Annotated in this window: 62 protein-coding genes and 1 pseudogene (2 of these 63 running past the window's edge); 44 read left to right on the forward strand and 19 right to left on the reverse strand. The window is 72.4% G+C overall.

Annotation, left to right across the window (positions count from 1 at the left end; genetic code table 11):
* Positions 1-232, reverse strand: the 5' portion of a protein-coding gene (locus tag QRN89_RS32650; protein WP_290353012.1) for a DUF4235 domain-containing protein. 80 nt of this gene lie to the left of the window's left edge; the window shows 232 of its 312 coding nt (coding positions 1-232); it begins with the start codon at positions 230-232; its stop codon lies off the left edge, out of view.
* 236 nt (positions 233-468) lie between these two features.
* Between QRN89_RS32650 and QRN89_RS32655 the strand changes: the two genes are divergently transcribed.
* The 6 genes from QRN89_RS32655 to QRN89_RS32680 all read left to right on the forward strand — a co-directional run bounded on the left by QRN89_RS32655 (position 469) and on the right by QRN89_RS32680 (position 5894).
* Complete coding sequence (locus QRN89_RS32655) at positions 469-1614, forward strand: FUSC family protein (RefSeq protein WP_290353013.1); 1146 nt, start codon at positions 469-471, stop codon at positions 1612-1614.
* Positions 1615-1796: 182 nt separating this feature from the next.
* Positions 1797-2168: a DUF6479 family protein gene (locus QRN89_RS32660; protein ID WP_290353014.1), complete on the forward strand. Its 372-nt coding sequence runs from the start codon at positions 1797-1799 to the stop codon at positions 2166-2168.
* Between the two features lie 111 nt (positions 2169-2279).
* On the forward strand, positions 2280-2462 hold the full coding sequence (locus QRN89_RS32665; protein ID WP_290353015.1) for a hypothetical protein: 183 nt from the start codon (positions 2280-2282) through the stop codon (positions 2460-2462).
* A gap of 244 nt (positions 2463-2706) precedes the next feature.
* Positions 2707-4248: an FAD-dependent oxidoreductase gene (locus tag QRN89_RS32670; RefSeq protein ID WP_290353016.1), complete on the forward strand. Its 1542-nt coding sequence runs from the start codon at positions 2707-2709 to the stop codon at positions 4246-4248.
* Positions 4249-4390: 142 nt separating this feature from the next.
* Positions 4391-4762: an STAS domain-containing protein gene (locus tag QRN89_RS32675; RefSeq protein WP_290353017.1), complete on the forward strand. Its 372-nt coding sequence runs from the start codon at positions 4391-4393 to the stop codon at positions 4760-4762.
* A gap of 31 nt (positions 4763-4793) precedes the next feature.
* Positions 4794-5894 carry a glutamate--cysteine ligase 2 gene (locus QRN89_RS32680; RefSeq protein ID WP_290353018.1) on the forward strand — a complete coding sequence of 367 codons (1101 nt, stop codon included), beginning with the start codon at positions 4794-4796 and terminating at the stop codon, positions 5892-5894.
* A gap of 12 nt (positions 5895-5906) precedes the next feature.
* Here QRN89_RS32680 and QRN89_RS32685 read toward each other — a convergent pair whose 3' ends face one another.
* The 4 genes from QRN89_RS32685 to QRN89_RS32700 form a co-directional block, all read right to left on the reverse strand.
* On the reverse strand, positions 5907-6527 hold the full coding sequence (locus tag QRN89_RS32685; RefSeq protein ID WP_290353019.1) for a DNA polymerase ligase N-terminal domain-containing protein: 621 nt from the start codon (positions 6525-6527) through the stop codon (positions 5907-5909).
* 137 nt (positions 6528-6664) lie between these two features.
* On the reverse strand, positions 6665-6880 hold the full coding sequence (locus QRN89_RS32690; protein WP_290353020.1) for a CsbD family protein: 216 nt from the start codon (positions 6878-6880) through the stop codon (positions 6665-6667).
* Between the two features lie 77 nt (positions 6881-6957).
* Complete coding sequence (locus QRN89_RS32695; RefSeq protein ID WP_290353021.1) at positions 6958-7911, reverse strand: SRPBCC family protein; 954 nt, start codon at positions 7909-7911, stop codon at positions 6958-6960.
* 3 nt (positions 7912-7914) lie between these two features.
* Entirely contained in the window at positions 7915-8928 is a 1014-nt protein-coding gene (locus tag QRN89_RS32700) for a histone H1-like repetitive region-containing protein (protein ID WP_290353022.1), read from the reverse strand.
* A 178-nt stretch (positions 8929-9106) separates the two neighbouring features.
* On the opposite strand from QRN89_RS32700, the gene QRN89_RS32705 reads away from it, so the two are divergent.
* From QRN89_RS32705 to QRN89_RS32805, 21 genes are all read left to right on the forward strand, one after another.
* A complete protein-coding gene (locus QRN89_RS32705; RefSeq protein ID WP_290353023.1) occupies positions 9107-9403 on the forward strand; it encodes a gas vesicle protein GvpO in 297 nt (98 codons plus the stop codon).
* 27 nt (positions 9404-9430) lie between these two features.
* On the forward strand, positions 9431-9895 hold the full coding sequence (locus tag QRN89_RS32710; protein ID WP_290353024.1) for a gas vesicle structural protein GvpA: 465 nt from the start codon (positions 9431-9433) through the stop codon (positions 9893-9895).
* A gap of 3 nt (positions 9896-9898) precedes the next feature.
* Positions 9899-10612 carry a GvpL/GvpF family gas vesicle protein gene (locus QRN89_RS32715; protein WP_290353025.1) on the forward strand — a complete coding sequence of 238 codons (714 nt, stop codon included), beginning with the start codon at positions 9899-9901 and terminating at the stop codon, positions 10610-10612.
* A 10-nt stretch (positions 10613-10622) separates the two neighbouring features.
* Positions 10623-10877, forward strand: a complete 255-nt coding sequence (locus QRN89_RS32720; protein ID WP_290353026.1) for a gas vesicle protein GvpG — start codon at positions 10623-10625, stop codon at positions 10875-10877.
* A 20-nt stretch (positions 10878-10897) separates the two neighbouring features.
* The gene (locus QRN89_RS32725; protein ID WP_290353951.1) at positions 10898-11359 is read left to right on the forward strand and encodes a gas vesicle protein; all 462 of its coding nucleotides are present in this window, start codon (positions 10898-10900) and stop codon (positions 11357-11359) included.
* A complete protein-coding gene (locus QRN89_RS32730; RefSeq protein ID WP_290353028.1) occupies positions 11352-12278 on the forward strand; it encodes a GvpL/GvpF family gas vesicle protein in 927 nt (308 codons plus the stop codon). Before QRN89_RS32725 ends, QRN89_RS32730 begins: the two co-directional genes overlap by 8 nt.
* Positions 12279-12301: 23 nt before the next feature.
* Positions 12302-12613: a gas vesicle protein gene (locus QRN89_RS32735; protein ID WP_290353029.1), complete on the forward strand. Its 312-nt coding sequence runs from the start codon at positions 12302-12304 to the stop codon at positions 12611-12613.
* Positions 12603-13010: a gas vesicle protein K gene (locus QRN89_RS32740; RefSeq protein ID WP_290353952.1), complete on the forward strand. Its 408-nt coding sequence runs from the start codon at positions 12603-12605 to the stop codon at positions 13008-13010. The genes QRN89_RS32735 and QRN89_RS32740 overlap by 11 nt, the downstream gene beginning before the upstream one ends.
* 105 nt (positions 13011-13115) lie before the next feature.
* A complete protein-coding gene (locus QRN89_RS32745) occupies positions 13116-13469 on the forward strand; it encodes a phage holin family protein (protein ID WP_290353030.1) in 354 nt (117 codons plus the stop codon).
* A gap of 57 nt (positions 13470-13526) precedes the next feature.
* Positions 13527-13835, forward strand: coding sequence for a gas vesicle protein GvpO (locus tag QRN89_RS32750; protein WP_290353031.1), 309 nt, complete (start codon positions 13527-13529; stop codon positions 13833-13835).
* A gap of 197 nt (positions 13836-14032) precedes the next feature.
* Complete coding sequence (locus QRN89_RS32755; RefSeq protein WP_290353032.1) at positions 14033-14455, forward strand: gas vesicle structural protein GvpA; 423 nt, start codon at positions 14033-14035, stop codon at positions 14453-14455.
* A complete protein-coding gene (locus tag QRN89_RS32760; RefSeq protein ID WP_290353033.1) occupies positions 14452-15168 on the forward strand; it encodes a GvpL/GvpF family gas vesicle protein in 717 nt (238 codons plus the stop codon). Before QRN89_RS32755 ends, QRN89_RS32760 begins: the two co-directional genes overlap by 4 nt.
* A gap of 6 nt (positions 15169-15174) precedes the next feature.
* Complete coding sequence (locus QRN89_RS32765; protein WP_290353034.1) at positions 15175-15411, forward strand: gas vesicle protein GvpG; 237 nt, start codon at positions 15175-15177, stop codon at positions 15409-15411.
* A 19-nt stretch (positions 15412-15430) separates the two neighbouring features.
* The gene (locus QRN89_RS32770) at positions 15431-16393 is read left to right on the forward strand and encodes a histone H1-like repetitive region-containing protein (RefSeq protein WP_290353035.1); all 963 of its coding nucleotides are present in this window, start codon (positions 15431-15433) and stop codon (positions 16391-16393) included.
* Complete coding sequence (locus tag QRN89_RS32775) at positions 16386-17267, forward strand: SRPBCC family protein (RefSeq protein WP_290353036.1); 882 nt, start codon at positions 16386-16388, stop codon at positions 17265-17267. Before QRN89_RS32770 ends, QRN89_RS32775 begins: the two co-directional genes overlap by 8 nt.
* Positions 17264-17578, forward strand: a complete 315-nt coding sequence (locus tag QRN89_RS32780) for a gas vesicle protein (RefSeq protein ID WP_093655001.1) — start codon at positions 17264-17266, stop codon at positions 17576-17578. Before QRN89_RS32775 ends, QRN89_RS32780 begins: the two co-directional genes overlap by 4 nt.
* Positions 17575-18432, forward strand: coding sequence for a GvpL/GvpF family gas vesicle protein (locus QRN89_RS32785; RefSeq protein WP_290353037.1), 858 nt, complete (start codon positions 17575-17577; stop codon positions 18430-18432). Before QRN89_RS32780 ends, QRN89_RS32785 begins: the two co-directional genes overlap by 4 nt.
* A 23-nt stretch (positions 18433-18455) precedes the next feature.
* Complete coding sequence (locus QRN89_RS32790; RefSeq protein WP_290353953.1) at positions 18456-18725, forward strand: gas vesicle protein; 270 nt, start codon at positions 18456-18458, stop codon at positions 18723-18725.
* Complete coding sequence (locus QRN89_RS32795) at positions 18722-19003, forward strand: gas vesicle protein K (protein ID WP_290353038.1); 282 nt, start codon at positions 18722-18724, stop codon at positions 19001-19003. Before QRN89_RS32790 ends, QRN89_RS32795 begins: the two co-directional genes overlap by 4 nt.
* 94 nt (positions 19004-19097) lie before the next feature.
* Complete coding sequence (locus tag QRN89_RS32800) at positions 19098-19586, forward strand: hemerythrin domain-containing protein (RefSeq protein WP_290353039.1); 489 nt, start codon at positions 19098-19100, stop codon at positions 19584-19586.
* Positions 19587-19740: 154 nt separating this feature from the next.
* Positions 19741-20925 (forward strand): alcohol dehydrogenase catalytic domain-containing protein, encoded by a 1185-nt coding sequence (locus QRN89_RS32805; protein WP_290353040.1) that lies wholly within the window; start codon positions 19741-19743, stop codon positions 20923-20925.
* Between the two features lie 151 nt (positions 20926-21076).
* On the opposite strand, the gene QRN89_RS32810 is transcribed toward QRN89_RS32805, so the two are convergent.
* On the reverse strand, positions 21077-21568 hold the full coding sequence (locus tag QRN89_RS32810; RefSeq protein WP_290353041.1) for a hypothetical protein: 492 nt from the start codon (positions 21566-21568) through the stop codon (positions 21077-21079).
* 332 nt (positions 21569-21900) lie between these two features.
* On the opposite strand from QRN89_RS32810, the gene QRN89_RS32815 reads away from it, so the two are divergent.
* Together QRN89_RS32815 and QRN89_RS32820 are read left to right on the forward strand one after the other, a co-directional pair.
* Entirely contained in the window at positions 21901-22791 is an 891-nt protein-coding gene (locus QRN89_RS32815; protein ID WP_290353042.1) for an SDR family oxidoreductase, read from the forward strand.
* A 63-nt stretch (positions 22792-22854) separates the two neighbouring features.
* Complete coding sequence (locus tag QRN89_RS32820; RefSeq protein WP_290353043.1) at positions 22855-23841, forward strand: TIGR03557 family F420-dependent LLM class oxidoreductase; 987 nt, start codon at positions 22855-22857, stop codon at positions 23839-23841.
* Between the two features lie 159 nt (positions 23842-24000).
* Here the strand turns inward: QRN89_RS32820 and QRN89_RS32825 are convergent, their stop codons facing one another.
* Positions 24001-24657 carry an HAD family hydrolase gene (locus tag QRN89_RS32825; RefSeq protein WP_290353044.1) on the reverse strand — a complete coding sequence of 219 codons (657 nt, stop codon included), beginning with the start codon at positions 24655-24657 and terminating at the stop codon, positions 24001-24003.
* Positions 24658-24979: 322 nt separating this feature from the next.
* Between QRN89_RS32825 and QRN89_RS32830 the strand changes: the two genes are divergently transcribed.
* The 3 genes from QRN89_RS32830 (at position 24980) to QRN89_RS32840 (ending at position 26141) form a co-directional block, all read left to right on the forward strand.
* Positions 24980-25363, forward strand: coding sequence for a hypothetical protein (locus QRN89_RS32830; protein WP_290353045.1), 384 nt, complete (start codon positions 24980-24982; stop codon positions 25361-25363).
* Positions 25364-25494: 131 nt separating this feature from the next.
* Complete coding sequence (locus tag QRN89_RS32835; protein ID WP_290353046.1) at positions 25495-25773, forward strand: hypothetical protein; 279 nt, start codon at positions 25495-25497, stop codon at positions 25771-25773.
* 83 nt (positions 25774-25856) lie between these two features.
* The gene (locus tag QRN89_RS32840; protein WP_290353047.1) at positions 25857-26141 is read left to right on the forward strand and encodes a SpoIIE family protein phosphatase; all 285 of its coding nucleotides are present in this window, start codon (positions 25857-25859) and stop codon (positions 26139-26141) included.
* 112 nt (positions 26142-26253) lie between these two features.
* On the opposite strand, the gene QRN89_RS32845 is transcribed toward QRN89_RS32840, so the two are convergent.
* From QRN89_RS32845 to QRN89_RS32870, 6 genes are all read right to left on the reverse strand, one after another.
* Positions 26254-27594 carry a cation:proton antiporter gene (locus QRN89_RS32845; RefSeq protein WP_290353048.1) on the reverse strand — a complete coding sequence of 447 codons (1341 nt, stop codon included), beginning with the start codon at positions 27592-27594 and terminating at the stop codon, positions 26254-26256.
* 308 nt (positions 27595-27902) lie between these two features.
* Positions 27903-28193, reverse strand: coding sequence for a DUF3040 domain-containing protein (locus QRN89_RS32850; protein ID WP_290353049.1), 291 nt, complete (start codon positions 28191-28193; stop codon positions 27903-27905).
* A gap of 141 nt (positions 28194-28334) precedes the next feature.
* On the reverse strand, positions 28335-29738 hold the full coding sequence (locus QRN89_RS32855; RefSeq protein ID WP_290353954.1) for an extracellular catalytic domain type 1 short-chain-length polyhydroxyalkanoate depolymerase: 1404 nt from the start codon (positions 29736-29738) through the stop codon (positions 28335-28337).
* Between the two features lie 450 nt (positions 29739-30188).
* Positions 30189-30353 carry a hypothetical protein gene (locus tag QRN89_RS32860; protein ID WP_290353050.1) on the reverse strand — a complete coding sequence of 55 codons (165 nt, stop codon included), beginning with the start codon at positions 30351-30353 and terminating at the stop codon, positions 30189-30191.
* Positions 30354-30668: 315 nt separating this feature from the next.
* The gene (locus QRN89_RS32865; RefSeq protein WP_290353051.1) at positions 30669-31322 is read right to left on the reverse strand and encodes a response regulator; all 654 of its coding nucleotides are present in this window, start codon (positions 31320-31322) and stop codon (positions 30669-30671) included.
* Complete coding sequence (locus tag QRN89_RS32870; RefSeq protein WP_290353052.1) at positions 31319-32272, reverse strand: HAMP domain-containing sensor histidine kinase; 954 nt, start codon at positions 32270-32272, stop codon at positions 31319-31321. Before QRN89_RS32870 ends, QRN89_RS32865 begins: the two co-directional genes overlap by 4 nt.
* Before the next feature lie 276 nt (positions 32273-32548).
* Here QRN89_RS32870 and QRN89_RS32875 point away from each other — a divergent pair, with 276 nt between their 5' ends.
* The 4 genes from QRN89_RS32875 (at position 32549) to QRN89_RS32890 (ending at position 36610) form a co-directional block, all read left to right on the forward strand.
* Complete coding sequence (locus tag QRN89_RS32875; RefSeq protein WP_290353053.1) at positions 32549-33019, forward strand: cation:proton antiporter regulatory subunit; 471 nt, start codon at positions 32549-32551, stop codon at positions 33017-33019.
* A gap of 5 nt (positions 33020-33024) precedes the next feature.
* On the forward strand, positions 33025-34302 hold the full coding sequence (locus QRN89_RS32880; RefSeq protein WP_290353054.1) for a cation:proton antiporter: 1278 nt from the start codon (positions 33025-33027) through the stop codon (positions 34300-34302).
* 599 nt (positions 34303-34901) lie between these two features.
* A complete protein-coding gene (locus tag QRN89_RS35680; protein ID WP_356948676.1) occupies positions 34902-35600 on the forward strand; it encodes an Rrf2 family transcriptional regulator in 699 nt (232 codons plus the stop codon).
* A 119-nt stretch (positions 35601-35719) separates the two neighbouring features.
* The gene (locus tag QRN89_RS32890; protein WP_290353055.1) at positions 35720-36610 is read left to right on the forward strand and encodes a glutathione S-transferase C-terminal domain-containing protein; all 891 of its coding nucleotides are present in this window, start codon (positions 35720-35722) and stop codon (positions 36608-36610) included.
* 152 nt (positions 36611-36762) lie between these two features.
* Here the strand turns inward: QRN89_RS32890 and QRN89_RS32895 are convergent, their stop codons facing one another.
* Positions 36763-37878, reverse strand: a complete 1116-nt coding sequence (locus QRN89_RS32895) for a mechanosensitive ion channel family protein (protein WP_290353056.1) — start codon at positions 37876-37878, stop codon at positions 36763-36765.
* A 762-nt stretch (positions 37879-38640) separates the two neighbouring features.
* Complete coding sequence (locus QRN89_RS32900) at positions 38641-39120, reverse strand: MarR family winged helix-turn-helix transcriptional regulator (RefSeq protein ID WP_290353057.1); 480 nt, start codon at positions 39118-39120, stop codon at positions 38641-38643.
* 334 nt (positions 39121-39454) lie between these two features.
* On the opposite strand from QRN89_RS32900, the gene QRN89_RS32905 reads away from it, so the two are divergent.
* Positions 39455-39904: a hypothetical protein gene (locus QRN89_RS32905; RefSeq protein WP_290353058.1), complete on the forward strand. Its 450-nt coding sequence runs from the start codon at positions 39455-39457 to the stop codon at positions 39902-39904.
* A 314-nt stretch (positions 39905-40218) separates the two neighbouring features.
* Positions 40219-40401, forward strand: coding sequence for a hypothetical protein (locus QRN89_RS32910; RefSeq protein WP_290353059.1), 183 nt, complete (start codon positions 40219-40221; stop codon positions 40399-40401).
* Positions 40402-40732: 331 nt separating this feature from the next.
* Here QRN89_RS32910 and QRN89_RS32915 read toward each other — a convergent pair whose 3' ends face one another.
* On the reverse strand, positions 40733-41029 hold the full coding sequence (locus QRN89_RS32915; protein ID WP_290353060.1) for a hypothetical protein: 297 nt from the start codon (positions 41027-41029) through the stop codon (positions 40733-40735).
* A gap of 423 nt (positions 41030-41452) precedes the next feature.
* Here QRN89_RS32915 and QRN89_RS32920 point away from each other — a divergent pair, with 423 nt between their 5' ends.
* The 5 genes from QRN89_RS32920 to QRN89_RS32940 all read left to right on the forward strand — a co-directional run bounded on the left by QRN89_RS32920 (position 41453) and on the right by QRN89_RS32940 (position 49558).
* Positions 41453-41989 (forward strand): transglycosylase SLT domain-containing protein, encoded by a 537-nt coding sequence (locus QRN89_RS32920; RefSeq protein ID WP_290353061.1) that lies wholly within the window; start codon positions 41453-41455, stop codon positions 41987-41989.
* 592 nt (positions 41990-42581) lie between these two features.
* Positions 42582-46064: a phosphodiester glycosidase family protein gene (locus tag QRN89_RS32925; protein ID WP_290353062.1), complete on the forward strand. Its 3483-nt coding sequence runs from the start codon at positions 42582-42584 to the stop codon at positions 46062-46064.
* 223 nt (positions 46065-46287) lie between these two features.
* Complete coding sequence (locus QRN89_RS32930; protein WP_290353063.1) at positions 46288-46845, forward strand: 3'-5' exonuclease; 558 nt, start codon at positions 46288-46290, stop codon at positions 46843-46845.
* 572 nt (positions 46846-47417) lie between these two features.
* Complete coding sequence (locus QRN89_RS32935) at positions 47418-48455, forward strand: protein-L-isoaspartate(D-aspartate) O-methyltransferase (protein WP_290353064.1); 1038 nt, start codon at positions 47418-47420, stop codon at positions 48453-48455.
* Between the two features lie 512 nt (positions 48456-48967).
* Positions 48968-49558, forward strand: coding sequence for a PadR family transcriptional regulator (locus QRN89_RS32940; protein ID WP_290353065.1), 591 nt, complete (start codon positions 48968-48970; stop codon positions 49556-49558).
* Between the two features lie 273 nt (positions 49559-49831).
* On the opposite strand, the gene QRN89_RS32945 is transcribed toward QRN89_RS32940, so the two are convergent.
* Positions 49832-50527 carry a type 1 glutamine amidotransferase domain-containing protein gene (locus QRN89_RS32945; RefSeq protein ID WP_290353066.1) on the reverse strand — a complete coding sequence of 232 codons (696 nt, stop codon included), beginning with the start codon at positions 50525-50527 and terminating at the stop codon, positions 49832-49834.
* A 359-nt stretch (positions 50528-50886) separates the two neighbouring features.
* Between QRN89_RS32945 and QRN89_RS32950 the strand changes: the two genes are divergently transcribed.
* Positions 50887-51783 (forward strand): LysR family transcriptional regulator, encoded by an 897-nt coding sequence (locus QRN89_RS32950; RefSeq protein ID WP_290353955.1) that lies wholly within the window; start codon positions 50887-50889, stop codon positions 51781-51783.
* Positions 51784-51868: 85 nt separating this feature from the next.
* Here the strand turns inward: QRN89_RS32950 and QRN89_RS32955 are convergent, their stop codons facing one another.
* Both QRN89_RS32955 and QRN89_RS32960 read right to left on the reverse strand, forming a co-directional pair.
* On the reverse strand, positions 51869-52582 hold the full coding sequence (locus tag QRN89_RS32955) for an NUDIX hydrolase (protein ID WP_290353956.1): 714 nt from the start codon (positions 52580-52582) through the stop codon (positions 51869-51871).
* Positions 52583-52822: 240 nt separating this feature from the next.
* A pseudogene (locus QRN89_RS32960) lies at positions 52823-54446 on the reverse strand (ABC transporter ATP-binding protein); its annotated part runs 392 nt beyond the window's last position; the annotation flags it as partial.

Raw genomic sequence — 54446 nt, forward strand, 5'->3', positions numbered from 1 at the left:
CGCTGCGCACGACGGCGAAAATGGCGCCCTGCACGGCGGCCGCGAGCAGGATCTCGCCCCACTTCCGGTCGCGGTCGAGCGCGTCGGGCGCGTTGTCCTCGTGCCGCAGCACCTTCCACGCCTTCTGGAAGGCGAGACCGGCGAGCGCACCGCCGCCCCAGCTGAGGGCGAAGCCGACCGGCTTGTAGACGAGCGGCACCTTGCCCTTCCTCTTCAGCTTCATCTTGTTCATGGGTCCCCCTTCACCTGTTTCCGTGCCGTGCACACCTGGGCGTCCTCCGTGAGCGCGCATCCCTGCGCCTCCCCGGGCGTCCCGAGTGGCGCGTGCCCCCTCGATCACCTCGTACACCCGTACACGTGTCCGTTTCGCCGTACACCCGGTGGGCACCCGCCGCGCCGAGCGCCCGGACGTCCTCCAGGCGCGGCGTACGCACCCCGGACGACCCCGACGGAACAGGAAGAGCACACATGCAGTGGTGGCGTCGGCTGCGGTGGGAGGCGGCGGCGGTCCGGCGCTCCGCCCTCCGGGCCGTGCGAGGGCCGGGGAGTGAGCGCAACACCCTCGTCCAGTCGCTGAAGGCCGCGGCGGCGGCCGTACTCGCCTGGGCCGTGACGGGCTGGTGGTGGGGGGCGCCCATGGCCCTGATGGCGCCGTGGACGGCCGTCGCGCTGGTGCAGAGCACCGTGTACCGCTCCCTCGTGTCCGCGGTCCAGCAGGTGGCCGTCATCGGCTTCGGCGCGGTGCTCGCCGCCGGGGCGGCAGCGGCCACGGGGAACACCACGGTGGCCATGGCCCTCGTCCTGCCCCTGACGGTCCTGATGGGCAACTGGACCCGCTTCGGGACGCAGGGCCTCTACGCTCCGACCACCGCCCCCTTCGTCCTGGCCTACGGCTCCACGTCCTTCGCCGACGTGGGCCACCGACTGCTGGAGACGTTGATCGGCGCTCTCATCGGGATCGGTGTGAACGCGCTCGTCCTGCCCCCGGTGCATCTGAAGGACGTACGTGCCCACCTGTACCGGCTGCCCCGCGAGACCGCGGAGCTCCTGCGCACCATGGCCGCGGGGATGGAGCACGGCTACGAGCGGGCGGACGCCGAGCGCTGGCACGACCGGGCGCGCGGCCTCCACGGCACCGTCGCCGCGCTGCACGAAGCACGGGGCTGGACGCGGGAGAGCTACCGGTTCAACCCGGGACACCGCCTTCGCCGCCGCGGCCCCGCCCTGCCGCCGTCCGAGCGTGACTCCGCCTGGGAACGGGCCACCCACCACCTGATGTCCCTGACGCGCCTGCTCGCCGACGCCGCCGGCGGCAGCCCTTCCCTGCGCCCGCCCCACTCGGACGCGCTGGAACCGCTCGGCGAGGTGCTGCGCCGTGCGGCGGAGGTCTGCGTGCCCGAGTCGGCACCGGTGACGGTGCCCGCGCCCGGCCCCGTCGGGAGGGGCGCGCAGGAGCGTCGGGCCGACGCGCTGTCGGACGCCTGGGGCGCCCACGGTCGGCTGAAGGCCCTGGTCGTCAGCGAGGACCCGGAGACGGCCACGTCTCTGGGCGGCGTCGTGGCGGAGACCCAGCAGTTGCTGTACACGCTCGAACCGGAGGGCACGCGGTCCTGACGACCGGCGCGGACGGCCCCTGCGGCCGCCCCTCGGACAAAGGCGGCATGTGTGTCGAATGACTTGCGGGGCAGGCGGATGCCTGAAGGCCGACGCGGGCCGAGCCGCCGGGACGACGTTCCGTGGCCGGGGCACTCCCCGTAGCGGCCTCTCACCGAGGACCTCAGCAGAAGGCGGAGGACATGAATCCACTGATCGTCAGCCAGGACGCGCCCGTCACGGAAGCCGCGAGCAATCCGGTCCTGGGCGGAATCGGCCCGTTCATCGCCGGAATCGTGATCGTCGCGGTGCTCATCGGGGTCATTCCCTGGGCCATCCGGCGCCGGAGGACGCAGCCGCGACGGCCGCGGCCCTCCGAGCAGCCCGTGCGTCCGGCCGGACGCACGCACATCGAGGAGAACCGGGAACCGGACGGCGAGACCTTCCCGGACGACGGCTCCCGACTGACCCCGCATCAGCTGGGGTCCCACAGCTCACACCCCGGCCCCGAGGGACGCCGTCGCAGCGACGAACAGGGCGGCGGTTCCTTCGGCAGCGGCGGACTCGGCGGATGACCCGGGACGCGTCGCGGTCAGGACGTCTCCGCGGCATGAATCCCTGGTCCCACCGTTCCCCGCGGTGTGAACCGCCACCCGGCACCGACGGCACCAGGAGGCCATCACCCCATGAAGCACACTCAGCGGCAGACCGGCCACCCGCGCACCGCGGACGAGGAGGTCGCGCGTGAGGTCCGGGAGGCAGAGCTCGACGTGACCGAACGCGGTCCGGAACGAGGCGAGGCGGGAGACGCGCTCACCCCGAACGAGGAGGCCCAGGAGGACGCGCGCGGCGACGACCGCGATCACTAGGCCGTGTTGCGAAGGTCCCTCCTGGCCCGCGACGCCCTGGCACGCACGCTCGCTGCGTTGTCGGAGTCATCCGAGTACGTCCAGTCCGAGGATGATCCGCCGCCGTGCGATCGCACGCACCGGACGCCGCAGACCCCCTGCGGGCGGACGGAGCTGCTTCCGCCACACACCCCAGCGGGGCACGGTGAGCCCCGCCGAACGCCGTCCGCGGCGTTCGCCTCCCATCCCGACGAGGAGCACACCGATGGCCATCTCCGAGCGTTCCGCCGGCTCGCTGTGGACGGAGTACGACCCGGGGCCCGAGTACCCGTCACTGCACGAGGACGTCCGCGTCGAAGTCGCGGTGGTGGGCGGCGGCATCGCCGGGATCTGCACGGCCTGGGAGCTCGCCCGCGCGGGCCGGCAGGTGGTGCTCGTGGAGGCCGACCGGATCGCGCGGGGCGTCACCGGCCACACGTCGGCGAAGGTGTCGGCGCTGCAGGGCACGGCGTACAGCCGCATTCGCTCGGCACGCGGCCCCGACGCGGCCCGGCTGTACGCGGCCTCCCAGGCCGACGCGGTACGCCGTGTGGCGGAGGTGGCCGGGGAACTCGGCATCGACTGCGATCTGGAACGTGTGCCCGCGTACACGTACGCCGCCGATCCGGCGAAGGCCGACGGCATACGGCGCGAGGCCGAGGCGGCCGCGGAGGCCGGGCTGGCGGTGTCCTTCCTCCGGGACGCCGACCTCCCCGTCCCCGCCGCGGCCGCCGTACGGCTCGACGACCAGGTCCAGTTCCATCCCCGGAAGTACCTGCTCGCACTCGCCGCGGACTTCGTGCGCAGCGGCGGGACGATCGTCGAACGCAGCCGCGTCACGGGGCTCGACGAGGGCGATCCGTGCCGTCTGACGACGAGTGCGGGTCCGACCGTCGAGGCGCGGCACGTCGTCGTCGCCACGCACTACCCAATCTTCGACCGGGCGCTGCTCTTCACCCGTCTGGAGTCCCGCCGCGAGGCGGTCGTCGCCGGGCCGCTGCCCCCGGGGGCGGGGGAACCCGCCGGCATGCTCCTGACCGAGGAGGAGGGCACCCGGTCGGTGCGCAGCGCTCCCCACGAGAGCCACGGCCGCATGCTCGTCGTCACCGGAGAGAAGTTCACTCCCGGAGACCCGAGGGACGGCGGTGCCACCGCCCACTTCGACCGGCTCGAACGCTGGGCGGAGGAGCACTTCAGGGACTTCGCGGTCACCCACCGCTGGGCCGCGCAGGACACGTTCCCCACGGACGACGTGCCCTACGTCGGCCGGCTCCACCCCCTGACCCGCCGGGTCCACGTCGCCACCGGGTTCGGCGGCTGGGGCATGACCGGGGGAGTGATGGCGGGCCGGCTGCTGAGCGCACTGGTCACCGGGGAGTCGTCGCCCTGGGCCGGGCTCTACGATCCCGTCCGGCTCCATCCCAGCGACGCGCCCGACGCCCTGAGGCTCTGGGCCAAGACCGCCAGGCACCTGGTCGCCGACCGGCTGCCCGGCGGCCGCGCCGACTCGGTGGACGACATCCCGGACGGCGGCGGCGCCGTGGTGAGGGGCCCGCACGGCGGCCTCCACGCCGTGCACCGCGACGCATCCGGTGTACTGCACCGGGTCTCGGCCCGCTGCACCCATCTCGGCTGCATCGTGCACTTCAACGACGCCGAGACGACGTGGGAGTGCCCGTGCCACGGCTCGCGCTTCGACGTGGACGGCAAGGTGCTCCAGGGCCCCGCGGTCCACCCACTCGAACGTCAGGACGACGAGGACACCTGACGATCCCGGCCTCGCGGCCGCCGGATCCCGCCGTTTCGTCAGGAGTTCCCCGGCGGTGCGCCGGGCCGTCGCCCGCCTCCGGGACCGGGGCGACGACGGTGTCCGTCTGGAAGTGCGCGGGCGAGTTTGCTAGACGTGGGGGATGCATGAATATGACGGCAGCCCATCGACCCCGTCGCTCGGCGTGCTCAGCTGCAGCCGGCGGGGCAACGCATGGGTCATCACCCTCGGCGGGGACCTCGGTCCGGACGCAGTGGCCGGCGTGTCGCGGCGGCTCGACGACGTGCTGGAGGGAGAGAGGCGGGCCATCGTGATGGACACGAAGTCGGTGACCTCCGCCGATCCGGCCATGCTCGCCCTGCTGACACGGCTCCAGGCGGAGGCCTCGCTGTATGTCGCGGCGCCTTCGCCGCCCGTACGGGAGCTGCTGGAGACGGCCGGCCCCGGCGCCTCGGTCCGCACCGCCACCTCGCTGGGAGAGGCCCTGGACGCGGTCGGCGCCGGGTCCGCCTGACCGGCACACCGGCGAAGGCAGCGAGCGAGCCGTGCGCAGCGTGGGAGTGGAGGAGGAACTCCTCCTGGTGGACGCGGAGACCGGGGAGCCCCGCGCCGTGTCGGCGGCCGTCCTGGACGCCGCCGCGAGGGAGACGGCGGGGGAGGACCAGGTCTTCGAATCGGAGCTGCAGCGCGAGCAACTGGAGTTCGCCACCCGGCCCGGGACCCGGATGGAGGAACTCGCGGCCGAGATCCGGCGGTGCCGGGCCGAGGCGGCGCAGCACGCCGAGGACACGGGCGTCGCCGTCGCCGCCCTCGCCACCTCCCCCCTCCCGGTCAGCCCCTCCGTCGCCGTCGGCACGCGGTACCACTGGATGGCCGAACGCTTCGGGCTCACTCTCCAGGACCAGCTCACCTGCGGGTGCCATGTCCACGTCTCCGTGGATTCCGACGACGAGGGCGTCGCGGTCCTGGACCGCATCCGGCCCTGGCTGTCCGTCCTGCTCGCCCTGAGCGCCAACTCCCCCTTCTGGCAAGGACAGGACAGCCACTACAGCAGCTACCGCAGTCAGGTGTGGGGCCGCTGGCCGTCGGCCGGCCCCGTCGGGATCTTCGGCTCGGCCGACCGGTACCACCAGCAGGTGCGGGACATGGTCGGCACCGGCGTCCTCCGGGACGAAGGGATGATCTACTTCGACGCCCGGCTGTCCCATCGGTATCCCACGGTCGAGATCCGGGTCGCGGACGTCTGCCTGGATCCGGACTCGACGGTGCTCCACGCGGTCCTCGTCCGCGGGCTGGTCGAGACGGCGTCCCGCGAGTGGCAGGCGGGGGAGCCGCCGGCGCGGCACGGGGAGTCCATGCTGCGGCTGGCCGCGTGGCAGGCCGCCCGCTACGGCCTCGAAGGCCGCCTGCTCCATCCCCGGACGATGCGCCCCGCGCCCGCCGAAACGGTGGTGCGAGCACTCTTCGACCATGTACGCGACGCCCTCGACGACGCAGGGGACACAAAACGCGCCCAGGACGCGCTCGCGGCGGTGCTGAGGACCGGCAACGGGGCAGCCGTCCAGCGCGCGATCCTGGAGCGGACCGGCAGTCTGCGGGAGGTCGTCACGGAGTGCGTGCGCCTCACCGGCGCGCGGCGCGCCTGAGGCGCGCGCCGGTCAGCTGTCGCCCGCGGCGTCCTCGGCGACCCGCTTGAGCGTGCGGCCGGTTCGGGCCGACCGGGCACGGTGCGGCTGAGGGGCGTCGTGCGCGGCGGCGTTCGAGCCGCTCTTCTTCACGAGCAGCCAGCGTTCACGCCCGCCGTCCGGGCCGGTGCGGGTGAGCGCGTAACCGCCGTGGAGCTTGCGACCGTGCAGGGCGAAGGAGGCGTGCCCCCGCTCCAGCGCCTCGGCCATCGGGACCTCGCCCCCGTGGCGGTCCTCGGTGAGGTTCCTGAACGTGCCCTCGTCCCAGATGATGACCGTGCCGCCGCCGTACTCGCCCGGGGCGATGACGCCCTCGAAGTCCGCGTACTCCAGGGGGTGGTCCTCCGTCGGCAGGGCGAGCCTCTTCTCCTGCGGGTCCGACGACGGGCCCTTGGGAACGGCCCAGCTCCTGAGCACTCCGTCCACCTCGAGCCGGAAATCGAAGTGCATCGTGCTCGCGTCATGGATCTGCACCACGAAGGCGGGCTCGGCGTGAGCTCCGCGTCCCTGCCGTTCGCCGCCGCCCTCCGGCTCGGCGGTCCTGTCGAAGCGGCGCTTGCGGTGGTAATCCCGCAGTGGTTCCTTCCCCGGCATGCCGGCTTCCTTCCCTTCGGCTCGGGGCTCCCCACTCCGGGGTCTTACGGGACAACGACGGGGCGGAGACCGAAACGACGTGACCGGGTCCCGGGACGGCAGACCTGCCGCCGTCCCGGGACCCGTGGGGAAGAGCCCTACATGTTCTTGCGGGCCTTGCCCTTCAGTTCTTCCGCGGTGCCGCGCACCGTCTGCTCGGCCTCGGCGGTCTTTTCCTTGGTCTTGCCGGCCAAACGGTCCGCAGTGCCCTTGGCGCGAAGCTCCTCGTTCCCAGTGACCTCGCCGGCCTTCTGCTTGGCCTTGCCGACGGTCTCCTGGGCCTTTCCGCGAATCTTCTTTCCCTGTGCAGCCATCTGAGTCAGCCCCTTGAGCGTCCGACGTTTCTTGCGGCTACTTCATTGCTGCTACCTCGGACGAGTCCGCTCAAACGTCACCTGGCGTATTCGTCCTCGTCCTCCTCCTCATCCTCGTATTCGTCCTCCTCCTCGCCTTCCTCGGGCGCCTCGTCCTCGTCCGCGTACTCGCCGTCATCCTCTTCGTCCTCGTCGTATTCTTCCTCGTCCTCTTCCTGACCCTGTTCTTCCTCGTCCTCCAGTGCCTCTTCGTGACTGCGCACGACTTCACCGTCACGGATTTCCCCGCGCCATCCCTCGGGTTCCTCGTCGGCGAACGAGACGTAGCGGACGAAGTTCTTGAAGTCCAGCCTCAGCCGACGGCCTTGGGCCCGCCAGAGATTGCCGGTCTTCTCGAAGAATCCGGAAGGGTAGTACTCGACGACGAGAACGATCCGGGTGAGGGACGGCGCCAGGGAGTGGAAGCTGACGCAGCCGCGCGTGGTGCCCTTGGCGCCCTCGGAGGTCCACATGATCCGGTCGTCCGGGACCTGCTCCTGAACCGTGGCCTTCCAGCCCCGGGTGGAGGGCCCGACCTTGACCTTCCAGTCGCTGTGCACGTCGTCGCTGTCCTTGGAGACGCTGCGCACACCCTTGGCGAAGTCGCTGAAGTCCTCGTACGCCGTCCAGTGGTCGTACGCCGCGCGGATCGGCACGCCCACGTCCTGGACCTCGAGAATGTTCATGGACTTGCCGCCGCCGGACTTCCGTTTGCCCTTGCCGCCGCCGAGCAGGTCCTTGGCCTTTCCGACCACCTTGTCCTTCATGCCCTTGGCCTTGCTTCCGGTGACGGCCTTCATGATGCCGCCGCCGGGCAGCGGGCCGCCGCCCTGGGCCGAGTCGAGCAATTGGTCGGTGAGGCCCGAGAGTTTGTCGCCGGCCTTGTCCGCCAGGTTCTCGACCTGGGCGCCGAGGAAGTCGACCAACTCGTCGCGCAGGAGGTCGAGACCGGAGCTCTCGCCGCCCTTGGCGGCACCTGATTCCTTGGCCATGGCCTACCTCCGCCGTCCGGCCGTCTTCTTGGCGGCCGTCTTGCGCGGAGCCGTCTTCTTCGCGGCGGTCTTCTTCGCCGCGGTCTTCTTGGCTGTTGCCTTCCTCGGCGGTGTCTTCTTCGCGGCGGTCTTCTTGGCCGTGGCTTTCCTCGGCGGTGTCTTCTTCGCGGCGGTCTTCTTGGCCGTGGCTTTCCTCGGCGGTGTCTTCTTCGCGGCGGTCTTCTTGGCCGTGGCTTTCCTCGGGGGTGCCTTCTTGGCGGCGGTCTTCTTCGCCGGGGCCTTTTTCGCCGGAGCCTTTTTCGCGGCGGTCTTCTTGGCCGCCGTCTTCTTCGTGGGTGCTCGCTTCGCCGTGGCCTTCCTGGCGGCCGCCTTGCGCGGGGCGGGCTTCTCGCGTCCTCTCGCGGGCCTTCGTCGGCGCGGGGGCTCCTCTTCTTCCTGTTCTTCCTCTTCTTCTTCCGTCTCCTGTTCCTCCGGCTCTTCCTCTTCCTCTTCCTCTTCCCCTTCCTCCTCCTCTTCCTCGGCCTCGGGCTCCTCCGGCTCTTCCTCCTCCTCTTCCTCTTCCTCCTCGGCCTCGGCCTCCGGCTCCTGTTCTTCCTCTTCTTCTTCCTCCTCCTGTTCCTCCGGCTCTTCCTCTTCTTCCTCCTCCGCCGGTTCCTCGTCCTCGTACTCCTCCTCTTCGTACTCCTCGTCCTCCTCCTTGCCCTTGCCTCCGAGATGGAGTGTGCGTTCATGGAGCGAGTCCGCCAGATCCGCGAGCTTCCGGTCGGCGGCGGCCGTGAGGGCCTTGCGCCCCGCGTCCAGCAGTTCCCCTCGTATCTGTTCGTTGAGCTCGGCGACTTGTGGGACGTCCTTCAGTTTGCGCAGCCCTTCCGTCGCCAGCTGCTGCGGATCCAGGCCGAAGCGGCGCCCTGCGATGTAGGTCGCCATGGCGAACGCGAGGCGGCCCTTCTTCGCGCGCCCGAGCAGGTACCCGCCCGCGACCGCGGCCGCGAGAGCGATCTTGGTCGTGTCGTTCATGAACTGTTCCCTTCGCAAAGGGCGTTGGGGAAGGAGGGGGACGGTCGTCATCACGCTGGGGCGCCGCCCAGGCCCACCAGCCGTGCAGGCCGACGCGCACGACACATATGTCCCTATATAGTGAAATTGTAGATTCGTGCGTGGAATATGGCGCCCGCTCCGTCCCCGGAGAACGACCATGGCCCCTCCAGAGCAACCCGCGAAGCGGAAGCCCCAGAAGAAGGCCGCCTGGGTCATGCGCTCCGCGGCGCAGCAACTGGCGCAATTGCTCGGACGACCGCCCGAGTCGGTGTCCGCCATCAAGCCGACCGACGACGGCTGGGAGGCCGACGTGGAGGTCGTTGAACTGGAGAGGATCCCCGAGACGACGAGCGTGATGGCCAGCTACCGAGTGACCCTGGACAAGGAGGGTGACCTGGTGGCCTACGAACGCAAGCGCAGATACACCAGAGGGCAGATCGACCGCAGGCCTTGAGCGGTCGGCCCGGTGAAGGGAGGCGCCATGACCGTGGTGCCGCAGGGCGGAGGCGGCGTCGCCAGGGGCGGGGGCAGCAGCAGCCTCTACGACGTCCTGGAACTCATTCTTGATCGCGGACTCGTCATCGACGTCTTCGTGCGGGTCTCGCTCGTCGGTATCGAGATCCTGAGGATCGACGCCCGCATCGTCGTGGCCAGCGTGGACACGTACCTGCGCTTCGCCGAAGCGTGCAACCGCCTCGACCTGGAGGGCGGCAAGCAGCCGTCGCAGCTGACCGACCTGGTGGGGGACACCGTCGAGAAGGGGGCCCGCGGCAAGTCCAAGGGGGCGCTCTCGGGTGCCGTGGAAGCCGTGACCGACACCATGAAGGGCGGCGGCGACGAGGACGAAGAGGAAGAGGAGGAACAGGAGGAGCGGGAGCCTGCGGCACGACGGCGGCGTACGACGAGCCGGAGGCCCCGGCGTTCGAGGGAACGCGAGGAGGAGTGACCCATGGCCGTCTACGTGTACTCCATCGTGGGCAAGGAGCATCCGCTGGGGCTGGACGACATCGCCGGGGTCGGCGACCCTCCCTCCCCGCTGCGGGCCGTGACGTCGGGATCACTCACCGCGGTCGTCAGTGATGCTCCCGAGGATCTGCGCCCCAAGCGCCGTGACCTCACGGCGCACCAGGAGGTCCAGACCCGGCTCATGGCCGACGGCGCGGTGCTGCCCCTGAGGTTCGGCCTGACCGCACCGGACGACGACGCCGTCCGGGAGGCCCTGGAGGAGCGGGCGACGGAGTACGCGGACCGGCTCGGCGCGCTGGAGGGATGCGCCGAGTACAACCTGAAGGTCAAGCAGGACGAGGACGCCCTGCTGCGGCAGATCCTCGAGGACTCGCCCGAGGCGAGGGAACTCAACGCCGCGGTCCGCGGCGGCACGGCCGGCCCCGACGTCTCCCTCGCGCTCGGCGAACTCGTCGCCGGGGAAGTGGACGCGCGCCACGCGTCGCTCGCCGCAGGGGTCGTCGAGGCGCTCCGGCCCTTCTCCCGCGACCAGCAGACCTCCCAGCCCTCCGGCGAGGACTTCCTGAGCGTTTCCTTCCTGGTGGCCGAGGAGCAGGAGGAACTCTTCCTGGCCACCGAGATGAGCGTCGCGAACCAGATGGGGGAGGACTTCGAGTTCCGCCTCAACGGCCCTCTCCCCCCGTACAGCTTCGTCTGAGGGTGATCCCATGGGCCTGCTCACGCAGATCGTGACCCTTCCGCTGGCCCCCGTGCGCGGTGCCGTCTGGGTGATGGACCGGGTGCTGGAGGCGGCGGAGAACGAGTACTACGACCCCGAGCCCGTCCAGCGGGAGCTGGCGGAGCTGGAGGCGCGGCTCCTCTCCGGCGAGATCGACGAGGAGACCTTCGACCGCCGCGAGGACGAGCTCCTGGAGCAGCTGGAGGAGATCAGGGCGTTCTGGGACGAGCGGGGTCGGCCGTGAGCGATCCGCTGGCCGGCCGGATGGGCAACTATCCGTCCAGGGCCGCGCCGTACGGGCAGAGCTCCACCAGCAACCTGGCGGACATCCTGGAGCGGGTCCTGGACAAGGGCATCGTCATCGCGGGCGACATCCAGATCAATCTGCTCGACATCGAGCTGTTGACCATCAAACTCCGTCTGCTGGTCGCCTCCGTCGACAAGGCGAAGGAGATGGGCATCGACTGGTGGGAGCACGATCCCGCGCTGTCCTCGCGCGCCCGCGGGGGCGAACGGTCCCTCGCCGAGGAGAACAGGCGGCTGCGGGCCGAGGTCGAGGCCCTGCGCAGGGGCGAGGCGTTGCCGGGAGGCCGGCGCTCGGCCACGGGGGCGGATGCGGAGGAGGAGCCCGCCGAGGCCGAGCTCGTCGAGGAGGAACCCGTAGAGGAGGAACGGCCCCGGTCGTCCCGGCCGGCCCGACGTACCAGGAAGGCACGAGATGAGTGACCGTGTCTCCTACGTCTACGCCGTGGTGCGGGAGGCCGACGGGCTCCAGGAAGCCGTCGTCGGCACCACCGGGGTCGCCGGGGCGCCCGTGCGCCTGCTCCCGCTCACCGGCGGTGACGGTCTGCTGCTCGCGGTGAGCGCCGTCCCCTCGGAGGACTTCCGGGAGGAGGCACTCAAGCAGCACCTGGAGGACCTTCGATGGCTGGAGTCCGTCGCGCGTGCGCACCACGCCGTCATCGAGGAACTGTCCGCCCGGACCACCGTCCTTCCCCTGCGTCTGGCCACCGTGTACCTGGACGACGAGCGGGCGACGAACGCACTGGACGCACAGAGCGAGATCCTCGCCCGACGGCTGTCCCACCTCGCCGCCCACGTGGAGTGGGGAGTCAAGATCTACGTCGAGTCGTCGGCGGCGCCCGCTCCGGGGCCTGTCGAGCCCGCGGGCTCCGAGGAGCTCAGCCCGGGCCGGGCGTATCTGCGGACCCGCAAGGCCCAGCGCACCGTACGGGACACCGCACACCGCTCGGCGCGGACCGCGGCCGAGCGGATCGAGGAGGCGGGCCGCCGGTACGCCGCCGACCGGGCCCGGCACCGTGTGCAGCAGGGCGAACTCGCCACCGCGCCGGGCGAGAACGTCCTCAATGACGCGTATCTCGTGGCGCGGGACCGGGCCGAGGCGTTCCGCGACGAGGTGAGCCGCGCGGCGGACGACCTGGACGGGGTACGGGTCGAACTCACCGGCCCCTGGGCGCCGTACTCGTTCGCGACACCGCCGGACACGGCCGGGGCGGCGGAGTCACCGCGGGCGGAGGGCCCCGCGGCTGCGACGGGGTTCGCCGGGCCGGCGGGGAGCGGGGCGCGAGCGGCCGCAGCGCACCCGGACACGCCCGCCGGGACCGAGCGGGGCACGGAACAGTGACGGCGCCCCGGCCGCTCCCGGGCGTGTCGCCCCGGCCGTCGGAGACCGACACCGCCCTGCCGGACCGTCAGGTCGCCCTCATCGACCTGCTGGACCGGTTGCTCAGCGGGGGAGTCGTCCTGACCGGTGACGTGGTGCTGTCGATCGCGGACATCGATCTCGTACGGATCTCCCTGCGCGCACTCATCATGTCCATCCGCTCCTCGGAGGGCGGCGGCGACACGGAGGGCAGTGCCTTCCCGGGGCCGGTTCACCCCGCGGAGGACAGCGGCCTCCCGGCGCGCGGCGCATCGGAGCGTGGCGACTTCCCAGGGGGCGGCGGCGATGGGCCCTGAGGGCGAGGGGGACAGGGGCCGCCGCTTCGACGAGGTCGCGGAGGCCGCGGCCCGGGCCTTCCGGCTGCTGCCCGCCGCACCGCAGGACCTGCCCGCGTCCGGCCGCGCCGCGCCGTCACCCGCCCGCAGGATCAGCGCCGACCCCGACACGGTGGAGCGGGACCTCGTACGACTCGTCCTCACGCTCGTCGAACTGCTCCGGCAGTTGATGGAGCGTCAGGCATTGCACCGGGTCGACCAGGGCGACCTCACCGAGGAGCAGGAGGAGCGGCTGGGGGCGACGCTCATGATCCTCCACGACCGCATGACGGACCTGTGCGACCAGTACGGGCTGACGATGGAGGACCTCAACCTCGACCTCGGGCCCCTGGGCACCCTGCTGCCACCCGCCGACTGAACGCGGGCGGCCTCTGCGCGCCCACCGGAGCGGGCGGTTGGGACAGGGCCGGCCACCTTCCGCATCCGTGGGCGTGTCCGACAGGACTCCGGGTACGCGAGCGCCATGGACACCAACCCCTCGGACCAGATGGCCCGGGCCGTCCGGGAAGCGCTCGCGGACGAGCTGCGCAAGCAGACGACGAAGCAGCGCCGCGCGGCGCTCTACTACAGCGCGGCGGGCGCCGCCGGCCTCTACGCGGGCGCGGCGCTCGTCGGCTGCCTCGTACTCCTGCTCAGCGCGGCGATACCCGCGTGGGCCGCCGCACTGATCGCCGCCGTCGCACTCGCGGTCGCGGCGGTCCTGCTCAGGTCCGCCGCCCGGAAGGAGCGTGTCCCCCCGGCATCCGCCGCAGTCCCTCCCGGGACGCCGCCGATGCCTCCGCAGGCACCGGATCCCGGCGCCGGGGCACGCCCATGACGACCAGTCATGTTTCCGCCGACGACAAGCGGCAACCAGAGGGAGGACGAGGTCGCGATGACCAACTCAACCAGAAAGTCCGGTGGCGGTGACACCGGGGCGGATCGGCCGTCGACGGCGATGGACGTCATGCGGGCGGCCCGCGACCAGCTCACCGAACTCACAGGAACGCAGGTCGAGTCGGTGTCGTCCTTCGCACGGACGGAGGACGGCTGGGAGCTTGCCGTCGAGGTGGTCGAGCTCGCCCGTATCCCCGACACGACCAGCCTGCTCGCGACGTACGAGGTCTCCCTGGACCCCGACGGCGAGCTGACCACGTACCGACGGGTCCGGCGCTACGAGCGCGGGAGGGCGGATCCCTCCTGAGCGCTCCGGGCCACCGGGCCGAACGCCCCCGACCATCGGGCCGGGACCGGCGCCCGGCAGCCGCGAAGGCGGACCCGTGCCCCCGTGCACCTCACCCGTGCGCAGCTCCGCGACCGACCGCGGGACGTCCGCCGGCGTGCCCGCCGGGCGGACCCGGGGGCACCGGCCACAACGACCAGAGAAGGAGGACCGGAACCATGACGGTTGTTCCGGCACAACAGAGCCGCTCCGGCGGCGGTACCAGCGGACTGTACGACGTTCTCGAACTCGTCCTCGACCGAGGGCTCGTGATCGACGCGTTCGTGCGGGTGTCGCTGGTCGGCATCGAGATCCTGAAGATCGACGTACGTGTCGTCGTCGCGAGCGTCGACACCTATCTGCGCTTCGCCGAGGCGTGCAACCGACTCGACCTGGAATCGGGACGCAACGCCAGCCCCGGACTGCCCGACCTCGTCGGGGAGATAACCGAGTCCGGCGCACGGGGCAAGTCCAAGGGCGCGCTCTCGGGAGCCGCCCAGACCATCTCCGAGGCCTTCGAGAAGGCCCGTGACGAGAGCTCTTCGGAGAGCAGGCCCCGCAGCCGCCGCACCACGTCGCGCAAGAAGGAGGAGCAGGAGTGAGTACGTACGTCTACGGCATCGCCCGCCGCTCCCACCCGGGCCCGGCGTCGGAACTCGTCGGTGTCGGCGATCCGCCCCTGCCCGTGCGCACCGTCGCCGGCGGCGAGTTGATCGCCATCGTCAGTGACGCTCCCGAGAACCTGCGGCCCAAGCGCCGTGATCTGCTCGCCCACCAGAACGTTCTCGCGGAAGCCTCCGCGACCGGGGCGGTGCTGCCGATGCGCTTCGGCGGGGTGTCGCCCGACGACGACGCGGTGAAGGCGGTCCTCGCGGAACGCGCGGAACACTTCGAGCAGCGGCTCACGGCCCTCGACGGCAAGGTCGAGTTCAACGTGAAGGCGTCCCACGACGAGGAGGCCGTACTGCACCGCATCCTCGCGGAGAACGCCGAGCTGCGTGCGATGAGCGAGGCCAACAAGGCGGCCGGCGGCGGCACCCAGGAGCAGAAGATCCAGCTCGGTGAGCGGATCGTGGCCGCCGTGCAGCAGCGGGAGCTGATCGACGCCGACATCGTGCACCGCGAACTCACGGGCCTGACGGAGTCGGTCAGCGTCGGCCCGGAGTCCACCGGCTGGCTCGCCAACATCTCCTGCCTGGTCGCGCGGGACGACGCGGACGCGTTCGTCGCGGCCGTCGACAGGCTGGCCAAGGACAATCCGCACCTGTCGCTGCAGCTCAACGGTCCGCTGCCCCCGTACAGCTTCGTGGAGTGAACTCCCATGGGACTGCTGGGTGAGCTGCTGCTCCTGCCCGCGGCGCCGGTCCGGGGCACCTTCTGGGTGCTCCGGCAGGTCGCCGACGAGGCGGAGCGGCGGTACTACGACCCCTCGACGATCCGGCGTGAACTGGCCGAGCTGGAGCGCCGGCTGGAAGGCGGGGAGATCAGCGAGGAGGAGTTCGACCGGCGTGAGGACGAGCTTCTCGACCGCCTGGAGAAGGCGGCGGGGACCTCATGAGCAGAGGGACGGCGGCACGATGAACAACGGGCTCGCAGTGGGGCTCGCGGTCGGCGCGGGCTATGTGCTGGGGCGGACGAGGAAGGCGAAACTCGCTCTGGCCGTCGGTACCGTCGTGGTGTGCAGGCGGCTCGACATGGGGCCGCGTGAGCTGGTCGGAGTGTTCTCCCATCCGTTCCGGAGCATTCCGCAGTTCAAGGACATCGGTGACCAGCTGCGCGAGGACCTGCGGGGAGTCGGCAGCGCCGCGGTCGGAGCCGTCGTCAACCGGCAGCTCCACGGGCTGGCGGACCGGTTGCGCGAACGCACCTTCGATGTCCGGGACCGGGTGTACGGGGCGGTCGGACCGGGGGACGAGCGGAACTCCGACGAGGACCTCGAGGACGACCTCGACGGCGACTTCGACGAAGTTCACGACGAAGTTCTCGACGACGCACTCGACGACGATTTCGACCAGGACGTGGACGTGGACGCCGACGAGGGCTTTGTCGGGGACTCCGAGCAGGACCTCGAGGACGTCGACGAGGAAGTGGACGACGACCCCGACGAACGGGACCCCGAGGAACGGGACCCCGAAGGGCTCGACCCTGAAGGGCCCGACCCCGACGAGGACGGAGCCGAGAGGCCGACGCGGGCCACGGCTCCGAGGACCGAGCAGGGGAGGAGGCCGGCCGCGAAAGAGGCGACCGGCGGGGGGAAATCCACCTCGCGCCACCGCACTGCGGCGAGGAAGACGCCCGCCGAGAAGGCGCCCGCCGAGAAGGCGCCCGCCAAGAAGTCCACGACGAGGAAGACCACGACGAGGAAGACGGCGGCCAAGAAGACCACGACGAGGAAGACGGCGGCCAAGAAGACCACGCCCAGGAAGACGGCGGCCAAGAAGACCACGCCCAGGAAGACGGCGGCCACGAAGCCCGCTGCCGAGAAGGCGGCCTCCTCCCGGAAGAGTGCTTCCGCACGAGAGGGCCGCGCGGATGGCTGACGCGAGAAACGCCGGGGGCCTGCTCTCCGCCGTGGACCCGGACGCGGTCGAGCGGGTGAAGGCGGAACTGCGCAACTACGCCGTCGCCCGTGCCGAGTACCTGCTCGCCTCCCTCGGGCGCAGGCTCGGTGAGGCGGTCGTCACGCTGCACGACATCGCCGACGGCCGCAGCCCCGGCTTCGCGCGGCTCGCCCTCGACGGCGGCCGCAAGCTCTCGCAGGGCAGGAGCCCCCTGCGCGCGGCGGTGGAGATCGGCGCCTCGCGCCTGAGGGACGGCATCTCCGACCGCATCGCCAGGCGCATCACCCGCGCCGGGGGCGACCAGGGACCGGCTGTGGTGGTGGAGTCCGTCGACGTCGGCGTGCCCGTGTCCCGCGCGTACGACCTGTGGTCCCGTCAGGAGGCCCTGCCCGCACTTGCGATGGGCGTCCGGGAGGAGACCGCGTCGGACGAGAACGGCGTCGTCTGGAACTCCCGCGGCGCGAAGGGCACGGTCGACGGCGTCGTGACCTTCCACGCGATCGGGGACACGCTCACCCGCGTCCTGCTGGTCGTCGAGTACCACCCCCGAGGGCTGGTCGAGCGGGCCGGCGCGCTGCTGGGCACTCCGGGCCGCCGGGCACGCCTCGACCTCACGGGCTTCGCACGTCGCGTCGCGATGCGCAGGCGCGATGACGACGAGCGGCCCGACACGGACCACGACGACGCGACAGCCCCGGGAGAGCAGGAGCCCCACGACCCCGCATCACACGACGCCGAGACCGACCACTCCGACACGCACGACCCCGACAGGCACGACGCCGAGGCGCACGCCGACGGGACGTACAGCCACGACACGGCCCGCGCTGAGGCCGGGACCGGAGGAACCCCATGACCACCCCGAGCCGGCTTCCGGACCCCTACGGCTCCGGCGGATCGGGAGCCAACCTCGCCGACATCCTTGAACGGGTGCTCGACAAGGGCATCGTCATCGCAGGCGACATCCGCATCAATCTGCTCGACATCGAACTGCTGACCATCAAGCTGCGTCTCGTCGTCGCCTCGGTCGAACGGGCGAAGGAGATGGGCATCGACTGGTGGGAGGACGACCCGTCGCTGTCGTCCGGAGCCCGCAGGCGTGAACTCTCCGAGGAGAACGAGCGGTTGCGACAGCGCATCGCGGCACTGGAGGCGGATACCGCATGACCGAGGTGTGTTATGTCTACGCCGTGACCCGGCCCTTCGACGAGGCCGCCGCACCCCTGCACGAAGGGATGCGTGGCGTCGCCGGCGCCCCAGCGAGGCTGCTTGCCCACGACGGGCTCGTCGCCGTGCTGAGCGACGTGCCGGCCGAGGAGTTCTCCGACGTCGCCCTGCGCGAGCGGCTGGAGGACCTCGACTGGCTCGCCGCCACCGCACGGGGCCACGACGCCGTGGTGAGCGCACTGACCACGGTCACCACACCGCTGCCCCTGCGTCTCGTGACGGTGTGCCGGGACGACGACGGGGTGCGGCGGCTCTTGGACTCCGGTCGCGACCGGTTCGCCCGGGCCCTGGAACGGCTCGACGGACGTGTGGAATGGGGAGTCAAGGTCTACGCCGAAGGGGCCGAGGGCACCCAGGAGGCCCGGAGGGCCGGGAACGCCCGGCCCGAGAACGCGGCTGCGCGGGCCGCCGACGAGGGCTCCGCACAGGGCCGCCGCCCCGCGACCGGTCGCGACTACCTGAAGCAGCGGATGCGCCGCCGCGATGCCACCGAGGGCGTCTGGGCGCAGGCCGACGCCCTCTCGCGGACCCTGCACACGGAGCTCGCCCGGTACGCCGAGGCCGAGCAGGTGCACCGGCCCCAGGACCCCCGGCTGCCGGGGGCGGCGCGCGGCAATGTGCTCAACGCCGCCTATCTCGTACCGCGCGAGAAGGGGGAGGCGTTCGCCGAGGAGGTGCGGCGGCTGACACCACCCGGTAGGGGCATCCGTGTGGAGCTGACCGGGCCGTGGGCACCGTACTCCTTCGCCGTCACCACGGCCGTACCGGCCGCGGAGGAGGGCGAGGCGGAGTGACGTCTGCGAAGGATCCGGCCGTGCTGCGGGACGCACCGGCGGCCACGGCCCAGCCGGGGCCGCTCGCGCAGCGGCAGTTGGCGCTGGTCGACCTGCTGGACCGGCTGCTCGCCGGCGGCGTGGTGATCAAGGGTGACCTCACCTTGCGGATCGCGGACGTCGACCTCGTGCGCGTCGACCTCAACGCGTTGATCTGCTCCGTCGGGCCGGTGGTCGCCTCGCCCTTCGAGGACCGCGGCGGCTCCCGTACGGACGGACCGCCCGCCGACGAGCGGCCCGGAGGAACGTCATGAGCGGACGGCAGGTGGACCTCGACCCCGACACCGTCGAGCGGGATCTCGCCCAACTGGTCCTCACGGTGGTGGAGTTGCTGCGCCAGCTCATGGAACGCCAGGCCCTTCGCCGGGTGGAGACCGGCGACCTCACCGAAGAGCAGGAGGAGCGCATCGGTCTCACGCTGATGCTCCTCGAGGAGCGCATGGACGAACTGCTGGAGAAGTTCGGGCTGCGCCCCGAGGACCTGAACATCGACCTGGGCCCGCTGGGCCCGCTGCTCCCGCGCGACGGCTGACCTCCGACCCGCGGTCGACCCCGCGCGGCGGCCGCCCGACGAGCCCGTGCCCGCAGATCGACGACCCCCGGACGACCCCCGAAGGAAGGCAGTGATGGCGACCCACGACGTGGTGGAGCTGATTCTCGAAGACCACCGGACGATGGAGGACCTCCTCCGCCGGATGCGCAGCATCGAAGCGGACCGGGCGAAGGCCCTCCGCGAGTTCTCCCGGCTGCTGATCGCCCACGGCGAGGCGGAGGAGGCGAAGGTCTATCCCGCGCTGAAGCGCTACAAGAAGATCGACGACGAAGAGGTCGAGCACGGCTCGGAAGAGCACACCGAGGGCAACAGGGCGCTCCTCGCCCTGCTGGAGGTGGACGACCTGGGTGGCGAGGAGTGGGACGAGAAGCTGGAGAACCTGGTCGAGGCGGTCAACCACCACCTCGACGAGGAGGAGCGGACGCTGCTCAACGAGACCCGCCGCAATGTGCCCGAGGAACGAAGGGCCGAACTGGGCGAGGCCTTCCGGCGCGAGCGTGCGGACCTGCTCGCCTCCGACTGCGGAGCCGTCGAGAACGTCCGCCGTCTCGCCAAGGGCTGACCGTGGGCCGCCCGGAGACAGGGCGGCCTCGGAACGCGGCCCGTGCGAAGCGGGCGAAACGCCCATGTGTAGCAGACCACCCGTCGGGCAGGCGGTCAGCGAGGCGGGCTGGACAAGGATGCCGCCCCACTTCCCACTCCTGCACGGAGGAGACATGCGTGCACTGACATGGCAGGGCCGGCGCGATGTACGGGTGGAAACCGTGTCCGACCCCCAGCTCAAGGAGTCCGGCGACGTTCTGGTGCGCATCACCTCCACCGGCATCTGCGGCTCCGATCTGCACCTCTACGAGGTCATGGGGCCGTATCTGGATCCGGGCGACATCCTCGGCCACGAGGCGATGGGAATCGTCGAGGAGGTCGGCGACGATGTCACCGAACTCGACGTGGGCGACCGGGTGGTTGTGCCGTTCAACATTTCCTGCGGCCGTTGTTACATGTGCGACCAGGGTCTCCAATCGCAGTGCGAGACGACCCAGGTGAAGGAGCGCGGCATGGGCGCCGCGCTGTTCGGCTACACCAAGCTCTACGGCCAGGTGCCCGGAGGCCAGGCCGAGCTGCTGCGGGTGCCGTTCGGCGACACGCTGCCGGTCAAGGTGCCCCACGGGCCGCCCGACGAGCGGTTCGTCTACCTCTCCGATGTGCTGCCCACCGCCTGGCAGGCCGTCGAGTACGCCGATGTGCCGCCCGGCGGCACCGTCACCGTGCTCGGTCTGGGGCCGATCGGTGAAATGGCGTGCCGTATCGCACTGCACCGCGGGGCACGGCTCGTCGTGGGCGTCGATCTCGTACCCGAGCGGCTTCAGCGGGCCGCCTCCCGAGGAGTGAAGACGTTCGACCTGCGTACCCAGGGCAAGGACTTGATCGAGGCCGTCCGCGGCCTCACCGACGGGCGCGGTACGGACGCGGTCATCGACGCCGTCGGCATGGAGGCCCACGGCGCACCTGTGGCCAAGGCCGCGCACTGGCTCGTCGGCATGCTGCCCGACGCCGTCGCGGAGCGGCTGATGGAGCACGCCGGTGTCGACCGGCTGAGCGCCCTGTACACGGTGATCGAACTCGTACGTCGCGGCGGCACCGTCTCGGTGTCGGGCGTCTACGGCGGCTCCGCCGACCCGATGCCCATGTTGAGGATGTTCGACAAGCAGATCCAGCTGCGGATGGGCCAGGCCAATGTCCGGCGGTGGGTGGACGACATCCTGCCGCTGCTCGGCGACGACGACCCGCTCGGTGTCGAGGGCTTCGCAACGCACACCATGCCGTTGGAGGAGGCACCCCGGGCATACCGGATGTTCCAGGCCAAGGAGGACGGCATGATCAAGACCCTGCTGAAGCCCTGACGCGGATGTGCCACACGTCGTCCTCGGGCACGTGCGGCAGGCGCTCGGGCGCGGCGCGTCCCGGTACGTGCGGCACGTTCTCGGGCCGACCGCGGCACCCGGTCGGGCCTGGCGCGGCCGGGCGTGGCGGCCGCGCCAGGGCACGCCCGGCTCAGGCGGGCCCCCGGCGCAGCACGGTGTCGGCGGCGGTCAGGTGCAGGTCCTCCACGACGGCCATCTGGCTCTTCGCGCGTTCCCTCAGCTCGTCCAGCCGTGCCGTGTCGATCCGTCCTGTGTCCCGCGCCACCGGTGTGAGGGCGCGCCAGAGCATGTACTTGCCCTGGATGCCCATCCGCAGTGCCTCCAGTTCGACGATCGTGCTCAGTCCCGCACGGCGCAGCACGCGACCGTTGGGCTTGAGACGGGCGGCCTTCTCCGCGGCCCAGCCGGCGCAGACCTTGTACCGGTGGGGCGCGATGTCGAGCGTCCCCATCAGGTCCAGCAGGGTGCTCCGGTCCTCGGCGATGTCCTCGGCGAGACGGCGCAGCTCCGCGGCGCGGGGTGAGGAAGCGTGGGCGCGCGCGATGCGCCGCGCGAGTTCGGCGCCGGACGTGGCCCCGGCCACGTGGTCGTTCAGATAGATGCGGAGGGCGTCTCGGTGCAAGGGACCTTCTCCCAGCTGTCGGGGTGCGGCAGGGCGCTCGTGCGGCGGGCGTACGTCCACGGGGTGGTGCCCGGGGCCGGCTCGGCCCGTGCGCACGTGCTCGGCTCTTCCCGACATCCCTTCCGCCGGCCTCGAGCGGACTCACCGCGCGAGCCGACGGTCCCTCGATCGGAGTGCACGGCGGCGCGCCGGCCCCGGGCCGGTTTCACGCTCGGACGCACGGGCAGCCGCCGGGTGGCTGCCCGGGGACCGCGAGAGACCGGGCGGCTCCCACCGCCCGCCGCAGCGGAGGGCGGAAGTGAAGTAGGGACGACTCGGAAAGGATGAGTGTCATGGCGGCGAGGGACCCCGAGCGGCGCGACCCCGTCACTGCCCACCCCCAGCCGGACTTCCCGGACCAGGAGCAGGCCCATCCCGGATGGACGGGTCCGATGGATCCGCCCCCGGACCACGGGGAGACGTCCTACGTGGGCCACGGCGCCCTTCAGGACCGTACGGCCGTGGTGACCGGCGGCGACTCGGGCATCGGCAGGGCGGTCGCACTGGCGTACGCGCGCGAGGGCGCCGACGTCCTCTTCACGCATCTGCCCGAGGAGGCGGCCGACGCCCGGGAGACCACCCGGCTCGTCGAGGAGGCCGGCCGCAAGGCGGTGGCGGTGAGCTGCGACATCCGTGAGGAGGACCAGTGCCGGGCCCTGATCGGACGGGCCGTCGCGGAGTTCGGTCGCATCGACATCCTGGTCAACAACGCGGCCTACCAGATGTCCCAGCCGGACGGGATCGGCGCGATCTCGACGGAACAGTTCGACCGGGTGATGAAGACCAACCTCTACGGCATGTTCTGGCTGTCGAAGATGGCGCTGCCGCACATTCCCCGGGGCGGCTGCATCATCAACACGACGTCCGTTCAGGCGTACAAACCCAGTCCGCACCTGCTGGACTACGCGACGAGCAAGGGCGCCATCGTGACCTTCACCCAGGGGCTGGCCCGGATGGTCGCCGAGGACGGGGTGCGCGTGAACGCCGTGGCGCCGGGCCCGGTGTGGACGCCGCTGATCCCGGCGACGATGCCCGACACCAAGGAGTTCGGCAAGCAGTCGCCGCTCGGCAGGCCGGCCCAACCGGTGGAAATGTCACCGGCATATGTCTTCCTGGCCTCCGACCGGGCGCGTTTCATCACGGCGGAAATCCTCAACGCCACCGGGGGCACTCCGCTGCCCTGACGCGCCTCACCACCGGACCCCGCGGCGGAGTTTCCCGGCACTGGCGAAGGGCAACCAGGCAATATGGTGCAAATCGGATACACGATGATGACGGAGCAGGCCGGCCCGCGACAGCTGGTCGATCACGTGATGCACGCGGAGGACGTGGGGTTCGACTTCTGCGTGACCTCCGACCACGCCTTCCCCTGGCTGCGGGCCCAGGGGCACTCCCCGTACGCGTGGAGCGTGCTGGGTGCGGCGGCGCAGGCCACTTCCGAGATTCCGCTGATGACCTTCGTGACCTGTCCGACGATGCGCTATCACCCCGCCGTCGTCGCACAGAAGGCGGCCACGCTCCAGCTCCTGTCGGGGGGGCGGTTCCGGCTCGGACTGGGATCGGGGGAGAACCTGAACGAGCACATCGTGGGGGACTGGCCGCCCGCCGGTGTGCGCCTGGAGATGCTCGGCGAGGCGGTCGAGATCATCCGGGAGCTGTTCCGCGGGGAGCACGTCAGCCGGCGCGGAGGGCACTTCACCGTGGATTCCGCCAAGCTGTGGGACCTGCCCGACGAACCGCCGCCGATCGGCATCGCCGTCTCGGGCGAGCGCTCCTGCGAACTCGCGGGACGGCTCGCCGACGTCATGATCGCGGACCAGCCCGAGCGGTCCCTCACGGAGTCCTTCGAGCGGGCCGGAGGAGCGGGCAAGCCCCGCATCGGGCAGATGGCCCTCTGCTACGACACCGACCGCGAGGCCGCGGTGCGGCGGGCGCACGAGCAGTTCAAATGGTTCGGCATGGGCTGGAAGGTGAATTCGGAACTACCACACCCCGACGCGTTCGAGGCGGCCACCCGGTACGTGCGCCCCGAGGACGTCGCCGAGGCCATTCCGTGCGGCGATGACCCGGAGGCGGTCGTGGAGGCGGTGCGGGGCTTCGTCGAGGCGGGTTTCACCGAGGTCGCCCTCGTCCAGATCGGCGGGAACACGCAGCACGACTTCCTCGAATGGGCGGAGGACAAGCTGCTGCCCCAACTGCACGCGCTCGGCGGGGACGAAGCCGTGGCGGCGTAGAGGCGGGGTCGACGGAGCTGTGGCGGCGTTGAAGGCCGCGTCCTGGGGGTCGCGATCTCCTGAAGGCTCGCCAGGGCCTCCGGCCCCGAGGACGGTCCATTCCTGAGCCGACGGCGTCGCCCTCCTGCCGCTCGGCCGCAGGGGACGGCGTGCTGCTCCTCAGCCCAGTGGACTGTCGTCCAGCGACCCCAGCAGCTCGGCCGCGTCGCGGTACAGCGCCGTGGCCCCCGCGGCCTCCAGCGCCGCCCTGGGGATTCCGCCGCTCAGCAGTCCGACGCAGGTGACTCCGGCCCGCGTGCCCGCCGCCATGTCCCAGACCGTGTCGCCCACGAACACCGATTCCTCCGCCCGGGCCTCGGCGAGCCCCAGGGCCTGCAGCACGGGCTCCGGGGCGGGCTTTCCGGACGAGACGTCGTCGGCGCTGGTCGTGTTCAGGACGGCCTCGTCTGCGTCGATGGCGCGGCGCAGCGCCCCGAGCTCGGCGCCGCTCGCGGAGGTCACCAGAACGATCCTCCAGCCCCGCCCGGCGAGCGTGCGCAGCAGATCGCCCGCGGACTCGAACGCCTCAAGGCGTTCGAAGTACGTCCCGTACAGCGTCCGGTGGGCGTCACTCAGGGCGTCGTCCTCGTCCCGGTCCCGTCCCTCGCCGAGGAGGTGGGCGATGAGGTCCGTGGAGCCGAGGCCCACGGCCCGGTGGACCGCGTGCATCGTCACCCGGTGACCGGCCTGGCGGAAGGCCTCCCACCAGGTGACCGTGTGCAGGTGGTTGGTGTCGACGAGGGTGCCGTCGACGTCGAAGAGTGCCGCCCTTGTCATGGTCTCCACCTCTCCGTGCGCGCACTCGCGCACTCGCGCACTCGCGCAGTCGGGCCGCGCCGTGTCCTGCTCCGAGAGTCCGGTCCCTTGCGCCTCGTGGTCCGGTCCGTTCGCGCTGCCCGGGACCGCGTGGCCGGTGCGGACGGGGCGCCCGTCGTGAGGGCGGGTACCCGTCAGGGCCGTCGGCAGTCCGTGGGACGGCGTACCGCCGCCCCGCCCCATGATCGTCCCGGGCCGCTGAGTGGATGCCGCCTATTGGGGCATAAGCCATGAAGTGTTTGTAAAGCTTTATATATGTGTCATTCATCCAGGAGGCGTGATCATGTCGAAGAAGTCGCGAGAGCCGTCGCACGGCGAGGGCCCCAGCAGGTTCAAGGGCCAGGACCAGCACGGCTGGGCGGAGGACGTCGACGACACCGCCCAGGACAACCCCAGCGGACACCGCTCCTTCCACCCGGATACGTATGCGGGTGGCTCGAAGAAGAGCCGGCGGCCGACGGAGGAGGAAAAGGCGGCATCCCTCGAGGGCACGACCGTCGAGAGCGACACCCGCAGGGGTGAGGACCAGGGCGGCAAGCAGGGCCAGAAGGGCATGCGTGACACCGGCCCCCGCGGGAAGTCGCAGCGGCCGAGCGGGTCGAAGAGCTCGTCGGCCTTCAGCGGGGTGGACCCCCAGGACCCGGACACTCCTCACTCTGGACGCTGAGGTTCCCTGCGCGATGCCCGCACCACGGACAGGCGGGCGGAGGCCACCATGACGCAGCTCGGCGGCGGAGCATCGCACGGTTCCGGCGGTGTGCCGCCGGTCCCGCAGCTGACCGACGACCATCTGGAACGGTGGAGAGCGGGCTCCGTCAGGCCGCACGCGTACCAGGGCGGGCCCAGGAACTGCTGAGCGCCGTTCTCGAGGCCAGCAAGGGGCTCCGGCTCGAATCGACCGACGTGCTCCGCCGGATCATCGACGCCGGCCGTGGCCTCGTACGGGCCCGCTGCGCCGCCCTCGGGGTGCTGAACCCGGCTGCTGCGGGCCGGTTCGCCCAGGTGGTCACGTCCGGCTTCGGTGCGGACATCCCCGCCTCACCGGACGGGACCGACTCGCCCCTGCCGCGCTCCTGAGCGGGCTCGTCCGCGACCCGCGCCCGCTGCGCGCCGAGGGCGGTCCGCCGCTCGGCCGCCGTCACGACGGTCCCGACGAGCGGGTGCGGACGCCCGGACTGATCGGTGTGCCGATCCGGGTGCGCGAACAGCTCTACGGCCATCTCCGCCCGGCCGCCACGGACCCGGGTGACACCGTGCTGCTGCACACCGACGGACTGGTGGAGCACCGGGCCCGGTCCATCGACGACGGCATGGACCAGGCGGCCCGGGTCGCCGCCGCACTCGGCGGTGAGCCGCTCGCGGACCTCTGCGACGAACTGCTCACCCACCGCGAAGGTGCCTTCCACGACGATGTCGCCGTGTTCGCCACCCGCCTGACGCGGTGACACCCCTCCACACCGGTGTGCCGCGGTTGCTCCGTCGATGCCCGCGCCCGCGCCGACCGCCTCGACGCGGGCGCGGGAGCGCGGTCGGGCGCCGGGGGGTCCTGTCGCTCCGTCAGCGCTCGGCGTCGGCGGGCAGCGGCGACGGCTCCTCGGCCCCGACTTCCGACGGGTCCCCGTCCGCGGAGTCCGCGACGGACCCGGCCGTGGCCGGGGCGTCCTGCCTCTGCGTCGGCGGCTCCGGCTCCCCGGCTGCGCGGCCGCCCTTCCGGCGGCGTCCCGGCAGGAGGGCCGGGGCCGCCCGCAGGACGCGGGCGAGCACGTGGGCGCGTCCCGCGAGGACCGGCCCCAGAACGGCGAGGACGAGGACGTAGCCGGCGATGAACGGGGCCAGGCGGGGATCGAGGCCGGCGCTCGCGGCCATGGCGGCCAGGATCAGCGCGAACTCCCCCCGTGCGAGGAGCGTCGTGGCGATGTCGGCGGCGGGTCCCGGCCCGTGGTGGTGGAGCCGGGCGACGAGCAGACCGGCGGCCACGTTCATCGCGATCGTCAGAGCCACCGCGGCGGCGACCGGCCCGGCGACGGAGGCGATGTCCCCCGGGTCGACGGCGAGCCCGAACGCGAAGAAGAAAATGGCGGCGAACGCGTCGCGCAGGGGATGCACCAGTTCACGGATACGCGGCCCCGACGGGGTGCCGGCGAGGATCAGGCCGACCATGAAGGCGCCGATGGCGTCGGCGACTCCCAGGACCTCGGAGATCCCGGCGATGAGGACCGCGGCCCCGAGGAAGCTGATCACCAGCAGTTCGTTGTCGCGGACCGAGATCAGCCGGCCGATCAACCGGGTGCCGTATCGGGCGGCCGCGGCCAGCAGCAGGAGGAACCCGAAGGCCTTGGACGCCTGCAGAATCGTTTCCGTTATGCCCTCGGCGCCGCTGATGACGGGTTGCAGGGCGGCCAGGTACAGCGCCAGGAAGATGTCCTCCACGACGATGACGCCGAGGATCAGCCGGGTCTCGGGCCGCCCTATGCGGCCCGTGTCGATGAGGATCTTCGTCACGATCGCGGAGGACGAGATGCCGAGGACTCCGGCGAGTACCAGCGCCTCCCTGGCCCCCCAGCCCAGTGCGAAGCCGAAGCCGAGGCCCGCGCCGACGTTCAGCAGCAGATAGGTGCCGCCGGCGGCGAGCAGACGTCTGCCGCCGCTCCTGAGGTCGTCGAGATGGAACTCGAGGCCCAGGTAGAACAGCAGCAGCACCAGGCCGAGCGCGGACAGCATCTCGAAGTCGTGTGCGTCCTCGACGAGGACGAGCCCGGGTGTGCGGGGGCCCAGCAGGATGCCGGCGAGCATGAAGAGCGGGATCGTCGGCAGACCGATCCGGCTGCCGACGCGAGCGAGGAAGGCGGCGGCCAGGAAGGCTCCGCCCATGGCGAGCAGGGTGTCAGCATGCCCCACGGGTCACCACCTTCGACGGCTCGGAGGAACGGATGTGTGGTGATGGACGGGGGTGGATACGTACTCCTTTGTTCGTGCGGCGGTCGTTCGTGCGGCGGTCGTGCCAAGTGGGGGAAAACCGCCAAGCGTTGGGCCGCGGACGTGCCTGCCAGGGTGCGGCGGCGGCGTGCCCTGTACCGGACGGGCCCGGCGGCCGGGCGATCACACGGCGGTCATGCGGTCATCGGGCTCGTGCGGTGGCGCGGTCCTCGGTGCAGGTGATGGTGCGGTCATCGGGTTCGTGCGGTTCGTGCGGGCGGTGATGCCGGTCAGCGGGGCCGTGGACGGCGCCGGCGCCCGGCCGGGTGGCGCGGCGCGGTGAGGAACTGCGCCGCCATCCCGGCCAGCACCAGTCCCGCGGCGAGCATCAGGCCGTGCGGCAGCACCAGTCCGGCGACCAGCAGCGCGAGCGCGGCCGCGAGCAGCGCCCACGCCGGCCGGCGCCGGCACTCACTCGGTGGGCAGGGGTGCCTTGCGTCCAGACCGCGGGCGAAGCGCCGGTCGCTCAGCCGCATCCGTTCGTCGAGGTCGTGGAGGGTCTCGTCGCCTGGACGCGTCATGGCTGCTCCTCCCGGCCTTACGGTGGTCACCGCGGTACCGCCACCGTCACACGGCCGGGGGTGCCGGCACATCGGGGCCGGCACCCATCTTTCGTGGTCGGGAGGGGGAACGGCCGGGCGGGAGCACGGCCGGAGCGCCGGTCAGGAGGGGCAGCCCGAATCGGCGATCACGAAGTGGCCGGGGGAGACCTCCTCGAGGGTGTGGGTGACGAAGACGTTGTACAGCCCCATGTTCTGACCGGAACCGTTGGCGTAGACCGTGCCGAGGACCTGATGGGCACGGCCGGCGGCCACATGGTTGTAGTTGTTGTCGGTGTGGCAGGCGTGGGGCGCACCCGTCGTCGTCACCCGCACCGGGGCCGACGGCGCGCCGGCGGAACCGCCCCCGTCCACGGCCGAGACGGTGTACGTGTACGTCGTGCCGGGGGAGAGACCCGCGTCGGTGAACGAGGTCGACGACGGGGTGCCGGCCACGGCCCCGTCGCGCAGGACCCGGTACGAGGCCGCACCCGCGACGGCGCCCCACGTCAGGGAGACCGACGCGTCCGAGACCGCCGCGACGGACGGTGCGGACGGCGCGGGCAGCGTGCCGCCGCCGTCCGGAGCGGCGAGCCCCCAGGAACGGCCGATCCAGTAGGAGCCGCAGATGTTGGCGTCCAGCACGTACGCGCCGGCGATCCCGCACTGGGCTTCCCCGCTGCCGGGATCGACCGGCTGCCCGTGCCCCATGCCGGTCAGGGAGTACGACTCCACAACGGCCCGGCCGCCGCTGCCTCGGTACACCTTGTGCGGATGGCCCTGCACCGTGTCGCTGACGTCCGCGACCGTGTCCGTCCCGTGCACGTCGGCCCACTGCTCGACGAGCTCGTTCATGTTCATCGGCGCCACGGTGCCGTCCGCCGTGCCGTGCCACACCGCCATCACCGGATACGGGCCCGTGTACGACGGGTACGCCGCCCGGACCTTGTCGCCCCACTGCCGTGCGCCGAGGTCGGAGCCCGGGCTCATACAGCCGAACGCAGCGGCGACGGTACGGGCGCAGTCGAAGGGGACGCCGGCGACGACCGCCGCCCCGGCGAAGACGTCCGGGTAGGAGGCGGCCATCACCGCGGTCATCGCGCCGCCGGCCGACAGACCCGTCACGTACACCCGGGAGCGGTCCGTGCCGTGGTCGGCCGCCATCCGGTCGGTCATCTGCTTCACGGACAGCGCCTCGCCCTGACCGCGTGAGAAGTCGGCCGACTGGAACCAGTTGAAGCAGGAGTTGGCGTTGTTGGCGGACCGCTGCTGCGGGAGCAGCAGCGCGAAACCCCACTGGTCCGCCCAGCGCGTCCAGCCCGTCTCGTTGTCGTACGCGGCGGCGGACTGGGTGCAGCCGTGCAGGGCGACCACGAGCGGGCGGCCCGCCGGCAGACCGTCGGGAACGTACCGGAACATCTGCAGATTGCCGGGGTTGGAGCCGAAGCCGGTCACCTCCGTCAGACTCGCGGCCTGTGCCGGAGCCGGGAGAAGGCCCAGGAGGAGTGCGAACAGGGACAGGAACAGGCCCCCCGCGACCCGCGAGAGCGACGGCCGTGACGGCCGCCCGCGCACGGGCCGGAAACCGAGGGGAAGGGAACGTGCGGGATGTGGACTCATGGTGCCGCCTTGGTCGTTCGGCCGGACGGGAGCGGCGGCCGCACCTCGGTGCCGGTACGGGAGCCGGACACCACTGCGCAGCCCCCGGGTTACGCGGAACGTACGACCGGTGCGACGGGGCCGGTAATGGCGGCGCGCACCACCCCGCACCCGCCCGCGATGTGATCCGTCACCGTTGCAGCCGTGCCCCTGGGGACCCGCGACCGACACCTGTCCCACGGCTCCCTCCGGGGGACATGCGCGTCGACCACCACGGCACGGGAGCACCCGTACACAGCCGATGGCCCTGACCCGGGTTCGGGGCAGGGCCGTCGGACGTGGGCCGGTCGGGGAGGACCCCCGGGGTGACCGGTGGGCTCAGACGCCAGTCGGTGACGCCGGAGGGAGGCCGTCGATCACCGACACGGTGTCGCCGAGTTCGTGGGCGACGTCGGCGCGGGTGCCGTCCGGGGGCACCGCCACCCCGAAGGGCAGGTTGCCTACCGGGGTCGCCGTGACGGTGTGGGTTGCCGTAGTGATCACGGACACGGTGTCGCGAGAGGTGCATTGCGGTGGGGCATGAGGCCCTTCCGGGAGCCGGTGCCGATGTCGCCATCCCCACCGAACCCGGAAGGCCCTCACCCGTTCACGCTCCCTCAGCCAAGACCTGCATCACCCGTCCACGACCTCCCGGGACATAACACCCGGCCCCCGGGCGGTGCCGGGCTGCCGACGGTGCCGGGGTCCGCGGACCGGGAGCGGACGTGCCGTGCGGTGGGTCCGCGGGTCGGGAGCCGACGGTGCCGGGGTCCGCGGGCCCGGACCGGAGGAGTCACGCGGTCCGCGGGTCGGGGCTCCTCAGGGCTCGATCAGTCCCACGCGGATCGCGTACCGCGTGAGCTCCAGCCGGTCGCGCAGCCCGAGCTTCTGGAGCAGGTTGGCCCGATGGCGCTCGACCGTCTTGGCGCTGATGAAGAGGATGTCGCCGATCTCCTTCGAGGTGTGTCCCTCCGCGACGAGCTTGAGGATCTCCTCCTCCCGCTCGGTGATGGGCTTCGCCGGGAGCGCGTCGCCCTGCCGGGCCCGGTCGAGGTACTTGCGGATGAGCGTCGTCTCGGCACCGGGGTAGATGAACGGCTCGTCCCGGATGGCCGCCCGGCAGGCGGCGACCAGGTCCCGGTCCGCCACGGACTTGAGGACGTATCCGCTGGCCCCGGCCCTGAGGGCCTCGAAGAAGTACTGCTCGTTGTCGTACATGGTCAGGATCAGGATGCGCAGCTCCGGCCGGAGGCGGGACAGCTCGCGGGCCGCCTGGAGCCCGGTCTGGCGCGGCATCGCGATGTCCAGGATGGCCAGGTCGATGTCCGTGGAGCGGGCCTGGGCGACGGCCTCGGCGCCGTCGTCGGCCTCGGCCACGACGGTCAGGTCCGGTTCGTTGTCGAGGATGAGCTTCACCCCGTGGCGTACGAGGGCGTGGTCGTCGGCAAGCAGAATGCGAGCCGGTGAGGTCATCGGGCGTTCCCCTTCGGGTCGGTGACGTCGAGCCGTACCTCCGTACCGCCGTTCCGGCCCGGGCCCACGGTCAGGTCGGCGCCGATCAGCAGGGCGCGTTCGCGCATGCCGCGGATACCGGCGCCCTCGGGGGCACTGCCGATGCCCTTGCCGTCGTCCCGCACGAGCAGCCCCACACCGCCGGCAGGCAGGGTCCGCAGGTGCAGTTCCACCTGGCCCGCGCCGGAGTGACGGGCCGTGTTGGTGAGCCCTTCCTGGGCCACGCGGTAGAAGACCAGTTCGGTCACATGGTCCAGAGACGGAAGCCCGGGGCCGATGTGCAGCCGCACGTCCAGGCCCGGGGTGGTGAATTCCGCGGCCAGGGCCCGCAGGGCGCTGTGGAGGCCCAGCTCCTCCAGCACCCCCGGCCGCAGCCTCCGGGCGATGCGCCGGATCTCGTCCAGGCTGGCCCGCACGGTCTCCTGCGCCTGGTGGAGGTCCCCCCGTACGGGCTCCTCGGCGCGGTCGGCGGCGTGTTTGATCTGCAGCAGAACGGCGGTGAGGGTCTGGCCGATCTCGTCGTGGAGCTCCTGGGCGACGCGCCGCCGCTCGGACTCCTGCGCGGAAAGCACCCGGCCGCTGCTGGTGGCACGCTCGGCCTCCAGACGGTCGAGCATCGAGTTGAACGTCTTCGTCAGCTCCGCCATCTCGCCGCGGCCCGTGACGACCGGCCTGGCGCCCGGCCGCAGCAGATCGGCCGTGGTCATGGCGCGGGTCAGCCGCTGCAGCGGAGCGAGCCCGATCCTCAGCAGGACCGCGTTGGCGATCAGCATGGCGACCAGCCCCGCCCCGATGACCGCCGCCTCGGCCAGCAGCACGGGCGTGGAGACCGTGACCGGTCCGAGGAGCAGCAGGACCGCCACGACCAGCACGGCGGCGTTGAGGAGGAAGATCCGCCAGTACAGCGACATGCGCGCGCCTTTCTCGGTGGGCTCCCACCTCCACTATTGCCTTCCCGCCGGCGAGGGGCCTCCCTTGCGTGCCCGAGGTGCGCCGGGACCTGCGGCCCCCAGGTCAGCCTCGCCGCCCCGCGGGTCCCGCGTCCATACGTGCTGACACCCATGTTCGAGCCCGGCGGCGAGGTGGCACCATGGCACCTCGCCGCGTGCCCCGCCCGCACGGGCAGGCGCCGCCGTACGCACATCAGTCCGCAAGACCAGAGGGGATGGGCCGTGCCTGCCTCACGGATGAGCACCACGCCACTGCCCGGCATCGGTGTCCAGTACGACCTCACCACGCGTGAACACCGTCATCTGTCGGTGATCGCGCATCGGGACGGCACCCGGACGGTGAACGTCTACCGGGCCGACGACCCCGACGCCTGCGCCCAGTCCCTGCACCTCTCGCCGGCGGAGACGGCGTCGCTCATCGACGCGCTGATGCCGGACCACCACAGCCCGAACGTGCTGCACACCACGGACCTCGGCCTCGTCGCCGAGCGCATCGAGCTGTCCGCCCACTCGCACTGGAACGGCCGGGTGCTCGGCGACATGCGGATGCGGACGGAGACGGGAGCGTCCGTGGTCGCCGTGCTGCGCAGGGCGGAGGCCATCCCGTCGCCCACCCCCGACTTCCGGCTCGCCGGCGGCGACACCCTGATCGTCATCGGTACCCGTGAGGGCATCGAGGCGGCAGCGGCCATCCTCGGACGGGAGTGACCCGCGTGCACTCCGCCCTCTTCCTGATCGAGTTCGGTGCGATCATCCTCGGCCTCGGACTCCTGGGCCGTTTCGCCGGCCGCCTCCGCTTCTCCCCGATCCCGCTCTACCTGCTCGCCGGTCTCGCCTTCGGCGAGGGCGGACTCCTTCCGCTGGGAGCGAGCGAGGAGTTCGTCGCGATCGGCGCCGAGATCGGCGTCATCCTGCTGCTGCTGATGCTGGGTCTGGAGTACACGGCCAGCGACCTGGTGTCCAACCTCAAGACCCAATATCCGGCCGGCCTGGTCGACTTCACCCTCAACGCCGTGCCCGGTGCCGTCGCGGCGCTGCTGCTCGGGTGGGGGCCGGTGGCGGCGGTGGTCCTCGCCGGCGTCACCTGGATCTCGTCCTCCGGAGTCATCGCCAAGGTCATGGGCGACCTCGGACGGATCGGCAACCGCGAGACGCCCGTCATCCTGAGCATCCTCGTCCTCGAGGACCTCGCCATGGCGGTCTATCTGCCGATCGTCACCGCCCTGCTGGCCGGTGTGAGCCTCGCCGCGGGCAGCCTCACCCTCGCGATCGCCCTCGGCGTGGCCGGAGCGGTGCTGTTCGTGGCCGTGCGCTACGGCAGGGTCATCTCGCGCTTCGTCTCCAGCGACGACCCCGAGAAGCTGCTGCTGGTCGTGCTGGGGCTGACCCTGCTCGTCGCGGGCATCGCCCAGCAACTGCAGGTCTCCGCGGCGGTCGGCGCGTTCCTCGTGGGCATCGCCCTGTCCGGGGAGGTCGCGGAGGGCGCCCACACGCTCCTCAGCCCGCTGCGGGACCTGTTCGCGGCCGTGTTCTTCGTCTTCTTCGGCCTGCACACCGACCCCGCCAGCATTCCGCCGGTCATCCTGCCCGCGCTCGCCCTCGCCGTCGTCACGGCCTGTACGAAGGTCGCGACCGGGTACTGGGCCGCCAAGCGGGCCGGCGTCGGCGTCAAGGGCCGCTGGCGCGCCGGCGGCACCCTGGTCGCGCGCGGTGAGTTCTCCATCGTCATCGCGGGCCTCGCCGTCACCGCCGGCATCGAGCCGGCCCTGGGCCCGCTCGCCACGGCGTACGTCCTCGTCCTCGTCGTCATCGGCCCCCTCACCGCCCGCTACACCGAGCCCCTCGCCACCCGCCTCACCGGGCGCGGCAAGCCGGCGGGGACGGCCCCTGCGGTACGGCAGACACCGGAACCCTCCACGGACGGCCCCGCCCGCGACGCGGACGCAGAGCGGGAGGTGCTGTCGGAGCGGGACGCGGTGGACCGCGCCTGAGCGACGGGGTGTCCGCGGAGACCCTCCGGTGACAGCCCTGCCCGGCGGCAGGGGTGTCCGGACCCCGTGACGGACGTCAGAAGGGCCCGCCCGGCACGGGCGCCCGGCAGGTGGAGGCACCGTGGTGCGAGGGCGGGAGCCCTTCGGCCGTGGCGCCTCCGCATGTCGGGGCCGGTACGCACGCGGACCGGCGCCCCGGCGACGGTCCCGGAGCCCTCGGCCCGTCCGTTCCGGAGGCACGCGGTCCGGGTGCCCTCGGCGCCAACGCAGTTGCCTTGACGCCTGAGCCGCAGGACTACGCCGTCTTGTCTTGGGCTGACTCTCGGTGCCAGTGGATTTCGGTCACCGCCTCCGAGGCCTCCCGGCGGACCTCGGAGTGGGGGTGGTGGAGGGAACCGCTCGACGAGCGGTAGCGCTGCCTGGTCGTGAGTGCAGCCGAGGACGGCCAGGACGTAGGCGAGGAGCAAGGGAAGTCCCGTGCCCTGCGCACGAAGAGCGCGTACGGATCACGCGCGGGGCACGGCCCGGAGCCGGGGGCCGGGCGGATGCGGGAAGCCGGCTCCTGCTGACGATCGATCTCTGCGAAGGCGGACTACGCGGTGCGCGCGGCGCTCTACCCGGCCGCGGCCGGGGAGGACGCCCGGGGGAGGCCGAGGCGATCGCCGCCGGCAGGGCATCCCGCACACGTTGCTGGAAGGCATCCGGGAGGTCTGCGCCGGGCCGGCCCGGTGACCGGCAGGCGCGGCGGCCGCGGAGGGTACGGGCTCGCCCGGCCCGCAGACACCGTCGGCGTCGCCGATGTGATCCGCGCCGTCGACGGGCCCCTCGTGTCCGTGCGCGGGATGCCCCCGGCCGAACTCTCGTACCCGGCACCGGCGGAGGCACCGCTGCCGTTGTGGATCGCCCCGCGCGTCAACGTGCGCAGGATCCTCGGCGAGGTCCCTCGCCGACGTCGCCGCCTCGGAGTTGCGCGGGGAACTCCTCGGCCTCGTCGCCGACCCCGGGGCGTGGACCGATCCCTGACGCCCGGTCAAGAGCAGGCCCGGGGCCGTTTCGGAGTCGTGTCCCGTCCACCGTGTGAGACGTCCCCCGGGATGGGAGCAGGCCCCCTTGACGTGCCTACCGGGGCGCCGGACACTCCCAGGCAGGATTCCCCAGTGAACGGGTGGGAAATGACAGGGCGCCCGGAGCCGGCCGACAGCGGTGCTTCGTGCGTCCGCCTGCGCTCCCCCCTGCTGACCTCCCGCCGCCACATCGATCTGCAGCGTGTCTGCAGTGCGGCGCACCACCTGTCCTGAGACCGGCGCGTACCCGCGGGCACCACCTGGTGCACCGCACCACGCCCCGGCGGCTCCCGCGCGCCCGCCGCCTTCCGCATGCCCCAGGACCAGAAGCAGGACCGGAACGGGAGAGACACATGTCCGCAACCCCTTCGAGCATCACGCCGTCCGTCCCGTCCACCTCGTCGTTCCGGGGCCGGATCGGCTGCGACGCGCGCAGTGGGCACTACCCCGTGCCCCGCCGCTACCGGCTCCATCTGTCGCCGGCCTGCCCGCACTGTCTGCGGATCGCCGTGACCCACTCCCTGCTCGGCCTCCACGACGTCCTTCCGGTGGTGCACCTGCCCGCCGTGCCCGACGGGCCGGACGGGGGCCACGCCGCGCTGCGGCCCCTGTACGAGGCCAGTGCCCACCACTACGCCGGTCCCGCCGCCGCGCCCGTGCTCAGTGACGACTGGACGGGCCGGATCGTCAGCACGTACACCCCCGACATCCTGCGGGACCTCGCACTGCACTTCGGCGGACAGGGCCGCGGGCGGGTCGCGCTGCATCCGCCGGGTACGGAGACCGGGGCCGAGGCCGTCGAACGGCTCTGCGAGACCGTGGCCGAGGCCGCGCAGTCCGCCGGGCGGCCCGGTGGTGACGCTGCCGCGCGCGGGACCGCCCTCGGCTCCCTGATCGGTGCTCTCGGCTCACTGGAGGAGCTGCTCGGTTTCCGGCTCTGCGTCCTCGGCGACGAACCGACCGCCGCCGACGCGCTGTTGTGGGTGACCCTGGTGAGGCTGGACACCGTGGACCGCTGGCACCTCGACGCCGCGGCGGTGCACCGGATCGCCGGACATCCGCGGTTGTGGGCGTACGCTCGGCGGTTGGCCGGCCACCGGGCGTTCGGCCCCCATCTCGACCTCGACGGCATCGCCCGCAGGCACCACGCCCAGTGCCGTGGTCTGGAGGCGGCCGGGGCGGCCGTCCAGATCCTCGACTGGGCGGCACACCTGCCCCGCGGGAACCCGTCCCGGCCCCACTGAACGGGACGGCATCCGGGCCCGGTCGCACCGCGTGGCGAACCGGGCCGGGCCGGCCGAACGGGACGGCACCGCGGCCCGGTTGACCGGGGGCGGGACCGGCCCCGGCGCCGGGCGGGAACGGGGCCAGGGCCGGGGCGGACCGCAGGGGAGTGTCAGACCGGCGGGGTCGGGTTCACCGGCGTGGTCATCGCGTCCGTGGCGACGCGCGGACCGGGGATCGGCAACTCGGGCTGCGGGACCTCCGTCTGGTGCACGGAGACGATGCGCCGGGGAGCGGGCACACTGATGCCCTCCGACCGGTAGCGCTTGTGCAGCCGCTTGATGAACTCGTGCTTGATCCGGTACTGGTCGCTGAACTCACCGACCCCGAGGATCACCGTGAACCCGATACGGGAGTCACCGAACGTGTGGAAACGTACGAGGGCTTCATGGTCGGGAAGGCCCCCCGCGACCTCGGCCATCACGCTCTTCACCACCTCGATCGTGACGCGCTCGACGTGCTCGAGGTCGCTGTCGTAGCCGACACCCACCTGCACGTTGAGCGACATCTGCTGCTCGGGACGGTGGTAGTTGGTCATGTTGGTGCCGGACAGCTTCGTGTTGGGGATGATCACGAGGTTGTCCGAGAGCGTACGCACGACGGTGTTGCGCCAGTTGATGTCGACGACGTAGCCCTCCTCACCGCTGCTGAGCTTGATGTAGTGCCCCGGCTGTACCGTCCGGGACGCGAGGATGTGCACGCCCGCGAAGAGATTGGCGAGTGTGTCCTGGAGAGCCAGCGCCACCGCCAGACCGCCGACACCGAGCGCGGTGAGCAGCGGCGCGATGGAGACCCCCAGGGTCTCCAGCATCACCAGGAAGCCCATGGCCAGCACGACGACGCGGGTGATGTTCACGAAGATGGTGGCCGAACCGGCGACTCCCGACCTGGACTGCGCCAGGGCCTGCACCATCCCGGCCACCACCCGCGCGACGGTGACGGTCGCCGCCAGGATCAGCACCGCCGTCAGCGTCATGGTGACGTTGCGTCCGACCCTGGACGTCAGCGGGAGGGCGGAGGCGGCGACCGCCGCGCCACCGGTCACGGCGGCCCAGGGGACGATCGTCCGCAGGCCGTCGACGATGATGTCGTCGCCGCTCCACCTCGTTCTCCCGGCCCGGACGCCGAGCCATCTCAGGATCACCCGCAGCAGCACGGCGGCCGCTGTGCCGGCCGCCAGCGCGATACCGGCGACGATCAAGTCGTGCAGTGTGAGGGCCCGGGTCACTTCGTGCCTCCCGGTGCGTGGGGGAGGGCGCGGCCGGGTGAGTTCGCCGCAGTGAACCGGATGTGATGTGTCGTCACGTGCCACCTGTGCGTGTCGGGGGATGCCGTGGTGCGTCGCGCCGGGCCGATCGGATCCGTCCGGCGCGACGAGTCATCCTGCCGCATCTGCCGTACCGTCACATGATCGGCCCCCGTGGTGCGTCCGCGCCCGGACGCACCGTCATCGGGAGCGTGAGGGCGGCGCCCCGTACGGGATTCCGGGCGCGGCTCCGACTCGCCCCTCGGCCTCCGGGGTGTGGCTCCGGTGCGGCATCGACGGCACCCCACCCGGGACGGCGGCGCCCGGCCGGTGGGCGCGGGGTGCGCCTCTGTGGGCGATGCGGACCGCCCGGAGCCTCGGCTCGGCCTCAGGGGCGCCGGGACCCGCGCCGGCCCACGGCTCGGCCGGCGGTCGTGACGACGGCAGGTGGTCCATGAATCGGAGACGATCGTCACATATCAAAAATCATTGATGATCTTAAATCATCAGGTAGATTCCATGTCGTAGTCACCAAAGACGCCTGCACTGCCTCAGGGGTGCGACAGTGCGGGGGCCGCCTCCTCCGGGACGGGGTGAGAACGGCCATGGGGCACGGCTGCGCGCCGAGCCCACGCGGGGCGGTGTCCGTGCATGCGATGGGGAGCGTGCACGGGCACCGCCTCTCGTCGTTCCTCGGGTGGCTGCTGGGTGGCTGCTGGGTGGCGTACGGGGTGCGCCGCCGCGTCACTGCTCGAAGCAGACGGGGTCGCGCGGCGAGGTGCGCACCCGTGCGAGCAGGCCGCGGAGTGCGGTGGTCTCCTCCGGCGTGAGGTCGGCGAAGAGTCCCTCCTCGACCTCGGTGACGGCCTGATGTGCCTTGGCCAGGAGGCAGCGGCCCTCCTCGGTGATCGCCACGATGTGGCGCCGGCGGTCCGAGGGGTCCCTGCGGCGTTCCACGAGATGGGCGGACTCCAGGTCGTTGAGGACCCCGACCAGGATGCTCGGGTCCACCTCGAGCGTCGCGGCGAGAGCCCGCTGGCTCATGAATCCCGACGTGCCGAGCAGCATCAGCGTCGTGCCCTGGCGCACGGCCAGGCCGCAGGACCCGAGGGCGTGGTGGACGCGGCTGTTCGCAATGGCGCCGTTCCGGGCCAGCAGGAATCCGAGCCGGTCCAGGGGGTCGCTGTCGGCCGCCGTGACGGCCGCGATGTCGTCCACTGTCATCCGATCATGTTATCCGTGGGGGCAAATGATTGCAACATGTTAATCATCCTTATCTCACCATCATGCGTCAGAGCGTACGGCTGGACAGTGATAGGTGTCGGTCGTGCGGCATTCCGTGCATGAGGCAACCGTCACATCACTTAAATCATTGACATGACTCAACGGTCTGATAGCTTCAATGCAAGCGCGATGGCCTGGAGCCCGCAGCCGGTCGACGCACCGGCGGCGGCTCCTCGCAGAACCTCGAGCACCGCGCCTTGTGGACGGATCCCGCCTACGCGGCGGATCCGTCGTTCGACGCCCCGACAACCGGGCGTAGCAAGGAGAGACCACGATGAACAAGCTGATTCGGCGCATGGCCGCCACCACCGCCTCCGCGACCCTGGCCGGCCTCGCCCTGATCGGCACCGCGGGCACCGCGTCCGCGGACTCGCGTCCCGCGGCCCCCGCGCAGCGGAACGCGAACACCACCGTCACGGACCGCGGTGACGACGGCCGCCAGGACCGGGAACAGCGTCGTCCCGACCGCGACGGACGCTGGGAACACGACGGACGCGGGGACCGGCACGGCCACGGCCACGGCCACTGGCGTCACGGCAAGGACGGTCACTGGTACTGGCACGGTGACGACCGCCGCACGTACTACCGCTACGACGGCCACCGCTTCGCCCGCTGGCTCGACGGCAGGTGGGTCATCGTCCTGCTCGACCGCGGGCCCGCCGCCGACCGCTGGTACACCGACCAGATCCTCGACGCCTGGCAGAACGACGGCCGCCGCGTCTGAGCGCGGGCCGCGCCGAGGGGCGGAGAGGCCGCGCCGGTGCCGTCGACGGGTCCGCTCCGTACGGTCCGGCACCGGCGCGGAGCCGGCGTGCCGCTGCCGGGCGCGATGCCCGGGGTCCACACGCCGCCGGGGTGCGTCGCGCGACGCCCGCCCGTCGCGCCGTGGGTGCCCCCGTCCGCCTCTCGGCCCACGCGTCCCCCCGGCTGATCCCCGTCCGCCGTCGTGCGGGCACCTGTGTCTCGGCCCACGCTCCTCGGCGGCCTCCCGTCGCCGGTGCGCCGGCTTCCGTACTGCTCTCACTTCCGGAGTCCACCATGCTCAAGAGCACCGTCATCCTCGCCATCCAGCACCTGCGCACGACCCCCGACTCCGCGGGAACCGGCCGTCACCGCGGCCACCGCGCCACCGAGCGCCTCGGCTTCCTCAACCTTCCCGGCCATGGCAGGCACCGCCGTGAACTCGCGATCGACCTCCGGGCGGACGCCACGCCGTGCTGAGCGGCCGGCCCTCAGGCGGCGAACGGCTGGGCGATGGACCCGCCGGGCCACGAGGCGATCAACGTCGCGCTGGTCCTCGGCACGCACTTCCCCGGGCCCGGCGCGGAACACGTCGCCCCCGACGGCGACGCCTACCGGCTGGTGACCTGACCTGCCCTTATCCGTGCTGATCCATGCTGATCCGTTCTGAGCCGGCCCTGGCCGCCGACGTGATCCGACGTGATCCGACGTGATCCGGCGCGACCAGGCCGGGACGGGCCCGCGGGCCGGGGTGCCGTCCCGGCGTGCGCCGTCGGATCAGGCCGGGGTCGGTTTGCGGATCGGGCCCGGGTCACCCGGCCGTACCGGGCTGCGGCGCGGGGGAGGGGAGCCGTGGCGGGAGGCCCGGCGGCACGATCCACGGCTCGGTGGGGTGTCTTCGGCCGTGCGTGGACGGTGATCCGGGCGAGGTCCGGGTGTCGTCCTCGCCGGGCCGGGGCGCGTCCGGGGGCTCCGCGCCGTCGGCGGCCCCCCGGGACCGGACGCGGAACAGGCAGCTGAGCGGATCGTGGGTGTGGGAGTCGAGCCAGTATGCGTCGACGCAGGACGCGGCCGGAGTGGGTGCGGTCTCCCTGGCGATGGCGTTCATGCCTGGGGAACGACCGACTCCGCCCGGGGGAACGAGACCCGCCCGCGTCGCAACCGAAACGTCATCAGGGGTTCCCGCCCGGGCGGTGCGTGAGCGCCCGGCCACTCCGGGTGGTGCCGGGCGGTGGAAATGCCGCGCCCGTGTGATGCCGGGCATAGGAGGCACGTCACGTCCTAACGGCGGTAGTAGCGCGCGGAGCCGGTCGGCCTTCGGGGAGCGGGTCGAGCGCATGAATTCGGACATTTCTCCGTAGAGCGGTAGTACGTCACATCTTTGCGTCCGGGCGGGGGTGCCCTCCACGATGGCTGACGTTCCGGGGAGTGAGTGCCGGGCCGAGCGGGTCGCCACCCGCGCCGACCGCTCAGCTCCTGCCGAACCACCGTCGGTTCCTCCCCCTGCAGTCCATCATTGGAGTCCCCCCGCATGACCGTTCGCACGCAGACCACCACCGGCCGCATCGCCCGTCTCCGCAAGCTCTCCGTCGCCGGCATCGCCACCGCGGGTGCCGCGGCTGCGGCCCTCACGCTGGCCTCGTCGCCGGCGCACGCCGTCGAGCAGGCTTCGGCGAGCGTCGCGGCCGGGAAGGCTGTGGCGGCCGAGGCTCCGGCGAAGAAGGCGAAGAAGGAAAAGAAGCAGTACAAGGACAACCTCGACGGCTGGATCCGTGAGGCCCTGGACGTCATGAAGTCCGAGGACATCCCGGGCAGCTACGAGGGTCTGCACCGCAACATCATGCGCGAGTCCGGCGGCAACCCGAACGCGCAGAACAACTGGGACGTCAACGCCCAGAACGGCACCCCGTCCAAGGGTCTGCTGCAGGTCATCCAGCCCACCTTCGACGCCTACCACGTCAAGGGCACCAAGCACGACGTGACCGACCCGGTCGCCAACCTCACCGCGGCCGCCAACTACGCCGCCGACCGCTACGGCTCCATCGACAACGTCGACTCCGCCTACTGAGCCGCTCCGGGTCCCTCCCGGAGCAGGCCGGGCCCGGGCCGGCGGTGAAGCCCCCGAGTCCGTGCCCGCTCACCCGGGCCGCCGGCACCTCCACGGTGCCGCCGGCTCCGAACGGCGAATGCGCGCCCCTGTTCCCGCCACCGAGGCGGCGACGGGGGCGCCTTTGTCTTCCCGTTGTCCTTCCCGAGCGCTCGCGGACCTTCCCGCTCGCCGGCGGACGTTCCCGTGCGCCCGCGGACCTTCCTGCTCGCCGGTGGATCGTCCCTTTCGTTCGCGGACCTTCCCGCTCGTTCCTCCTCCGGCCGCATCCGGGGCCGGCCGGGAACTCCCGCGGCGGACACGGCCCCGGCGCCGATCGTGGGCGGGGCCGCCCCTCCGGTGAACAGGGAACCGGTGGAGATGAGGCGTTGTTCTCCCCGATGTCGCCAACGCCCTCTGGTAAGGCGTCACTTGCGCCGCGATGCTGAAGCGTCGCCACGTGCGCACCGGGCGTACGTGGTCGTCCGCCTTCACCGGAGTCGCCGTGCTGTCACCTGGATGGAAGCCCGCTGGATGGAAACGATCCGCTGGTTGGAGACGATCCGCGACCGTCATGGCAGTGTGCTCGGCGCTGGCGGTCGGAGCCGCCGCGCCGGCCGCCGCAGGATCCGCACCCCCACCCGAACCCCTCCCGCGGACCGCCGCCCAGATGCTGCGGCCCGTCTCCCCGCCGGCCGCGAGCCACGCGGACCGCACCGGCGCCGATCCGGCGGGCAGGGGCTTCGAGACCTTCACCGTCGCCGACGGCGACGGGCTCGAAACCGCCCGGACCAGCCGCCCGCTGGCCCCAGGCGTCGAACTGACCTCGTACGACCGGCTGGAGTCCGACAAGTGGCTCCGGGTCGACTCCCTCTCCGTCGACCTCACCCGGGGCACGAAGGTGGACTACCTCCACCCGGGCACGGTCGCCGCCCGCAAGACGGTGTCCCTGATGGCCGCCGAGCACGATCCCGGACCCGGACGGCGTACCGTCGCCGCGATCAACGGGGACTTCTTCGACATCAACCAGACCGGCGCCCCCAACGGCATCGCCCTCCACGACGGCCGGCTGGTCAACTCGCCCGCCACCGGCTACCACCGGGCCGTCGGATTCGGCCCCGGGGACGCCGGCCGCATCCTCCAGCTCTACTTCGACGGCACCCTGACCCTCCCCGCGGGCACCCGCCCCCTCGCCGCGCTCAACGCGGCCAACGTCCCCGCGAACGGCGTCGGCGCCTACAACGCCCAATGGGGCGACGCGGACCGGGCGCTCACCGTCGACGGGGCGCAGCGCACTGCCGAAGTGGCCGTCACGGACGGCGAGGTGACCGCACCCGCCGGTGCCCCCGGCAAGGGGCCGGTCCCGCCCGGTACGACCGTGCTCGTCGGCCGGGACGCCGGCGCGGACGCGCTCACCGCACTCGCCGTCGGCGACCCGGTCACACTGGAGTACCGCCCGCGTGCAGCCTCCGGGGAGGTCCCGCGCACCGCCATCGGCGCCAACGAACTCCTCGTGGTCGACGGCGAGCCCGTGGACCACGAGGGCGGCGGCAACAACACCGCCGCCCCCCGTACCGCGGTCGGCTTCTCCCGGGACGGCGGCACCATGCGGATCCTCACCGTCGACGGCCGCCAGGCCGACAGCGGCGGGGTGACGCTCACCGAACTCGCCCTGATGATGCGGCGCGCGGGCGCCCACAACGCCATCAACCTCGACGGCGGTGGCTCCTCCACCCTCGTCGCGCGGGAGCCGGGCAGCGACACCGTGCAGGTCGAGAACAGCCCGTCGGACGGCACCGAGCGGACCGTGCCCAACGGTCTGGCCCTGACCGCGCCCGACGGCAGCGGAGAGCTGAAGGGCTACCGGGTCGAGACCGCCATGGACCCCGGGACCGCGCCCACCGCCGATCCGGTCCGGGGCGGTCACCCCGAACGGGTCTTCCCCGGCCTCACCCGCCGTCTCACCGCCGCCGGTCACGACGAGACGTACGGACCCGCCGAGGGAGCCCCGCGCTGGTACGCGGAGAACCCCCTGGTGGGACGGGTCGGCACGGACGGGGTCTTCACCGCCCGGCGCAGCGGCGACACGGACGTCACCGCACGGCGTGGGAACGCCCGCGGCACCCTCCGTCTGACCGTCCTCGACGACCTGCACCGCATCCGGCCGTCGACACGGCGGGTGGGCCTCGCCGACGCGGAGACGACCGGGCGGTTCGGAATCCTCGGCTTCGACGCGCACGGTACCAGCGCCCCCGTCGAACCCGCCGATGTCGAACTCGACTACGACCGCTCCCTCTTCACCATCGCCCCGGACACCGAAGGCGGCTTCACCGTCAGGGCGCGCGGCGCCGAGCCCGCGGCCGGCCGTGTCACGGCCACGGTGGCGGGCCGGAGCACGGTCGTCGCCGTGACCGTCGGCCTGGCCGCCCGGGAGATCGCGCCGTTCGACGACGCCGCGCACTGGACGTTCACCGCCGCCCGCGCCACCGGCTCGGTCGCGGCCACGGCCGACGGTCACACCGGCACCGGACTGGACATCGCCTACGACTTCACCCAGTCCACCGCGACCCGGGCCGCCTACGCCCTTCCGCCGGCCCCGATACCGGTCGACGGCCAGCCGCAGTCGTTCGGGCTGTGGATCAAGGGCGACGGCAACGGGGCCTGGCCGACCCTGCATCTGAAGGACTCGGCCGGCTCCGACCAGTTGCTGCGCGGCCCGTACGTGACCTGGACGGGATGGCGGCACGTCGAGTTCGCGGTGCCCGCCGGCGTCGCGCACCCCCTGCGGGTCCACCGCTTCTACCTCGCCGAGACCGCCGCCACCCGCTCGTACACGGGGAGGATCGTCATCGACGACCTCACGGCGAAGGTGCCCCCCGCAGTCGAGCTGCCCGGCGAGCCGGTCCACCGGGATCGGCTGGTCGGATCGGCCGCGAGGACCGAGGGCAGGGACTGGCGGTTCGCGGTCGTCTCCGACGCGCAGTTCGTGGCCCGCAGCCCCGACAGCCCCGTCGTCGCGCAGGCCCGCCGGACCCTGCGGGAGATCAGAGCCGCGCGGCCCGACTTCGTGGTGATCAACGGCGATCTGGTGGACGAGGGTTCGCCCGATGACCTGGCGTTCGCCCGTACCGTCCTCGAGGACGAACTGGGCGGCGAACTGCCCTGGTTCTACGTACCGGGCAACCACGAGGTCATGGGCGGCAGGATCGACGACTTCGTGGCCGAGTTCGGGCCCGCGCAGCGGACGTTCGACCACGAGGGAACCCGGTTCATCACCCTCGACACCTCCAGCCTCGGGCTCCGCGGCGGCGGGTTCGCCCAGATCAAGGAGCTGCGTGCCCAGCTCGACGCGGCGGCCGCCGATCCACGCATCGGCTCGGTGATGGTCGTCCAGCACGTGCCGCCGCGCGACCCCACACCGCAGAAGGGCAGCCAGCTCGGCGACCGCAAGGAGGCGGCCCTGCTGGAGAGCTGGCTCTCCGCCTTCCGCCGGTCGACGGGCAAGGGAGCGGCCTTCGTCGGCAGCCATGTCGGCACGTTCCACGCCGAACGCGTCGACGGAGTCCCGTACCTGGTCAACGGCAACTCCGGGAAGACGCCGTCCACTCCGGTGGACGAGGGCGGGTTCACCGGCTGGTCACTGGTCGGCGTCGACCGGGTGTCGCGTGCCGAGCAGGCGGTGGCGCGGCACGCGCCGTGGGCCGGAGGGCCGGACTGGGTGACCGTCCAGACCCGCGCACACGTCGACGGGCTGACCCTCGACGCCCCGGCGTCACTGCCGGCCGAGGCCGAGGCGCCCGTCACGGCCACCGTCCGTCAGGGCCAGAGCGCGGGTGCCCGTGAGGTGCCTGCCCGCTTCCCGATGAGCACCGACTGGAGCGGCTCGCCGAACGTGTACGTGGGTGATCCCGGCCGTGCCGGGCCGTGGCACGTCGCCGCGTACGACCCGTCGACGGGCCGCCTCACCGGACTGCGCCCCGGGACGGCCGTGCTCGTGGTGACGGTGAACGGGACGAGGGCCGAGTCCCGTGTCACCGTGGCCGCATCGTCCGGGTAGGGACACGGGCGCGAGCACGGGTACGGGTACGGGCGTGAGCACGAGCACTGTCGGGCATCGACGGCCTGGCCGCTCCGCACCGTCACGCGTCTCCGACCGGTCCGGGTCGCCGCCGGCCGCCATGCGGCCTCCGGCCCCGGGCCGGCCGAGGCGGGCACAACACCCCAGGTGCCGAAGGAAATCCGGGTGACGTGCGGTCGCCCCACTCCTTAACCTCGGCGCCATGAACACCGCCCAACTCCTCAATGTCGTCGATGTCGAGGCGACCTGCTGGGACGGCACACCGCCCCCCGGCGCCGTCAGCGAGATCATCGAGATCGGGCTGACCGTGGTCGACCTGCGGGCGGGTGAGCGGGTGGCCCGGCACCGGATCCTCGTGCGCCCGCGACGGTCCACGGTCAGCGCCTTCTGCACCGAACTGACCGGCCTCACCCAGGCCGAGGTGGACACGGGCGTCGAGTTCGCCGAGGCCTGCCGGCTGCTCGCCGCGGAGCACGCCGCCGGGGTGCGGCCGTGGGCCAGTTGGGGGGACTACGACCGCAAGCAGTTCACCGGGCAGTGTGCCGCGACCGGTACGACGTACCCCTTCGGGCGCCGGCACACCAACGCCAAGGCCGTGTTCACCGAGGCCCACGGCCTGCGTAAACGCCCGGGTATGGCACAGGCGTTGAGGATCGCCGGACTCCCTCTCGAGGGCCGCCACCACAGTGGTGAGGACGACGCCTGGAACATCGGCGCACTGGTGCTGTCGCTGGCCGGGCGCGGCGACTGGCCGGGATGAGGGCGCTCGCGGGCCGCGGGAGCGGAGCGGCGGCGCCGGGGCGGGCGTGGCGAGGCCCCGCCGTGCGGATGCGGCGGGGTCCCGCGGCGGTGCGCAAGGGGGAGGAGCACCGCGTCGTCCCCGGCGGGCGGGTGCCGGGGATGCGCACAGTACGCGCCAACCTGGCGGGAAAGGAACCCTTGTGCAGGCACTCGCCGCACATGGTGCCCACCGACGCGTACACCGGGTGTCCACCCGTCCTTCCGTCGCTGCTCCGGAGCCTCGACGGGACTGACGCGACACCACGGCGGCGAGCCGTCCGGCGCCCACAGCGCCCACCGCCGGCGTGTGATCGACGGGACGCGAACGTCGTCGGTCCGACGCGCCTGCCCGACGTGGGCGGCGCCCGCTGACGGCGCCCGGCCCGTGCGTCTGGAGCGACCGGGCACCCCGAGCGCATCATCGAAGGGGAGGGGGCCGGTGGGGGAGCCGACCGGCGAGGAGCGGCGATGAGGCTGTGGTGTCCGGGACCACGCGGGACATCCGGAATCCCTGGGAACGCGGCCGGGCGACCGGGCCTGCCGAACGGCTCGATGCCCGGGCGGGCGCCTCCTGAACCGCCGCGTCCGGAACCGCCGTGGGACTCCGGTCCGGGGCCGTCGTGGGGACGCTCGGAAGGCCCGTCTCATGAACCGCCGCGTGAGTCGTGTCCGGGCCTCTCGCGGAGGGCGTCCGGGGAGCCGCCGCGTGAGTCGTGTCCGGAACCGTCACGGAATGCGTCTCCGCAGCCATGGCCAGGACGCTCGGAAGGCTCGTCGCCGCAACCGCCGCGTGAGTCGCGTCGGGAACCCTCGGGGGAGTCGCCTCCCGGGTCTTCCGGCGCGAGGTCGGGAGGCGCGTCCGGGAAGCCGTCCCCGGAGCGGCGTCCGCAGGTCCCACCGGTGCCCTCGCCTGATCGAGGAGCCCGCCGCGAGCCGGGCGGAGCGCGACCGGGTCCCGAGGACCTGGTTCGCGCCGCGCGGGCCGCGGGCGTGCGGGACGAGCGGGTCCTCGAAGCCCTGCGGAGGGTCCCGCGGGACGCCTTCGTACCGCGCGCGGAGGCAGGATCCGCGTACCGGGACGCCCCCGTTCCCCTTCCGCACGGTCAGGTGACCACCCAGCCGTCCCTCGTGGCCCTGATGGTGGAGGCGCTCGGACTGACCGGTGGTGAGCGCGTCCTGGAGATCGGCACGGGCTACGGCTTCCAGACCGCCGTCCTGGCCCGGCTCGCCGGCGAGGTCGTCAGTGTGGAGCGCCTGCCGGACGTGGCGGGGCGGGCCCGCCGCCGGCTGGCCCGGGCGGGCATCGGCAACGTCTCCGTGAGCACCGGCGACGGCACGCTCGGCGTGCCGGAACGGGCGCCGTACGACGCCGTCGTCGTGTCCGCGGCCTTCCCGGAGGTGCCGGGGCCGCTCGTGGGCCAGTTGCGCACCGGCGGCCGGCTGGTCCAGCCGATCGGTCCGGGCGGGCGCGAACAGGTGCGCCAGTACGAGCGGACGCCTCGGGGCCTCGTCCTGCGCCGGACCGTCGTGTCGGCCCGCTTCGTCCGGCTCTACGGAGTGCACGGATACCCGCCCGGCACGGAGCCGTGAACGCCCGTCGGGCCCCGGGCCCACCGGCTCGCGAGTTCGGCTTCGCGCGGGCCGAACCGGCCCTGGCGCACACCGGTTGGCCCGGCGCAGGAATCCTGCGGCCGTCGTCCGGCTGGTCCCGGCGCCGACGAGTCCTCGCGCAGAACCTTCACGTTGCGTCGGCGGACGCGCGTGATCCCCGCGCCGTCGATTCCATGGAATCGATTCCCCCGGACCGCCCCTGACACCGTCCGGCCTCGGACGTCCGGTGGGATCCGGCACCGGCCCGGCCTGGATGTGTGCCGCCCGCGACGCCCCGCCCGCCGGGCCGTGACACCGTGTCACGGCCCGGCGGGCGGGAGCGCGTCCTGGCTGCGTCCCGGCCGTGTTCTCCGCCACGGCCCCGCTGCGGCCCGGGGCCCGCCGCCCCGCACGGCACCCGGCGCCGCCCGTTCAACGATGTGACTACTCATGCCGTTGAGTACCCTGCGAGGGTACGGAACGGGAAACGACACGGAGCGGGAGGCGGAGCCATGGCGTTGCGCCATGCGGTGCTCGCGGCGCTGCTGGACGGGGAGTCCAGCGGCTACCAGCTCGCCAAGACCTTCGACCTCGGCGTGGCGAACTTCTGGCACGCCCTGCCGCAGCAGCTCTACCTCGAGCTGACGAAACTGGAGAAGGCCGGTCTCGTCGAGGGCCGCCAGGTGATCCAGGAGTCCCGTCCGCCGAAGCGGCTGTTCACCATCACGGAGGAGGGACTGGAGGAACTGGCGCGCTTCGCGGAGACCTCCGTGAAACCGTCGTTCATCCGCGACGACCTCCTGGTCAAGGTGCAGGCCGTCGACAGCGCGCCGCCGGCACCGGTGATCGAGCAGCTCGACGAGCGGGCCGCGATGGCCGCCGCCAAGACCGCCATCTTCGAGCGCTTCCTGCGGCGGCTGCGCGGGGACCTCGACGAGGACACCTTCCTCGCGACCGCCGACCGCGTCGGCCCGTACCTGACCTGCCTGCGGGGTCTGCGCTTCGAACAGGAGACGGCCGACTGGTGCGCCCGGACGGCGGCGGTCCTCCGGGCGCGGCAGAGCCGGTCGGTGGAGGGGGGCCTGCGCCCGCGGGACGCCTGACGGCCGTTCTGTCCGGGGCCCGGCCGTCTGCGGCTTTCCTCTGCCGCCTTCCGCCGGCTCGCCGAGGTGCCCGTTCCCCTGCCGCACTCAGGCACGCGCGCGGCCGCCGGCGCCTCGCACCGACCGGCGCCCTGATCGCCCACACTTCGGCCACGTGGCTCGTGCCTGTCGCCCCGCAGATGGTCGCCCGGTGGCCGGTCGTCCGTCGGCCGTGGGGCCGGCGACGGACGACGGACGACGCGGGCTGCCTCCCGGCTCACCCGGGCCCGGGCGTCAGGCCAGCTTCTTCAGGACCTCGGCGGCGACCCCGGCGGACGAGGCCGGGTTCTGGCCCGTCACCAGATTGCGGTCGACGACGACGTTCGCGGCCCAGGGCTCGCCCGCCTGGACCTGCACACCCGCCTCGGTCAGCCGGTCCTGGAGCAGCCACTTCGCGCGGTCGGCGAGGCCGGCCTGGGTCTCCTCGGCGTTCGTGAACGCGGCGACGCGGTAGCCGGCGAAGGCGTTCGAGCCGTCGGCCTGCGTCGCGGCGAGCAGGGCGGCCGGGCCGTGGCAGAGCACCGCGAGCGGCTTCCCCGAGTCCAGCGCGTCGACGAGGAGCCGCCCGGAGACCGGGTCGACGGCGAGGTCCTCCATCGGGCCGTGGCCACCCGGGTAGAACACGGCCGCGAACGCGTCGAGGTCGACGTCCTCCAGCTTCACCGGGCGCCGGAGTTCGTCGAGCGCCGAGAGACCGGCGGTGACCCTCGCGGCACCTTCCGGGCCGCCGTTGACCTCGGGTGCCAGGCTGCGCTGGTCGACGGTGGGCACCACGCCGCCGGGGGTGGCGACGACGACCTCATGACCGGCGGCCTTGAACGCCTCGTACGGGGCGACGGCCTCCTCGGCCCAGAAACCGCTGGGGTGGCGGCTGCCGTCGGCGAGGGTCCAGTGGTCGGCGCCGGTCATCACGAAAAGGATCTTCGACATGCTTGGTACTCCCAGTGAGGAGCGGGCCCTCTTCTTCACGGGCCCGGAGATGCGTGCGGTACCGACCGTAGACCCGCGCAACCATAGGAAACCAATGGATGAGTCGATCCCTGCCATAGGCTTTCCAATGGATTGTGAAGGCGCTTCCGGGCCGGGGGAGGGCTAGGGTTCCTGGCGTGAGACATGAAGAAGACGCCGGTGGCGACCCGGTCGGGCGAGGGCACCGGCCGCGCCGGCCGGTCCTGCACGACCCGGTCCTGCACGACCCGGTCCCGCACGACCCGGACCCGGACCGCCGGGGCAGGAGCAGCGGCGGGGCTCCGGGAGGCGGCCCGGGGCCGGACGCGCCTTCGCCCGCCGTGCACGCCGATCTGAACCTGCTGCGCACGTTCCTCGCCGTGTACCGGTCCGGCTCGTTCACCGCCGCCGCCCCGCTGCTGGGTCTGTCGCAGCCCACCGTGACGACACAGATGCGCGCGCTGGAACGGCAGTCCGGACGCGAGCTGTTCGTACGGCTGCCCCGAGGTGTCGCGCCGACCCCGGTGGCCGACGAACTCGCCGCCCGCATCGCCGCGCCCCTGGACGCGCTCGCCGCCGCGACCGGGACGGGTGCCTCCGAAGGCACACCCGCCGAGCCGGTCCATCTCGCGGGCCCGGCCGAACTGCTGTGCAGTCGCGTGCTGCCCGCCCTGGCGCCGCTCGTCGCCGAAGGCGTACGGCTGCGCGTGACCATGGGCCTCACCGACGCGCTCCTCGACGAACTGCGTGCCGGCCGCCACGACCTCGTCATCGCCACCACCCGGCCGCGCGGCCGGACCCTCTCCGCCGTGCCGCTGATGGACGAGGAGTTCGTCCTCGTCGCCGCTCCCGTGTGGGCGGAGCGGATAGGGGGCGGCGTGACCCGCGAGGGGCCGTCGGCCCTGCACCGTGTCCCGCTGATCACGTACGCCGAGGACCTGCCCATCACCCGGCGGTACTGGCGCCATGCCTTCGGTACCCGCCTCTCCTGCCACGCGGCCGTCACCGCCCCCGACCTCCGGGGCGTGGTCGCCGCCGTCACGGCCGGTGCGGGCTTCGCGGTGCTGCCGCGCTACCTCTGCCTCGACGAACTCGCCTCCGGGGCCCTCGTCCTCCTGCACGACCTCGACGAACCGCCCATCAACACCTGCTACCTGGCAGAGCGTCCCGGCGTCCCGGACAACCCCCGGGTGGCGCCGGTCCGCGACCGACTCGTCGAGGCGGCCCGCACCTGGTGAACGCGGACGGCGCCCGGTGGACGCCGCCCGGGCAGGCTGACGGCAGCGGTCAGCTCCGGCCCTGCGGAATCGCGGTGCGTCCGCCTCAGGAGGGCCGGTCCCGGTGCCCGTTCGCCGTCCGCCGCCGTTCACGGTCGTGCTGCCGGACGACGTCCGCCGTCCACGGGCACATCACCAGCCGGTCGATCATCGCGGCATCGAACCAGCGGAACATGACGCCCTCGGTGATCGGCAGCGCGTCCGCGTCGCCGTTCCACCGACCCAGGAACACCTGGATCTCGCCCTGGGTGACACCGTCGGGACCGGTGCCGGGGACGACGGTGTAACGCCGGAGGCCGGGCAGCGTCAGGCCCGCCTCCTCGCGCAGTTCCCGGCCGATGGCCTCCTCCAGGGACTCCTCGCCCTCCGGCCTCCCACCGATCAGGCTCCAGGTGCCGGGATGACAGATGCCCGGAACGTTGTCCCGGAGATGCAGCAGGTACCGGCCCGCGTCGTTCACGAGCAGTACGGCCGTTCCGGTGCGGCGCGGGGGCCGTTGCGACCCGAGCCCGCCGTACGGGACGGCCCCGTCCACCGACACGGCGCCGCCTGCCGGCACGGCGTCGCCCGGCGACTGGGTCCCGACGGCCGGCGCACTCCCGTCCGCGGGCGCCCTCCCGACCGTCGGCACGGTCCCGTCCACCGGCACGGCGTCGCCCGGCGGCAACGGCCGGTGCGGTTGCGGGGCGTGCGCTGCCGACACCTCGGCCCCGGTCGCAGGCTCGGCCGCGCCCCCGGACCCGGCGCGTGGACCCGGCACCCCGGGCGCCGCGCCCTGCGGAGTCCGAACACCGGCCGACGGCAGGTGTGTTGCCGGGTGTCCGGCTTCCGGTTCCTGGGCCGCGTGGATCCCGGCCGGCGTTTCGTCGGGTGCCGGATCTCCCGGTGCCCCGCCGGGTGAAGCCCGAACCCCGGCCGGCGGCTCCTGGAGCGCCGTGTGGCGCCCGAGGCCCGGTTCCCGGTCCGCCCGGGCCCCGCCCGGCCGTTCCCGCGACTCCGCGCCTCCGGGCGCACGGTCCCGCTCCGGCGGGACCCCGGTCGCGGCCGCCTCCGGGAGCGGACCCTCGCGCCGCCCCGCCCTCGGTGCGTACTGCGCCGCCTGCGTACGGAACATCGACGCGTAGCGCCCGCCGGTCGCCATCAGCTCGTCGTGGGTGCCGTGCTCCACCAGCCGCCCCTGGTGCAGCACATGGATGGTGTCGGCGTGGCGCACCCCGGACATCCGGTGGGTGACGAGCACGATCGCCCGCCGTGGGCCGGCCAGTTGACGGATACGGTCGAAGGCGGCGATCTCCGCCTCGGGGTCCAGCGCGGACGTGGGCTCGTCGACGATCAGCAGGCTGTCCGCCGCGCAGGTGCCGGTACGGAAGTGCGTACGGGCGAGACCGATCTTCTGCCACTCCCCGCCCGAGATCTCGGACGCTCCCCGGAACATCCGGGCCAGCAGTGTGTGCAGCCCGTGCGGAAGCCGTGCCACCAGCGCCGCGGCGCCCGCGAAGCCCACCGCCCCGGCCAAGTCCCCTTCGGAGGCGTCCCGTCGGGGCCTGCCGATGCGGATGTTCATGCCCGCGGTCATCGGCCAGCGCTCGAAGTCCTGGGTGAGCAGGGCGACCCGGTCGAAGACCTGGGCGCGGTCGAGCCGGGTCACGTCGACGTCCGCCCAGCGCACGGTGCCGCTGCCGGGCAGCAGCAGACCGGCCAGCACCTTGATCAGGGTGCTCTTCCCCGAGCCGTTCTCCCCGACGACAGCCGTGACCGACCCCATCGGGATCGTCAGCGACACCCCGCTCAGGGCCGGTGCGTCCCGGTCGGGATAGCGGTACGTGACGTCCTCCGCGCGGATCTCGCCCACCCGCCCGGGCACGTCCGCACCGCCCTCGGGGATGGTGTACGCGGCGGCCTCCGCCAGAAAGCGGTCGTGGTCGTTGACGTACAGGGCCTCCTCGTGGAGCTGGTTGACGTTCATGACCAGCGCACCGAGGTTCGCCGAGCCGGAACGGACGGCGATCACGGCGGTGCCGGCCACCGCCAGTTCCATGTGCCCGGCCACGATCAGCCAGCCCATGAACGTGTACGTCCCCACCATGGCGAGCCCGGACATGCCCGCCGCCACCAGTTCGGTGAACGCCTTGTCGGTCGCCAGCCGCTTCTGCTCCCGTTCGGCGCTCTCCGCCATGTCCCGGTAGCGGTCCAGCAGGAAGCCGCCGACCCCGTGGACCCGGACCTCCTGCGCGGCGGTCCGCGAGGTGAGCAGGCTGCCGAGCAGACGACCCGCCCGCATGTGCTCCACCCACACCATCACCGACACGTACCGCTCCTGGGCCACCCGCATGGCGCCCCAGCCGCGCGGGGCCGCGATCAGCAGGAGCATCGGCAGCAGCGCGGGGTGCAGAACCGTCAGTACCCCGCCCGCGGCGATCAGCGAGATGGTTCCGTTCACGGCGGCGACGCAGGCGCCGATCATCCGGCGGGCCGAGGCCGCGCCGTACTGGGCAACATCGATGAGGCGGCGGAACTCGGGGTCCTCGATCGCCTCCAGTTCCACCGCCGCTGCCGCCGCCAGGTACTCCGTCGTCGCCAACCGCTCCACCAGCGGCTCCAGCCGGCCGGCCCGTGACGTGGAC

It is taken from the genome of Streptomyces sp. HUAS CB01 (assembly GCF_030406905.1).
GTDB lineage: Bacteria > Actinomycetota > Actinomycetes > Streptomycetales > Streptomycetaceae > Streptomyces > Streptomyces chengbuensis.

Bases quoted from the DNA above. Each gene is read 5' to 3' on its own strand.
- QRN89_RS32775 (WP_290353036.1), top strand. From the start codon at position 16,386: ATGGCTGACGCGAGAAACGCCGGGGGCCTGCTCTCCGCCGTGGACCCG.
- QRN89_RS32750 (WP_290353031.1), top strand. From the start codon at position 13,527: ATGACCAACTCAACCAGAAAGTCCGGTGGCGGTGACACCGGGGCGGAT.
- QRN89_RS32675 (WP_290353017.1), top strand. From the start codon at position 4,391: ATGCATGAATATGACGGCAGCCCATCGACCCCGTCGCTCGGCGTGCTC.
- QRN89_RS32715 (WP_290353025.1), top strand. From the start codon at position 9,899: ATGGCCGTCTACGTGTACTCCATCGTGGGCAAGGAGCATCCGCTGGGG.
- QRN89_RS32770 (WP_290353035.1), top strand. From the start codon at position 15,431: ATGAACAACGGGCTCGCAGTGGGGCTCGCGGTCGGCGCGGGCTATGTG.
- QRN89_RS32695 (WP_290353021.1), bottom strand. From the start codon at position 7,911: ATGGCCAAGGAATCAGGTGCCGCCAAGGGCGGCGAGAGCTCCGGTCTC.
- QRN89_RS32800 (WP_290353039.1), top strand. From the start codon at position 19,098: ATGGCGACCCACGACGTGGTGGAGCTGATTCTCGAAGACCACCGGACG.
- QRN89_RS32935 (WP_290353064.1), top strand. From the start codon at position 47,418: ATGCCCGGGCGGGCGCCTCCTGAACCGCCGCGTCCGGAACCGCCGTGG.
- QRN89_RS32755 (WP_290353032.1), top strand. From the start codon at position 14,033: ATGACGGTTGTTCCGGCACAACAGAGCCGCTCCGGCGGCGGTACCAGC.
- QRN89_RS32710 (WP_290353024.1), top strand. From the start codon at position 9,431: ATGACCGTGGTGCCGCAGGGCGGAGGCGGCGTCGCCAGGGGCGGGGGC.
- QRN89_RS32730 (WP_290353028.1), top strand. From the start codon at position 11,352: ATGAGTGACCGTGTCTCCTACGTCTACGCCGTGGTGCGGGAGGCCGAC.
- QRN89_RS32785 (WP_290353037.1), top strand. From the start codon at position 17,575: ATGACCGAGGTGTGTTATGTCTACGCCGTGACCCGGCCCTTCGACGAG.
- QRN89_RS32740 (WP_290353952.1), top strand. From the start codon at position 12,603: ATGGGCCCTGAGGGCGAGGGGGACAGGGGCCGCCGCTTCGACGAGGTC.
- QRN89_RS32685 (WP_290353019.1), bottom strand. From the start codon at position 6,527: ATGCCGGGGAAGGAACCACTGCGGGATTACCACCGCAAGCGCCGCTTC.
- QRN89_RS32850 (WP_290353049.1), bottom strand. From the start codon at position 28,193: ATGACGCGTCCAGGCGACGAGACCCTCCACGACCTCGACGAACGGATG.
- QRN89_RS32725 (WP_290353951.1), top strand. From the start codon at position 10,898: ATGGGCAACTATCCGTCCAGGGCCGCGCCGTACGGGCAGAGCTCCACC.
- QRN89_RS32865 (WP_290353051.1), bottom strand. From the start codon at position 31,322: ATGACCTCACCGGCTCGCATTCTGCTTGCCGACGACCACGCCCTCGTA.
- QRN89_RS32875 (WP_290353053.1), top strand. From the start codon at position 32,549: ATGAGCACCACGCCACTGCCCGGCATCGGTGTCCAGTACGACCTCACC.
- QRN89_RS32905 (WP_290353058.1), top strand. From the start codon at position 39,455: ATGAACAAGCTGATTCGGCGCATGGCCGCCACCACCGCCTCCGCGACC.
- QRN89_RS32700 (WP_290353022.1), bottom strand. From the start codon at position 8,928: ATGAACGACACGACCAAGATCGCTCTCGCGGCCGCGGTCGCGGGCGGG.
- QRN89_RS32670 (WP_290353016.1), top strand. From the start codon at position 2,707: ATGGCCATCTCCGAGCGTTCCGCCGGCTCGCTGTGGACGGAGTACGAC.
- QRN89_RS32720 (WP_290353026.1), top strand. From the start codon at position 10,623: ATGGGCCTGCTCACGCAGATCGTGACCCTTCCGCTGGCCCCCGTGCGC.
- QRN89_RS32920 (WP_290353061.1), top strand. From the start codon at position 41,453: ATGACCGTTCGCACGCAGACCACCACCGGCCGCATCGCCCGTCTCCGC.
- QRN89_RS32815 (WP_290353042.1), top strand. From the start codon at position 21,901: ATGGCGGCGAGGGACCCCGAGCGGCGCGACCCCGTCACTGCCCACCCC.
- QRN89_RS32930 (WP_290353063.1), top strand. From the start codon at position 46,288: ATGAACACCGCCCAACTCCTCAATGTCGTCGATGTCGAGGCGACCTGC.
- QRN89_RS32900 (WP_290353057.1), bottom strand. From the start codon at position 39,120: ATGACAGTGGACGACATCGCGGCCGTCACGGCGGCCGACAGCGACCCC.
- QRN89_RS32940 (WP_290353065.1), top strand. From the start codon at position 48,968: ATGGCGTTGCGCCATGCGGTGCTCGCGGCGCTGCTGGACGGGGAGTCC.
- QRN89_RS32945 (WP_290353066.1), bottom strand. From the start codon at position 50,527: ATGTCGAAGATCCTTTTCGTGATGACCGGCGCCGACCACTGGACCCTC.
- QRN89_RS32655 (WP_290353013.1), top strand. From the start codon at position 469: ATGCAGTGGTGGCGTCGGCTGCGGTGGGAGGCGGCGGCGGTCCGGCGC.
- QRN89_RS32915 (WP_290353060.1), bottom strand. From the start codon at position 41,029: ATGAACGCCATCGCCAGGGAGACCGCACCCACTCCGGCCGCGTCCTGC.
- QRN89_RS32690 (WP_290353020.1), bottom strand. From the start codon at position 6,880: ATGGCTGCACAGGGAAAGAAGATTCGCGGAAAGGCCCAGGAGACCGTC.
- QRN89_RS32830 (WP_290353045.1), top strand. From the start codon at position 24,980: ATGTCGAAGAAGTCGCGAGAGCCGTCGCACGGCGAGGGCCCCAGCAGG.
- QRN89_RS32665 (WP_290353015.1), top strand. From the start codon at position 2,280: ATGAAGCACACTCAGCGGCAGACCGGCCACCCGCGCACCGCGGACGAG.
- QRN89_RS32765 (WP_290353034.1), top strand. From the start codon at position 15,175: ATGGGACTGCTGGGTGAGCTGCTGCTCCTGCCCGCGGCGCCGGTCCGG.
- QRN89_RS32890 (WP_290353055.1), top strand. From the start codon at position 35,720: ATGTCCGCAACCCCTTCGAGCATCACGCCGTCCGTCCCGTCCACCTCG.
- QRN89_RS32745 (WP_290353030.1), top strand. From the start codon at position 13,116: ATGGACACCAACCCCTCGGACCAGATGGCCCGGGCCGTCCGGGAAGCG.
- QRN89_RS32795 (WP_290353038.1), top strand. From the start codon at position 18,722: ATGAGCGGACGGCAGGTGGACCTCGACCCCGACACCGTCGAGCGGGAT.
- QRN89_RS32705 (WP_290353023.1), top strand. From the start codon at position 9,107: ATGGCCCCTCCAGAGCAACCCGCGAAGCGGAAGCCCCAGAAGAAGGCC.
- QRN89_RS32870 (WP_290353052.1), bottom strand. From the start codon at position 32,272: ATGTCGCTGTACTGGCGGATCTTCCTCCTCAACGCCGCCGTGCTGGTC.
- QRN89_RS32660 (WP_290353014.1), top strand. From the start codon at position 1,797: ATGAATCCACTGATCGTCAGCCAGGACGCGCCCGTCACGGAAGCCGCG.
- QRN89_RS32910 (WP_290353059.1), top strand. From the start codon at position 40,219: ATGCTCAAGAGCACCGTCATCCTCGCCATCCAGCACCTGCGCACGACC.
- QRN89_RS32825 (WP_290353044.1), bottom strand. From the start codon at position 24,657: ATGACAAGGGCGGCACTCTTCGACGTCGACGGCACCCTCGTCGACACC.
- QRN89_RS32820 (WP_290353043.1), top strand. From the start codon at position 22,855: ATGGTGCAAATCGGATACACGATGATGACGGAGCAGGCCGGCCCGCGA.
- QRN89_RS32780 (WP_093655001.1), top strand. From the start codon at position 17,264: ATGACCACCCCGAGCCGGCTTCCGGACCCCTACGGCTCCGGCGGATCG.
- QRN89_RS32925 (WP_290353062.1), top strand. From the start codon at position 42,582: ATGGCAGTGTGCTCGGCGCTGGCGGTCGGAGCCGCCGCGCCGGCCGCC.
- QRN89_RS32805 (WP_290353040.1), top strand. From the start codon at position 19,741: ATGCGTGCACTGACATGGCAGGGCCGGCGCGATGTACGGGTGGAAACC.